Origin of the sequence: uncultured Sphingomonas sp. (assembly GCF_964244265.1) — a bacterium.
Taxonomy (GTDB): domain Bacteria; phylum Pseudomonadota; class Alphaproteobacteria; order Sphingomonadales; family Sphingomonadaceae; genus Sphingomonas.
Genome location: NZ_CAXTHV010000007.1, coordinates 54,747 through 107,712 on the forward strand (window position 1 = coordinate 54,747; position 52,966 = coordinate 107,712).

The 52,966-nt window shown below is 66.8% G+C and carries 50 protein-coding genes and 2 riboswitches (1 of these 52 running past the window's edge); of the genes, 31 read left to right on the forward strand and 19 right to left on the reverse strand.

The window, feature by feature from the left end; translation table 11 throughout:
• The 11 genes from ACFE7K_RS04335 to ACFE7K_RS04385 all read left to right on the forward strand — a co-directional run.
• A protein-coding gene (locus ACFE7K_RS04335) for an MOSC domain-containing protein (RefSeq protein ID WP_375396937.1) crosses the window boundary here: on the forward strand, window positions 1–600 show its 3' portion. The gene continues 54 nt to the left of window position 1, outside the view; 600 of the gene's 654 nt are visible here — the last part of the coding sequence; its start codon lies beyond the left edge, outside the window; its stop codon occupies window positions 598–600.
• 58 nt (window positions 601–658) lie between these two features.
• Window positions 659–747: riboswitch (glycine riboswitch) on the forward strand.
• Window positions 748–892, forward strand: a riboswitch (glycine riboswitch).
• Window positions 893–956: 64 nt separating this feature from the next.
• Window positions 957–2,093, forward strand: a complete 1,137-nt coding sequence (gene gcvT / locus ACFE7K_RS04340; RefSeq protein WP_375396938.1) for a glycine cleavage system aminomethyltransferase GcvT — start codon at window positions 957–959, stop codon at window positions 2,091–2,093.
• A gap of 1 nt (window position 2,094) precedes the next feature.
• Window positions 2,095–2,466 (forward strand): glycine cleavage system protein GcvH, encoded by a 372-nt coding sequence (gene gcvH, locus ACFE7K_RS04345; RefSeq protein WP_375396939.1) that lies wholly within the window; start codon window positions 2,095–2,097, stop codon window positions 2,464–2,466.
• 101 nt (window positions 2,467–2,567) lie between these two features.
• Window positions 2,568–3,926, forward strand: a complete 1,359-nt coding sequence (gene gcvPA, locus ACFE7K_RS04350; protein ID WP_375396940.1) for an aminomethyl-transferring glycine dehydrogenase subunit GcvPA — start codon at window positions 2,568–2,570, stop codon at window positions 3,924–3,926.
• On the forward strand, window positions 3,923–5,491 hold the full coding sequence (gcvPB, locus tag ACFE7K_RS04355; protein ID WP_375396941.1) for an aminomethyl-transferring glycine dehydrogenase subunit GcvPB: 1,569 nt from the start codon (window positions 3,923–3,925) through the stop codon (window positions 5,489–5,491). Before gcvPA ends, gcvPB begins: the two co-directional genes overlap by 4 nt.
• An 8-nt stretch (window positions 5,492–5,499) precedes the next feature.
• Window positions 5,500–6,015, forward strand: a complete 516-nt coding sequence (locus ACFE7K_RS04360; RefSeq protein ID WP_375396942.1) for a CcdC protein domain-containing protein — start codon at window positions 5,500–5,502, stop codon at window positions 6,013–6,015.
• A gap of 90 nt (window positions 6,016–6,105) precedes the next feature.
• On the forward strand, window positions 6,106–7,638 hold the full coding sequence (locus ACFE7K_RS04365; RefSeq protein ID WP_375396943.1) for an aminoacyl--tRNA ligase-related protein: 1,533 nt from the start codon (window positions 6,106–6,108) through the stop codon (window positions 7,636–7,638).
• Window positions 7,638–8,228, forward strand: a complete 591-nt coding sequence (locus ACFE7K_RS04370) for a hypothetical protein (RefSeq protein WP_375396944.1) — start codon at window positions 7,638–7,640, stop codon at window positions 8,226–8,228. The genes ACFE7K_RS04365 and ACFE7K_RS04370 overlap by 1 nt, the downstream gene beginning before the upstream one ends.
• Before the next feature lie 58 nt (window positions 8,229–8,286).
• Entirely contained in the window at window positions 8,287–10,521 is a 2,235-nt protein-coding gene (locus ACFE7K_RS04375; protein ID WP_375396945.1) for a ribonuclease R family protein, read from the forward strand.
• 17 nt (window positions 10,522–10,538) lie between these two features.
• Window positions 10,539–10,844 (forward strand): hypothetical protein, encoded by a 306-nt coding sequence (locus ACFE7K_RS04380; RefSeq protein WP_375396946.1) that lies wholly within the window; start codon window positions 10,539–10,541, stop codon window positions 10,842–10,844.
• Window positions 10,841–11,176 (forward strand): hypothetical protein, encoded by a 336-nt coding sequence (locus tag ACFE7K_RS04385; RefSeq protein WP_375396947.1) that lies wholly within the window; start codon window positions 10,841–10,843, stop codon window positions 11,174–11,176. The genes ACFE7K_RS04380 and ACFE7K_RS04385 overlap by 4 nt, the downstream gene beginning before the upstream one ends.
• Before the next feature lie 20 nt (window positions 11,177–11,196).
• On the opposite strand, the gene ACFE7K_RS04390 is transcribed toward ACFE7K_RS04385, so the two are convergent.
• Window positions 11,197–12,975 (reverse strand): ABC transporter transmembrane domain-containing protein, encoded by a 1,779-nt coding sequence (locus ACFE7K_RS04390; RefSeq protein WP_375396948.1) that lies wholly within the window; start codon window positions 12,973–12,975, stop codon window positions 11,197–11,199.
• A 127-nt stretch (window positions 12,976–13,102) separates the two neighbouring features.
• Here ACFE7K_RS04390 and ACFE7K_RS04395 point away from each other — a divergent pair, with 127 nt between their 5' ends.
• On the forward strand, window positions 13,103–14,320 hold the full coding sequence (locus ACFE7K_RS04395; protein WP_375396949.1) for a polyhydroxyalkanoate depolymerase: 1,218 nt from the start codon (window positions 13,103–13,105) through the stop codon (window positions 14,318–14,320).
• A gap of 26 nt (window positions 14,321–14,346) precedes the next feature.
• Here ACFE7K_RS04395 and ACFE7K_RS04400 read toward each other — a convergent pair whose 3' ends face one another.
• Window positions 14,347–14,823 (reverse strand): pyridoxamine 5'-phosphate oxidase family protein, encoded by a 477-nt coding sequence (locus tag ACFE7K_RS04400; protein WP_375396950.1) that lies wholly within the window; start codon window positions 14,821–14,823, stop codon window positions 14,347–14,349.
• A gap of 173 nt (window positions 14,824–14,996) precedes the next feature.
• Here ACFE7K_RS04400 and ACFE7K_RS04405 point away from each other — a divergent pair, with 173 nt between their 5' ends.
• Window positions 14,997–17,981, forward strand: a complete 2,985-nt coding sequence (locus ACFE7K_RS04405; protein ID WP_375396951.1) for an L-glutamate gamma-semialdehyde dehydrogenase — start codon at window positions 14,997–14,999, stop codon at window positions 17,979–17,981.
• Here ACFE7K_RS04405 and ACFE7K_RS04410 read toward each other — a convergent pair.
• The 6 genes from ACFE7K_RS04410 to ACFE7K_RS04435 all read right to left on the reverse strand — a co-directional run bounded on the left by ACFE7K_RS04410 (window position 17,978) and on the right by ACFE7K_RS04435 (window position 25,044).
• Complete coding sequence (locus ACFE7K_RS04410) at window positions 17,978–19,081, reverse strand: cell wall hydrolase (RefSeq protein WP_375396952.1); 1,104 nt, start codon at window positions 19,079–19,081, stop codon at window positions 17,978–17,980. The genes ACFE7K_RS04405 and ACFE7K_RS04410 overlap by 4 nt on opposite strands.
• 81 nt (window positions 19,082–19,162) lie before the next feature.
• On the reverse strand, window positions 19,163–22,030 hold the full coding sequence (locus tag ACFE7K_RS04415) for a M16 family metallopeptidase (RefSeq protein WP_375396953.1): 2,868 nt from the start codon (window positions 22,028–22,030) through the stop codon (window positions 19,163–19,165).
• Between the two features lie 210 nt (window positions 22,031–22,240).
• Complete coding sequence (locus tag ACFE7K_RS04420) at window positions 22,241–22,447, reverse strand: hypothetical protein (RefSeq protein WP_375396954.1); 207 nt, start codon at window positions 22,445–22,447, stop codon at window positions 22,241–22,243.
• 2 nt (window positions 22,448–22,449) lie between these two features.
• On the reverse strand, window positions 22,450–23,586 hold the full coding sequence (tgt, locus tag ACFE7K_RS04425; protein ID WP_375396955.1) for a tRNA guanosine(34) transglycosylase Tgt: 1,137 nt from the start codon (window positions 23,584–23,586) through the stop codon (window positions 22,450–22,452).
• Window positions 23,587–23,872: 286 nt separating this feature from the next.
• Window positions 23,873–24,520, reverse strand: coding sequence for an HAD hydrolase-like protein (locus tag ACFE7K_RS04430; protein ID WP_375396956.1), 648 nt, complete (start codon window positions 24,518–24,520; stop codon window positions 23,873–23,875).
• The gene (locus tag ACFE7K_RS04435) at window positions 24,517–25,044 is read right to left on the reverse strand and encodes an EF-hand domain-containing protein (protein ID WP_375396957.1); all 528 of its coding nucleotides are present in this window, start codon (window positions 25,042–25,044) and stop codon (window positions 24,517–24,519) included. Before ACFE7K_RS04435 ends, ACFE7K_RS04430 begins: the two co-directional genes overlap by 4 nt.
• A 273-nt stretch (window positions 25,045–25,317) precedes the next feature.
• Here ACFE7K_RS04435 and ACFE7K_RS04440 point away from each other — a divergent pair, with 273 nt between their 5' ends.
• Together ACFE7K_RS04440 and ACFE7K_RS04445 are read left to right on the forward strand one after the other, a co-directional pair.
• Window positions 25,318–26,124: an FkbM family methyltransferase gene (locus ACFE7K_RS04440; RefSeq protein WP_375396958.1), complete on the forward strand. Its 807-nt coding sequence runs from the start codon at window positions 25,318–25,320 to the stop codon at window positions 26,122–26,124.
• Window positions 26,125–26,151: 27 nt separating this feature from the next.
• Window positions 26,152–27,621, forward strand: coding sequence for an oligosaccharide flippase family protein (locus tag ACFE7K_RS04445; protein WP_375396959.1), 1,470 nt, complete (start codon window positions 26,152–26,154; stop codon window positions 27,619–27,621).
• A 21-nt stretch (window positions 27,622–27,642) separates the two neighbouring features.
• Here ACFE7K_RS04445 and ACFE7K_RS04450 read toward each other — a convergent pair whose 3' ends face one another.
• The 7 genes from ACFE7K_RS04450 to ACFE7K_RS04480 form a co-directional block, all read right to left on the reverse strand.
• Window positions 27,643–28,572 carry an NAD-dependent epimerase/dehydratase family protein gene (locus ACFE7K_RS04450; protein WP_375396960.1) on the reverse strand — a complete coding sequence of 310 codons (930 nt, stop codon included), beginning with the start codon at window positions 28,570–28,572 and terminating at the stop codon, window positions 27,643–27,645.
• Complete coding sequence (locus ACFE7K_RS04455; protein ID WP_375396961.1) at window positions 28,569–29,681, reverse strand: glycosyltransferase family 4 protein; 1,113 nt, start codon at window positions 29,679–29,681, stop codon at window positions 28,569–28,571. Before ACFE7K_RS04455 ends, ACFE7K_RS04450 begins: the two co-directional genes overlap by 4 nt.
• Before the next feature lie 281 nt (window positions 29,682–29,962).
• Window positions 29,963–31,009: a tRNA preQ1(34) S-adenosylmethionine ribosyltransferase-isomerase QueA gene (gene queA / locus ACFE7K_RS04460; RefSeq protein ID WP_375396962.1), complete on the reverse strand. Its 1,047-nt coding sequence runs from the start codon at window positions 31,007–31,009 to the stop codon at window positions 29,963–29,965.
• A gap of 46 nt (window positions 31,010–31,055) precedes the next feature.
• Window positions 31,056–31,820 (reverse strand): peptidylprolyl isomerase, encoded by a 765-nt coding sequence (locus ACFE7K_RS04465; protein WP_375396963.1) that lies wholly within the window; start codon window positions 31,818–31,820, stop codon window positions 31,056–31,058.
• 101 nt (window positions 31,821–31,921) lie between these two features.
• Window positions 31,922–32,422, reverse strand: coding sequence for a pantetheine-phosphate adenylyltransferase (gene coaD, locus ACFE7K_RS04470; RefSeq protein WP_375396988.1), 501 nt, complete (start codon window positions 32,420–32,422; stop codon window positions 31,922–31,924).
• 23 nt (window positions 32,423–32,445) lie between these two features.
• Window positions 32,446–33,342, reverse strand: a complete 897-nt coding sequence (locus tag ACFE7K_RS04475; RefSeq protein ID WP_375396964.1) for a polyprenyl synthetase family protein — start codon at window positions 33,340–33,342, stop codon at window positions 32,446–32,448.
• A 10-nt stretch (window positions 33,343–33,352) separates the two neighbouring features.
• Window positions 33,353–33,592, reverse strand: coding sequence for an exodeoxyribonuclease VII small subunit (locus tag ACFE7K_RS04480; protein WP_375396965.1), 240 nt, complete (start codon window positions 33,590–33,592; stop codon window positions 33,353–33,355).
• Between the two features lie 118 nt (window positions 33,593–33,710).
• Here ACFE7K_RS04480 and ACFE7K_RS04485 point away from each other — a divergent pair, with 118 nt between their 5' ends.
• The 5 genes from ACFE7K_RS04485 (at window position 33,711) to zapE (ending at window position 36,855) form a co-directional block, all read left to right on the forward strand.
• Entirely contained in the window at window positions 33,711–34,496 is a 786-nt protein-coding gene (locus ACFE7K_RS04485) for a succinate dehydrogenase iron-sulfur subunit (protein WP_375396966.1), read from the forward strand.
• Window positions 34,497–34,628: 132 nt separating this feature from the next.
• Window positions 34,629–35,057: a hypothetical protein gene (locus ACFE7K_RS04490; RefSeq protein ID WP_375396967.1), complete on the forward strand. Its 429-nt coding sequence runs from the start codon at window positions 34,629–34,631 to the stop codon at window positions 35,055–35,057.
• Between the two features lie 74 nt (window positions 35,058–35,131).
• The gene (locus ACFE7K_RS04495; RefSeq protein WP_375396968.1) at window positions 35,132–35,308 is read left to right on the forward strand and encodes a hypothetical protein; all 177 of its coding nucleotides are present in this window, start codon (window positions 35,132–35,134) and stop codon (window positions 35,306–35,308) included.
• Between the two features lie 2 nt (window positions 35,309–35,310).
• Window positions 35,311–35,610 carry a PaaI family thioesterase gene (locus tag ACFE7K_RS04500; protein ID WP_375396969.1) on the forward strand — a complete coding sequence of 100 codons (300 nt, stop codon included), beginning with the start codon at window positions 35,311–35,313 and terminating at the stop codon, window positions 35,608–35,610.
• A gap of 24 nt (window positions 35,611–35,634) precedes the next feature.
• Window positions 35,635–36,855 carry a cell division protein ZapE gene (gene zapE, locus ACFE7K_RS04505; RefSeq protein ID WP_375396989.1) on the forward strand — a complete coding sequence of 407 codons (1,221 nt, stop codon included), beginning with the start codon at window positions 35,635–35,637 and terminating at the stop codon, window positions 36,853–36,855.
• Here the strand turns inward: zapE and ACFE7K_RS04510 are convergent.
• A complete protein-coding gene (locus tag ACFE7K_RS04510) occupies window positions 36,785–37,942 on the reverse strand; it encodes an acyltransferase family protein (RefSeq protein ID WP_375396970.1) in 1,158 nt (385 codons plus the stop codon). The genes zapE and ACFE7K_RS04510 overlap by 71 nt on opposite strands.
• A 96-nt stretch (window positions 37,943–38,038) precedes the next feature.
• Here ACFE7K_RS04510 and ACFE7K_RS04515 point away from each other — a divergent pair, with 96 nt between their 5' ends.
• From ACFE7K_RS04515 to lpdA, 10 genes are all read left to right on the forward strand, one after another.
• Window positions 38,039–38,359, forward strand: coding sequence for a heavy metal-binding domain-containing protein (locus tag ACFE7K_RS04515; RefSeq protein WP_375396971.1), 321 nt, complete (start codon window positions 38,039–38,041; stop codon window positions 38,357–38,359).
• On the forward strand, window positions 38,359–38,637 hold the full coding sequence (locus tag ACFE7K_RS04520) for a hypothetical protein (RefSeq protein ID WP_375396972.1): 279 nt from the start codon (window positions 38,359–38,361) through the stop codon (window positions 38,635–38,637). The genes ACFE7K_RS04515 and ACFE7K_RS04520 overlap by 1 nt, the downstream gene beginning before the upstream one ends.
• A 131-nt stretch (window positions 38,638–38,768) precedes the next feature.
• Window positions 38,769–39,731, forward strand: a complete 963-nt coding sequence (mdh, locus tag ACFE7K_RS04525; RefSeq protein ID WP_375396973.1) for a malate dehydrogenase — start codon at window positions 38,769–38,771, stop codon at window positions 39,729–39,731.
• 70 nt (window positions 39,732–39,801) lie between these two features.
• Window positions 39,802–40,107 carry a GIY-YIG nuclease family protein gene (locus ACFE7K_RS04530; RefSeq protein WP_375396974.1) on the forward strand — a complete coding sequence of 102 codons (306 nt, stop codon included), beginning with the start codon at window positions 39,802–39,804 and terminating at the stop codon, window positions 40,105–40,107.
• A gap of 16 nt (window positions 40,108–40,123) precedes the next feature.
• Window positions 40,124–41,008: a succinate--CoA ligase subunit alpha gene (sucD, locus tag ACFE7K_RS04535; protein WP_375396975.1), complete on the forward strand. Its 885-nt coding sequence runs from the start codon at window positions 40,124–40,126 to the stop codon at window positions 41,006–41,008.
• Window positions 41,009–41,035: 27 nt separating this feature from the next.
• A complete protein-coding gene (locus tag ACFE7K_RS04540; RefSeq protein WP_375396976.1) occupies window positions 41,036–43,969 on the forward strand; it encodes a 2-oxoglutarate dehydrogenase E1 component in 2,934 nt (977 codons plus the stop codon).
• A gap of 86 nt (window positions 43,970–44,055) precedes the next feature.
• Window positions 44,056–45,291 (forward strand): 2-oxoglutarate dehydrogenase complex dihydrolipoyllysine-residue succinyltransferase, encoded by a 1,236-nt coding sequence (gene odhB / locus ACFE7K_RS04545; protein WP_375396977.1) that lies wholly within the window; start codon window positions 44,056–44,058, stop codon window positions 45,289–45,291.
• Between the two features lie 11 nt (window positions 45,292–45,302).
• A complete protein-coding gene (locus ACFE7K_RS04550) occupies window positions 45,303–45,545 on the forward strand; it encodes a DUF433 domain-containing protein (RefSeq protein ID WP_375396978.1) in 243 nt (80 codons plus the stop codon).
• Between the two features lie 3 nt (window positions 45,546–45,548).
• On the forward strand, window positions 45,549–45,917 hold the full coding sequence (locus ACFE7K_RS04555) for a DUF5615 family PIN-like protein (protein ID WP_375396979.1): 369 nt from the start codon (window positions 45,549–45,551) through the stop codon (window positions 45,915–45,917).
• Complete coding sequence (lpdA, locus tag ACFE7K_RS04560; RefSeq protein WP_375396980.1) at window positions 45,910–47,322, forward strand: dihydrolipoyl dehydrogenase; 1,413 nt, start codon at window positions 45,910–45,912, stop codon at window positions 47,320–47,322. The genes ACFE7K_RS04555 and lpdA overlap by 8 nt, the downstream gene beginning before the upstream one ends.
• A gap of 123 nt (window positions 47,323–47,445) precedes the next feature.
• Here the strand turns inward: lpdA and ACFE7K_RS04565 are convergent, their stop codons facing one another.
• Genes ACFE7K_RS04565 through ACFE7K_RS04575 form a run of 3 tightly spaced genes read right to left on the reverse strand, consistent with a single transcriptional unit; the run spans window position 47,446 to window position 51,210 of the window.
• Complete coding sequence (locus tag ACFE7K_RS04565; protein ID WP_375396981.1) at window positions 47,446–49,482, reverse strand: M3 family metallopeptidase; 2,037 nt, start codon at window positions 49,480–49,482, stop codon at window positions 47,446–47,448.
• A complete protein-coding gene (locus ACFE7K_RS04570) occupies window positions 49,475–50,290 on the reverse strand; it encodes a transglutaminase family protein (RefSeq protein WP_375396982.1) in 816 nt (271 codons plus the stop codon). The genes ACFE7K_RS04565 and ACFE7K_RS04570 overlap by 8 nt, the downstream gene beginning before the upstream one ends.
• Window positions 50,284–51,210 (reverse strand): transglutaminase domain-containing protein, encoded by a 927-nt coding sequence (locus tag ACFE7K_RS04575; RefSeq protein ID WP_375396983.1) that lies wholly within the window; start codon window positions 51,208–51,210, stop codon window positions 50,284–50,286. The genes ACFE7K_RS04570 and ACFE7K_RS04575 overlap by 7 nt, the downstream gene beginning before the upstream one ends.
• On the opposite strand from ACFE7K_RS04575, the gene ACFE7K_RS04580 reads away from it, so the two are divergent.
• Entirely contained in the window at window positions 51,204–51,989 is a 786-nt protein-coding gene (locus tag ACFE7K_RS04580; RefSeq protein WP_375396984.1) for an N-formylglutamate amidohydrolase, read from the forward strand. The two genes, ACFE7K_RS04575 and ACFE7K_RS04580, sit on opposite strands and share 7 nt — an antisense overlap.
• Window positions 51,990–52,966 lie beyond the last annotated feature (977 nt).

Genomic DNA, 52,966 nt, shown 5'->3' on the forward strand with positions numbered 1-52,966 from the left:
CGCGGCGAGACGAGCGCGATCGACAAGCGGCCGGTCGCCGGCCGGGTGCATATCGGCCGGCTGGGGATCACGGCCGACCAGCAGGCCGATCACCGTCATCACGGCGGCCCCGACAAGGCGCTGCACCATTATCCGCACGACCATTATGCCCGCTGGCGGCGCGACCGTCCCGACCAGCCGCTGCTCGCCGGGCCGGGCGCGTTCGGCGAGAATCTGTCGACCGATGGTCTGGTCGAGACCGCGGTGTGCATCGGCGACCGCTTCCGGCTGGGCAGTGCATTGATCGAGGTCAGCCAGGGCCGCCAGCCGTGCTGGAAGCAGGGCGAGCGGCTGGGCTGGCCGGCGCTGCCGGCGCTGATCGTGCGCGAGCGGCTGAGCGGCTGGTATTATCGCGTCGTCGAACCCGGCGAGGCCGCGGCCGGCGACGCGCTGACGCTGGTCGAGCGCGTCCATCCCGACTGGAGCGTGGCGCGCGTGTTCGGGCTGCTGGTGGCGGGCGACCATCGCCGCGATCCGACAGCGCTCGGCGTGCTGGCCGGTATGGCGGCGCTGTTTCCCGGCTGGCGCAAGCGGGCAGGTGACCTGATGGCGAAAGGGTGAACCGGGCGTCGTTCGCCGATTGACTCGCCTGCCGCGCCGCGCCACACCGGCGCCAGTCGCTGACGACGCGGGAGAGTGCGGGTTCGACCCGCCGCCGAAGGAGCAACCGCCCCGGAATCTCTCAGGCAAACGGACCGCGTTTGTCGACAGCGACGCTCTGGAAAGAGTCCCCGTGCGGGCTCCCGTCAAAGTATCGCTTTGATGGGACCCAAAGCGGGGGCCGCCGAAGGGGTAACCCGGCGCGTTCGCGCACCGGCGAAAGCTCTCAGGTTTCCGTGACAGAGGGGGCGGCGGACATCGGCCCGGTTCGGGGCGTTGTCGCGCCGTCATCTGTGTGCGGAAAGAAGGTGCCCGGGGTGAGCGACGACAGCGACGCCGAGATCGAGCTGCAGGAGCTCCCGCTGGACGGCTGGCACCGCGCCCGTGGCGGGCGGATGGTGCCGTTCGCCGGCTATCACATGCCGGTCCAATATGAAGGCATCATGGCCGAGCATCTGTGGGTGCGCGGATCGGCCGGGTTGTTCGACGTCAGCCATATGGGCCAGTTGCAGCTGTACGGCGAGGGGCTGGACGAGGCGCTTGAGGCGCTGATCCCGGCGGATGTCAGAGGGGTGAAGCTGGGCCAGCAGAAATATTCGATGCTGCTGGCGGAAAATGGCGGAATCCTGGACGACCTGATGTTCGCGCGCTGGCCGGACAGCATCTACATGGTCGTCAACGGCGCGGTGAAATATGACGATATCGCGCATCTGCGCGAGCATTTGCCCGACGAGATCACGATCAACCATCTCGACGATCGCGCGTTGCTGGCGTTGCAGGGGCCGAAGGCGTTCGAGGTGCTTCGGCGCCACGTCACCGGCGAATGGCCGCTCGACGTCCTGGTGTTCATGATCGGCGGCCGGTTCGAGATTGCCGGGGTCGATGCGTGGATCAGCCGCTCGGGCTATACGGGCGAGGATGGCTTTGAGATATCGATTCCGGCGGACGCCGCGGAACGGATCGCCGATCTGCTGACCGCTGAGCCGGAGGTCAAGCCGATCGGTCTCGGCGCGCGCGATTCGCTCAGGCTGGAGGCGGATCTGCCGCTTTACGGCCACGATCTCGACCCCGAGACGACCCCGATCATGGCCGCGCTCAACTTCGTCGTCGCCAGCAAGCGTCGCCGCGATGAGGCGAACTTCCCCGGCGCCGAGCGCATCCTGATGGAGCGCGAGGCGGGCGCGGCGTCGCGACGCGTCGGGCTGGTCGTTGCGGGGCGCCAGCCGGTCCGGGAAGGGGCGACGGTACTCGACGCCTCGGGCGCGACGGTCGGCAGGGTCACGTCGGGCGGGTTCGCGCCGACGCTCGGCGCGCCGATCGCGATGGCCTATGTCCCCGCCGCGATGGCCGTGCCCGGCACCCCCATCCGGCTGTCGCAACGCGGCAAGGTCCATGACGCGACCGTCGCCGCCATGCCCTTCGTCCCCCACCGCTATGTCCGAGGAGCCAAGTGAGATGAGCCGCTATTTCACCGAGGATCATGAATGGGTCGAGGTCGACGGCGACGTCGGCACCGTCGGCATCACCGATTACGCGCAAGGCCAGCTGGGCGACATCGTGTTCGTCGACGTGCCGGAGGAAGGGAAGACGCTGGCCAGGGGCGACCAGGCGGCGGTGGTCGAAAGCGTCAAGGCCGCGTCCGACGTCTATTCGCCGGTGTCGGGGACGGTGATCGACGGCAATGCCGAGCTCGCCGACAATCCGGCCTTGGTCAACGAGGACGCCGATGGCGAGGGCTGGTTCTTCAAGCTGACGCTAAGCGACCCGGGTGAGGTCGACAGCCTGATGGACGAAGCCAGATACGCGGCGTTCGTCGCGAAGCTGTGATCCTGGGCGTCGCCCCGGCGGAGGCCGGGGCCGCTTCGCGACGAAGTGCCGCCCGACCAACCTAACGGCCCCGGCCTCCGCCGGAGCGACGGGAATTTGATGTGCGCTACCTGCCCCTGACCCAGCCGGACCGCGACGCGATGCTATCCGTCATCGGCGTGGAATCGATCGACGACCTGTTCGTCGACGTGCCCGCCGAGGCGCAGCTCGACGGGCCGATCCGCGACCTGCCGCTGCACGCGTCGGAGCTGGCGGTCGAGCGTCACATGACCGCGCTCGCGCACCGGAACCTGGCCGCGGGCGATGCGCCGTTCTTCCTCGGCTGCGGCGCCTATCGCCACCATGTCCCCGCCAGCGTCGACCATTTGATCCAGCGCGGTGAGTTCCTGACCGCCTATACCCCCTATCAGCCCGAGATCGCGCAGGGCACGTTGCAGATGCTGTTCGAGTTCCAGACCCAGGTCGCCCGCCTGCTCGGCACCGACGTCGCCAATGCCAGCATGTATGACGGCTCGACCGCCTGCTGGGAGGCGATCGGCATGGCGCGGCGGATCACCCGGCGCGGTAAGGCGATCCTGTCGGCGGGGCTGCACCCGCATTATGTGTCGGTCGCGAAGACGATGGCGAAATATGCCGGCGACCAGCTCGTCACCGCCTTGCCGGAACTCACCGTCAGGACCGATGTCGACCGGCTGATCGCGGAGATCGACGATGACACCTCGTGCGTCGTCGTCCAATATCCCGACATGCTCGGCCGCATCGCCGACCTCAAGCCGCTGGCCGATGCCTGCCACGCGAAAAAGGCGCTGCTGGTCGCGGTGGTCACCGAGCCGGTGGCGCTTGGCCTGCTGAAATCCCCGGGCGAGATGGACGCCGACATCGTCGTCGGCGAGGGCCAGTCGCTGGGGGTCGGGCTGCAATTCGGCGGGCCCTATGTCGGCCTGTTCGGCTGCAAGGACAAATATGTTCGCCAGATGCCCGGACGGCTATGCGGCGAAACGCTGGATGCCGAAGGCAAGCGCGGTTTCGTGCTGACGCTGTCGACCCGCGAGCAGCATATCCGCCGCGAAAAGGCGACGAGCAACATCTGCACCAATTCGGGGCTGTGCGCGCTGGCCTTCTCGATCCACATGACCTTGCTGGGCGAGGCGGGGTTGCGTGCGCTGGCGGCGACCAATCATGCCGGCGCAGTGGCGGCGGCGGAACGGCTGGCGCAGGTGCCGGGGGTCGAACTGGTCAATGACTCGTTCTTCAACGAATTCACGTTGAAGCTGTCGAAGGAAGCGCACCCCGTCGTTCGAAGGCTCGCAGATAACGGCATTCTTGCGGGCGTGTCGCTCGGGCGGCTTTATCCTGGGGCGGACGGCCTCGTGAACGGCTTGGTCGTCGCGGTCACCGAAACCACCACGGCGGAGGATATCGAGACGCTTGCCTCCGCGCTGCAGGAGGCGCTGGCATGAGCATCAACCAGAGCGGCTGGCGGCCGACCGCCCCGGAAGCCGGCGAGAACAACGGTCGGACCTTCACCGGCAATCGCGCGCTGATGCTCGAAGAGCCGCTGATCTTCGAGATCGGCGATGCCAGCACGACAGGCGTCGATTTCGAAATCCTCTCGGGGGAGGAATTTCCAGGGGGACTCGCCCGCACCGCGCCGATCGGTTTGCCCGGCCTCAGCGAACCCGAAACCGTCCGCCATTACACCCGCCTGTCGCGGCAGAACTATGCGATCGACCTTGGCCTGTTCCCGCTCGGCTCGTGCACGATGAAGCACAATCCGCGGCTCAACGAAAAGATGGCGCGGCTCCCCGGCTTTGCCGACGTCCACCCGCTCCAGCCGGTCGACACGGTGCAGGGTGCGCTCGGCGTCATCAACGAGCTCGCCTTCTGGCTGATCCACCTGACCGGCATGCACGGCGTCGCGATGACGCCGAAGGCCGGCGCGCACGGCGAGCTCTGCGGGATCCTCGCGATCCGCGCCGCGTTGGAAGCCAAGGGCGAGGGCCACCGCAAGGTCATCCTCGTCCCCGAAAGCGCACACGGCACCAACCCCGCCACCGCCGCCTTCGCCGGCTATCAGGTCGAGGATATTCCCGCGACCGCCGAGGGCCGCGTCGACCTCGCCGCGCTCGGGGCCCGGCTCGGCCCGGACGTCGCGGGCGTGATGATCACCAACCCCAACACCTGCGGGCTGTTCGAACGCGACATGAAGGCGATCTCCGATGCGGTCCACGCCGCCGGTGCTTACGTCTATTGCGACGGCGCGAACTTCAACGCGATCGTCGGGCGGGTGCGGCCGGGCGACCTTGGCATCGATGCGATGCACATCAACCTGCACAAGACCTTTTCCACCCCGCACGGTGGGGGCGGGCCGGGCTCCGGTCCGGTGGTGCTGTCGGCGGCGCTGGCGCCGTTCGCCCCGCTGCCGTTCGTCATCCGGCAGGCCGACGGCCACCTTGCGCTGATCGAGGAGGAGAATGCCGGCGACGACCACCCGAGCAGCTTCGGCCGGATGACCGCGTTCCACGGCCAGATGGGGATGTTCACCCGCGCGCTCACCTACATCCTCAGCCACGGCGCCGACGGCCTTCGGCAGGTCGCCGAGGATGCGGTGCTCAACGCCAATTACATCCTGCGCAGCCTCGAGGACACGCTCGACGCGCCGTTCGCGGGCTCGGGCCCGTGCATGCACGAGGCGATCTTCAGCGACGCGGGGCTGCCCGAAGGTTTCTCGACGATCGACATCGCCAAGGGGCTGATCGACGAAGGCTTTCACCCGATGACGATGTACTTCCCGCTGGTCGTCCATGGCGCGATGCTGGTCGAGCCGACCGAGACCGAGAGCAAGGCCGCGCTCGACCAGTTCATCGCCGCGCTGCGTTCGGTGGCGGAGCGGGCGAAGGCCGGCGACCCGGCGCTCAAGTCCGCCCCGCACTTCGCGCCGCGCCGGCGGCTCGACGAAACGCTGGCCGCGCGCAAGCCGGTGCTGGCGTGGAAGGATCCGATGCTGGCCCAAGCCGCCGAATAGGAGGATCGATGAACGTCCAGACCGCATCGCCGGGCGGATTGCTCAGCTACCTGGTCCCGATCGCGATCTTTGCGGTGATCTTCTTCTTCCGCGCGCGCCGGATGTCGCAGACGCGACCGCTGAAGCTCGAATATCTGTGGATGTTCCCGACGCTGTACCTTGTCGTCACGATCCTGATGCTGGTGCAATTTCCGCCGACGCCGGTGGGGTGGGGCATCTGCGCGGCGGCATTGGCGGTAGGGGCGGCGCTCGGCTGGCAGCGGGGCAAGACGATGCGGATCACGGTCGACCCCGTGACCCACGCGCTCAACCAGAAGGCATCGGTCGCGGGCATCGCGTTCATCTTCGTGCTGATCGCGGTGCGCGCGGCGGTCCGCGCCGAAGGGGTGGCGATGCACCTCAACGTCGCGCTGCTGACCGACGCGCTGGTGGTGCTGGCACTCGGCCTGTTCGCGACGCAGCGGATCGAGATGTACCTGCGCGCCAGACGGCTGCTCGACGAGGCACGCGCCGGGCAAGGCTGATCGCGGCCTGCCCGTTGGGGGCCGATCGGTCGGCGGCAGCAGGGGCGCCCGGCATTGACCCGCTTTGGGTTGGCGCTATCGACTCGTCCGATGATCAAGCATGCCCTTGCCGTCACGCGCGCCGCCGATTTCGCCGCCTGGTATCAGGCGGTCGTCGCCGAAGCCGACATGGCCGAGGATTCGGGGGTGCGCGGGTGCATGGTGATGCGGCCCTGGGGCTATGGCATCTGGGAACGCATCCAGCGCCTGCTCGACGCGCGCATCCGCGACCTCGGCTATGACAATTGCTATTTCCCGCTGTTCATCCCGCTCTCGTATTTCGAAAAGGAGGCCCAGCATGTCGAGGGCTTCGCCAAGGAAATGGCGGTCGTCACGCACCATCGGCTGATCCCCGACGGCAAGGGCGGGCTGATCCCCGATCCGTCGGCGAAGCTGGAGGAGCCGCTGATCGTGCGGCCGACCAGCGAGACGGTGATCGGCGCCGGTTTCTCGCGCTGGATCCAGTCGTGGCGCGACCTGCCGGTGCAGATCAACCAATGGGCCAATATCGTGCGGTGGGAAATGCGCACGCGGATGTTCCTGCGCACCGCCGAATTCCTGTGGCAGGAGGGGCATGCCGCCTATGCCGGCGCCGACCAGGCGCGCGACGAGACGATGAAGGCGCTCGACCTCTATCGCGACTTTGCCGAGACGTGCTGCGCGATGCCGGTGATCGCTGGCGAGAAGCCCGAGCATGAACGCTTTCCCGGCGCGGTCGCGACCTGGTCGATCGAGGCGATGATGCAGGACGGCAAGGCGCTCCAGGCCGGCACCAGCCATTTTCTCGGTACGCATTTCGCCGACGCGCAGAACATCCGCTTCCAGAATGCCGAGGGCCAGTTCGCGCTCGCCAACACGATCAGCTGGGGCATGTCGACGCGGATGATCGGCGGGCTGATCATGACCCATGGCGACGATGACGGCCTGCGCGTGCCGCCGCGCGTGGCGCCGTGGCAGGTGGTGATCGTGCCGATGCTGCGCGACGTGCCCGAGGACGCGGCGCTGATCGACTATTGCCGTGACCTCCAGCGTCATTTGGCGGCGGCCGGCGCGTTCGGCGAGCCGCTGCGCGTGCAGCTCGACCTCAAGGCGGCCAGGCCCGCGACCAAGCGCTGGGGCTGGGTGAAGAAGGGCGCGCCGATCGTGATCGAGGTCGGCGCGCGGGACATGGCGAGCGGCAACGTCTCGGTCATCCGCCGCGACCGATTATACCGCGAGGATGGCAAGCTCAACAGCACGGCCATACCGCTCGGTGAGTTCGTGGCCGGCGCGGCGGCGATGCTGGAGGCGATCCAGGCCGAGCTGTTCGCCGAGGCCAAGGCGCGGCTCGACCGCGGCATCATCCGCGACATCGCCAGCTTCGCGGCGCTGGCCGCCCATTTCGGCGGCGAGGGCGATGCCGGCTGGGCCGAAGTCGCCTGGGCGCGCCCGACCGGCGCCGAACTCGATGCGCTCGTCGAGCGGCTGAAGCCGCTCAAGGTCAGCGTGCGCAACGCGCCGCTGGACCAGGCGCCGGCCGAGGGCGCGTGCCTGTTCACCGGCCGCCCGGCGGTGGAACGCATCCTGATCGGTCGCGCCTACTGATGGTCATGCCGATCGGCCATGGCTCGCTGGGGCGGGTGCGCGAGAATTTCGCGCGGCAGTTCACGCCCGACGGCAGCGGCTATGTCTATCGCCGGGGCACGCGCGGGCCGGCGATCCGGCTGGCGGCGGCCGAGCGCGACGATCTGGTCGCCGAGTTCAACCGCGGGCTGACCATCCTGGTGGTGGTAACGGTCGTCGGGGTCATCGGCGGGGGGAGCCTGCTGGCGGCGCAACCCGATCTGTTGCCGGCCGCCCTCCGGCCCTGGCAAGAGGCGGTCCTCGCGGGCATGACGGTGATCGTGGTGCTGGTCGGCTGGTGGCACCTCAACACCGCGCCCGACCGCGCAATCGGCACGCGTCCGCCCGTCGCGCCGGCGCTTGGCAAGAGAGAGCGGCTGCGGGCGAACATGCGCGGGCTGGACTGGTCGCCGCTGGCGCTTGGTGCGCTCCTCGCAACGGGGCTGATCGTGCGCGTCGCAGGCTTCGAGCGCGAGCCGCTGTCGGCCGCCAATATCGGCTGCATGGCGCTGGGCATCGTGCTGCTGATGGCATTTGCCGGCTTCGCCTGGCTCAAATACCGGATGCGCTGAACCCGGTTCGGCCGCGATCGCGCATGACATGCCGGGTGCGCTCGCGTAGCATCGGGCCATGCGAAAGCCCGCGCCCGGCCTGCCCACGCGCCAGCAGATCCTCGATTTCATCGCCTCGTCCGACATTCCCGCCGGCAAGCGCGAGATCGCTCGCGCCTTCGCCTTGTCGGCGCAGGACAAGATCGCGCTGAAGGCGCTGCTCAAGGACATGGCGGACGAGGGGCTGATCGATTCGGCGCCGGGCCGCGCGTTCCACCAGATGGGCGGCCTGCCCAAGGTGACGGTGCTGCGCGTCGCCGACGTCGATGACGGCGGCAACGTCTGGGCGGTGCCCGAGCGCTGGGAGGCGGAGGGCTTGCCGATGCCCCGATTGCGGGTGCGCGAGCGCGGCGGCAGGCGATCGGCGCTGGCGGTCGGCGACCGCGTGCTGGCACGAACGGAAGAGGCCGGTAACGGCTGGATCGCGCACCCGATGAAGACGCTGCCGCGCGGCGAACAGATGATGCTGGGCGTGCTCCGGCGCGAAGGCGACCGGCTGTGGCTGGAAGGCGTCGAGAAGAAAGAGCGCCGCCAGTTCGCCGTGTGGGATCCCGGCGACGCCGAGCCGGGCGACCTGGTACTGGCGGAGAAGGCGGGGCGCCCGCCCCGGATCACCGCCCGGGTGGTCGAGCGGCTCGGCGATCCGTTCGCGCCGCGCAGCTTCTCGCTGATCGCGATCCACAAGTTCGGCATTCCCGACGTCTTTTCCGGGGAAACGCTGGCGGAGGCCGAGCAGGTGGCGCGGCTGTCTCTGAACCAGGATCGCGAAAATCTGACGCACCTGCCGATCGTCGCGATCGACCCGGCCGATGCGCGCGACCATGACGATGCGATATGGGCGGCGCCAGACGATGATCCGGCCAATCCCGGCGGCTGGCGCGCGATCGTCGCGATCGCCGATGTGAGTTTCTATGTCCGCCCCGGCTCGGCGCTCGACAAGGAAGCGCGGCGGCGGGGCAACTCGGTCTATTTCCCCGACCGCGTCGTGCCGATGCTGCCCGAAATCCTGTCTGCCGAAATCTGTTCGCTGAAGGAGGGGGCGGATCGTGCCGCGCTCGCCTGCCACCTGCGGATCGCGCGCGACGGGAAGCTGCTCGACTGGCGCTTCACGCGCGCGGTCGTGCGCATCGCCGCCAACGTCGCCTATGAGGAGGCGCAGGCCGTGGCAGATCAATTCCTTCCGGGTACGGAATCCGGGGAGGAACTGGCGGGCATTCTCCGTCCTCTCTGGGACTGCTGGCGCGCGCTGGCCAAGGCGCGCGATACCCGATCGCCGCTCGATCTCGACCTGCCCGAGCGGCGCGTGATGCTGGATGAAAAGGGGCGGCTTCTGTCGATCGCGCCGCGCGAGCGCCTCGACGCGCACAGGCTGGTCGAGGAGTATATGATCGCCGCCAACGTCGTCGCCGCCAAGGCGCTGGAGGCCAGGAAGGCGCCCGTCATGTACCGCGTCCACGAGCCGCCCAGCCGCGAGAAGCTGGTCGCGCTGAAGGAGTATCTCGAGACGTTCGGCGTGCCGTTCGCGCTGGGCCAGGTGGTGCGCCCGGCGACGTTCAACCACATCCTCGATCGGATCGGGGATGCCGACTTCCGCCCGCAGGTGATGGAACAGGTGCTGCGCACGCAGACCCAGGCTTATTATGCGCCCGACAATCACGGTCATTTCGGGCTGGCGCTGGGCAGCTATGCGCATTTCACCTCGCCGATCCGCCGTTATGCCGATCTGGTCGTCCACCGCTCGCTGATCGCGGCGTACCGGTTAGGCGAGGGCGCGCTGACACCAAGCGAGGCCGGCGCGATGGCGGCGATCGGCACGTCGATCAGCCAGCTCGAACGCCGCGCGATGGAGGCCGAGCGCGACACGATCGACCGTTATGTCGCCGCTTTCCTGGCCGAACGCGTCGGGCAGGTGGTGGAGGCGCGGATCACCGGGGTTGCCAATTTCGGCTTCTTCGCGACGGTCGAGGGTGTCGGCGGCGACGGGCTGGTGCCGGTGCGCGACCTGGGCAGCGAATATTTCCGGTTCGACGAGGGCGCGCGCACGTTGGTGGGTGAGCAATCGGGCGACACGTTCGCGCTCGGCCAGCGGCTCGACCTGCGCCTGGCGGAGGCCAATCCGGTGTCGGGCGCGTTACGCTTCGAACTGCCGGAGGGCAAGGGCGCGTCCGTAGCCGGCGCCGATCATCGCCCCCCGCGCGTGCTCAAGCGGCGGGGCCGGCCCGCCAATATCCGGCATCAATCACGGCGACGTTGAACAAGGGAGGACGAGTCATGGGCGGAGCGGCAGTGGCGGGCGCGGCGGTGGCCAGGGCGCGGCGCCGGATCGGATCGCATTTCATGGGGCAGAACGCGGTGTCGCCGGCCAAGGCGGTCGCCTATGTGCCCGGCCGCCGGATCGAACGGCGCATGTTCGAGAGCATGCGGGACAAAGGCGTGGTAAACGAAAGCGCCCCCGGCAAATATTGGCTCGACATTCCCGCGTTCGACGCCTGGAACAGCGCACGCCGCCGGCGCGCGGGCGTGATGATCGGCGCGGCGGTGGCGATCAGCGTCGCCATTGGCCTGCTGGCGGGGTGACCCGGCCCCGGCGGCTGACCGGTGGCACCCCGCCGCCCGTGCCCTCGGTGATCCACGCCGGCGCGTTGCGGGTGCGCGGCCGGGTCGCCGAGCGGTTCCTGGCCGGGCACGCGCTGGCACCGGAGGACGCGATCGACTTCACCCCCGATCCTGCCGATCGCGCGGCGTTCGACCGGCTGCGTGCGCTCGGCGTCGTGCGTCAGGCGGGCGGTCGCTGGTGGTTCGATCTTGTCGCCTACCATCTACGCCAGCGCGCGCGCAGCCGCGCGGCGGTGCTGTGGAGCATCGGCCTCGCGCTGTCGCTGGCGGGGTTGGCGATGCTGCTTTACTGACGCCCGCCGGGCGCGACGCTTTACGCCGCCTCGCTGAACTGCAACGCGGCGAGGCGCGCGTAGAGGCCGCCCTGCGCGCTCAGCGAGGCGTGGGTTCCGCGTTCGACGATGCGGCCATGGTCCATCACGATGATCCGTTGCGCCGCGCGGACGGTGGCCAGCCGGTGCGCGATGACGATCGTCGTGCGCCCCGCCATCAACCGGTCGAGCGCTTGCTGCACCAGTTGCTCGCTTTCGGCATCGAGCGCGCTGGTCGCCTCGTCGAGGAGCAGGATCGGCGCATTGCGCAGCAGCGCGCGGGCGATCGCGACGCGCTGGCGCTGGCCGCCCGACAGTCGCGCGCCGCCCTCGCCCAGGAACGTGTCGAGCCCCTGCGGCAGCTTGCGCAGGAACTCGGCGGCATTGGCCGCTTCGGCCGCCGCCCACAGGCGCTCGTCGCCGGCATCCCATTCGCCATAGCGCAGATTGTCACGCGCGCTGGCGGCGAACAGGATTGTTTCCTGCGGCACCATCGCGACGCGGCCGCGGATGTCGGCGGGGTCGGCTGCGGTGAGCGGCACGCCGTCGATCCGCACCTCGCCCGCTTCGGGATCGTAGAAACGCTGGATCAGCTGGAACAGCGTGGTCTTGCCCGCCCCTGACGGGCCGACTACCGCCACCGTCTCGCCTGGTGCCACGTCGAGCGAGAAGTCGGTCAGCGCGGCGATCTCGATTCGCGTCGGATAGCGGAAGGCGACACGATCGAAGCTGACTGCGCCGCGCGCCGGCGCGGGCATGGCGACGGGATGGGCCGGGGCGGCAATGGCCGGCTCCTCGGCGAGCAGTTCGGCAAGCCTGCCCGCCGCCCCCGCCGCCCGCAACAGATCGCCATAAACCTCGGTCAGCGCGCCGAACGAGCCGGTGACGATGCCTGCGGTCAGCACGAATGCGGTAATCGCACCCCCGGTCAACCGCCCGCTGGCGACGTCGTTCACCGTATCCCACATGATCAGCGTGACTGCGCCGAACAACAGACCGATGACCAGAGCGGTCATCACCGCGCGCAGCCCGAACCGGCGCCGGGCGGACTGGAAGCCGGTCTCTACCGCGGCGGCGAAGCGGTCATTCTCGCGGCGTTCCTGGCCGAACGCCTGGACGATCTTCATCGCGCCCAGCGTCTCGACCGCGATCGATCCGATGTCCGCGACGCGATCCTGGCTGGTCCGCGAATAGGTGCGCACGCGCCGCCCGAGCAGCACGATCGGCATGACCACCACGGGGATGCCGATGATCAGCATGCCGGCAAGCTTGGGTGCGAGCGTGAACAGATAGATCAGCCCGCCAATCCCGATCACCAGGTTGCGCAGCGCCACCGACACCGTGGTGCCGACGGCGATCTCGACCTGCGCGGTGTCCGCGGTCAGCCGCGAGGCGATCTCCGACGGGCGGTTCTCCTCGAACCAGCCCGGCGCCAGCCGCAGCAGGTTGCGGTGCACCGCGACGCGGATGTCGGCCACCGTCCGCTCGCCCAGCCACGATACCGAATAGAATCGGACCGCGGTCGCGATCGCCAGGACCATCACGACGACGAACAGGCCGTGGAAATAGGGAACGATCCTGGCAGGATCGGCGCCCGCGACGAAGCCGTTGTCGACCACCAGCTTGAACGTGCGCGGAATCCACAAGGTCGCCCCCGCCGATACGATCAGCGCAACCAGGGCCATTGCCAGGTGGCCGGGATAGCGCGAGGCGAAATGCACGATCATCAGGAGGTTGCTCAGCCGCCGGGGAGCCGGGGCTTCGATGGGGACGTCCGCCATGCGTTGCCCCTAGCAGCCCGCATGCCGGCGCTCAACGCCGGCCGGTATTGGCCGACACGTTGCCAGCAGGGCGCGGGAGGTCTAGGAACGTTGATCCCGCGGTAACCGCTATCTTCTACAGGAGCCTATGCTCTACAACGCCTATGAAATGCAGCGGTCGATGATGGCAGGCGCCAGTGCGCTGGCCAATTTCAGCGCCGGTCTGCTCAGCAATCCCGCCAATCCTTTTGCCTATTTCGGCGGCGGTCCGATCGTCGCCTCGGCGCTGGAGGTCTTCGCCCACGCCTCGGCCCCGCGCGGCAAACCCGAATTCGGCTTCACCGAGATCGCGATCGATGGCCGCCGGGTGGAGATCGTCGAGGAGACCGTCCTGAGCAAGCCGTTCGGCCAGCTCAAGCGTTTTGCGCGCGCCGGGGTGACGGGCGGGCCGCGTCTGCTGATCGTCGCGCCGATGTCCGGACATTACGCCACGCTGCTGCGCGGGACTGTGGAGCGGATGCTGCCGTTCGCCGACGTGTACATCACCGACTGGCGCGATGCGCGGCAGGTGCCGTTGTCGCAAGGGTATTTCGATCTCGACGATTATGTCGACTATGTCGTCGAGTTCCTCGAGGCGATCGGGCCGGGCGCCCACATGCTGGCGGTGTGCCAGCCCGCGGTGCCGTGCTATGCCGCTGCCTGCCTGATGTCGGCCGACAAGAATTCCTGCCGCCCGCGCACGCTGACCATGATGGGCGGCCCGATCGACACCCGCATGGCGCCGACCGCGGTCAACACGCTGGCGACCGAACGGCCGCATTCCTGGTTCGAGAACAACGTCATTGCGACCGTGCCGATGACTTATCCCGGCGCCGGACGCCGCGTCTTTCCGGGCTTCCTGCAACTCGCGGGTTTCATGTCGATGAACCTCGGCAACCACCTCCAGTCGCATTGGGAGATGTTCAAGCATCTGGTCCAGGGCGATGACGAAGGGGCGGACGCGACCAAGGATTTCTACGAGGAATACCGCTCGGTCTGCGACATGACCGCCGAATTCTACCTGCAGACGATCGATATGGTGTTCCAGCAGCACCTGCTGCCCAGGGGCGAGATGATGCATCGCGGGCGGCGGGTCGATCCGGGGGCGATCAGCGATGTCGCGCTGCTCGCGATCGAGGGCGAGCGTGATGATATTTCCGGCCTTGGGCAGACCAAGGCGGCGCTCGACATCGCCGTCAACCTGCCGCAATCACGCAAGAAATATTACATGGCGGCAGGTGCCGGCCATTATGGCATCTTCAACGGCAGCAAATGGCGCAATCAGATCGCGCCGGTCGTGGAACGCTGGATCACCGCGCACGCTTGAGCCATGCGCGGTGATCGGATCGCTGCTCAGGCCGCTGTCGTACTGACCCTGGCGTGGCTGCCCGCCTCGCTCGGCTTGATCGTGCCGCCGAGCAGCATCTTCACCCGGCCGCTGATCGATACGTCGCTTTCCCACAATTCGGCATCGTCAATGTCGAAGCGCAGCAGCGCCAGATTGGGATCGCTCTTGCCGCCGGGAAACCATGCCTCGGCCTGCTTGTTCCACAATTTGTCGATCATCGCGAAATCGTTGTCGACGGCGACTGTCCCGGCCAGGCAGGCGAAGAAATCGTGGCCCTTCGACACGAACTGCGCCATCGCCTTGCCGCCGCCGGCCAGCCGGTTGTCCTTGCCGATGAAGAAGAACAGCGTGTCGACCTGATCCCTGTCGAGCTGCGCGGTCAGCGGCTCGCTATGCCCGCCTTCCTCCAGCCCGACCATCACGAACGGGCTTTGCGCCATCCTGTCCCACATCGTCTGCTTGATCTCGTGCGTGTCGGCCATCGTCATTTCTCCTCGATTCGGAAAGATAACGACCGGGACGAACGGAGTTTCCCGACCAAGGTTCGATTCGACTGCGGCCACAGTTCAGGCAATGATGATGAGGAGGCGGCGGCAAAGGAGATTGAGGTAGCACCCGGCGGCCCCGCAAGGCTCGCCCCACCGACGAGGGATCAATGACCGACGCGCCGACTTCCGACCCCCGCGCCAGCATGGCCGCTTTGTACCGTGCACCCGAACCCGAGGTGCTGAAGCCGTTGCTGGCGCGCGCCGCGCTGACACCGGCGGCGCGGGTGCGCGTGCTCGGCCATTCCTCGGGCCTGCTCGCTGACCTGCGCGCGGCGCAGGATCGCGGCTGGGTCAACCAGTTCCTTCAGGAATACCGCCTCAACTCGTCCGAAGGCGTGGCGCTGCTCAGCCTGGCCGAGGCGTTCCTGCGGGTCCCCGATCCCGCGACGGCCGACCTCCTGATCGCCGACAAGCTCGGCGACGCCGACTGGCGTGCGCATGCCGGCCGGTCGAACTCGGCGCTGGTCAATTCGGCGACCTGGGGGCTGGTGGTCGGCCGCGCCCTGGTGGGCGAAGACGCGGCGGGGCCGCTGCGCCGCCTGATCGCCCGCGCCGGCGAGCCGTTCCTGCGCCAGGCGGTCGGCGCCGCGATGAAGATGATGGGCGAGATATTCGTGATGGGGCGCACCATCGACGAAGCGACGCGGCGCATGCGCCGTCCAGAGCATCAGGGCTTCACTGCCAGCTTCGACATGCTGGGCGAGGCCGCTCGGACGCGGTCCGATGCCGATCGCTATTTCCAGGCCTATGCCGACGCGATCGACACGGTCGGGCGCGTATCCGAGGCGGGGCATTCGATTTCGGTCAAGCTGTCGGCGCTCCATCCGCGCTACGAGGTGGCGCAATGGGATAGCTGTGTGCCAGAGCTGACCGCGACGCTCGAGGCGCTGGCGGTGCGGGCGGCGGGCCAGGGCATCGCGCTGACCGTCGATGCCGAAGAATCCGAGCGGCTCGAGATGAGCCTCGACATTATCGGCGCGGTCGCCGCGCTGCCCGCGCTCAAGGATTGGGACGGGTTCGGCATGGCGGTGCAGGCCTATGGCAAGCGCGCGCGGCCGGTGATCGCCTGGGCGGATGGGCTTGGCCGGACGATGAACGTGCGGCTGGTCAAGGGCGCCTATTGGGACAGCGAGATCAAGCGCACGCAAATCGAGGGCCTGAGCGACTATCCCCTGTTCACGCGCAAGGCGGCGACGGACGTGTCGTACCTGGCGGTCGCAAAGGACATGCTGGCGGCCGAGCATATCCGTCCGGCCTTCGCCAGCCACAACGCGCTGACCGTCGCGACGATCATCGAATGGGCGGGCGGCAGTCGCGATTTCGAGTTCCAGCGGCTCCATGGCATGGGCGACGGCCTCTATGAGCGGCTGGTCCGCGACGATGGCTATCGCTGCCGGATCTACGCGCCGGTCGGCGGGCACCGCGACCTGCTCGCCTATCTGGTCAGACGCCTGCTCGAGAACGGCGCCAATTCGAGCTTCGTCCACCAGTTGGCCGACGAGCGGCTGACCGAGGCGGAGATCCTGGCCGACCCGGTGGCGAAGATTGCGGCGGTGGGCGGAGCGCGGCACCCGAGCATTCCACTGCCGGTCGACCTGTTCGGCGCGCAGCGCAGGAATTCCGCCGGCCTGGATCTGGCGGACCGTACGACGTTGGCGGAAACCACTGCTTCTCTTCGTACCTTCGTGCCTTCCTATGAGAAAAAAACTGGTTTCACGCAAAGACACAAAAACACCAAGGAAGCAGTGGGTGCTGCCGCCGCAGCGTTTCGCGACTGGTCAGGGCGATCGGCGGAGGATCGCTGTTCGATCGTCGAGCGGCTGGCCGATCTGCTCGAGGCCAATCGCGACGAGCTGATGGCGATCTGCGTGACGGAGGCGTTCAAGACGATTCCCGATGCGCTGGGCGAGGTGCGCGAGGCGGTTGATTTCTGCCGTTACTATGCGCAACAAGCGCGCCACGGCTTGCAGCCGATCGAGCTGCCCGGGCCGACCGGCGAGCGCAACGTCCTGCACCTGAGCGGGCGCGGCGTGTGGGCGACGATCGCGCCGTGGAACTTCCCGTTGGCGATCTTCCTGGGGCAGACCGTCGCGGCGCTGGTCGCTGGCAACACCGTCGTCGCCAAGCCCGCGCCGCAGACGCCGCTCATCGCCGCCGCCGCCATTCGTCTTGCGCACCGCGCTGGGGTTCCCGAGGACGCGTTGATCCTGTTGCCCGGCGGGCCTGACGTCGGCGCCGCGCTGACCGCCGACCCGCGCATCGCCGGCGTCGCCTTTACCGGATCGACCGCCACCGCCAGGAAGATCGCGCGCAGCCTGCTTGAGGACGACAGTCGTCCGATCGTACCACTGATCGCTGAGACCGGCGGGATCAACGCGATGATCGTGGACTCGACCGCGCTGCCCGAACAGGTCGTCGCCGATGTCGTCACCTCCTCGTTCCGTTCGACGGGGCAACGCTGCTCGGCACTCCGCCTGCTGTTGCTCCAGGAGGACATCGCCGAAACGACCATCGCGATGCTCAAGGGCGCGATGGATCTGCTGCGGTTGGGTGATCCGGGTGATCCCGCGATCGATGTCGGCCCGGTAATCGACCGGCCCGCTTATGACAGGCTGATAGCCTATTGCCGGGCGGCGGCAAGGCAGACGATCAAGGCGGTGACGGCGCCGGCGGCCGGCCTGTTCGTGCCGCCGACGCTGATCCGGATCGAGGCGATCGAGGATCTGACCACGGAATGGTTCGGCCCGATCCTGCATGTCGCGACGTGGCCGGCCGGCAAGCTCAGCGAGACGATCGCCCGGGTCAACGCCAAGGGGTACGGCCTGACGATGGGCCTCCACAGCCGCATCGCGCGCGCGGGCGAGGTGGCCGAGCACGAGGCGGCGGTCGGCAACCTCTACATCAACCGGTCGATGATCGGGGCGGTAGTGGGCAGCCAGCCATTCGGTGGCGAGGGACTGTCCGGCACCGGCCCTAAGGCTGGTGGCCCGCATTACCTGCACCGCTTCGTCGTCGAGCGCGCGGTGTCGATCGACACGACCAGCGCCGGCGGCAACGCGACCTTGCTGAGCCTTGACGAGGGCGGGATCTAGCGCAGCGGCTTGCCCGAATCCTTCCAGCGATCGAGCACCGGCGATGCGCCGGGTAGCGTGTCGGCGGCGACGGCATCGGTCCGGGCGAGGCCGGCGCCGGCAAAGGCCGGCTGGATGGATGATGCCATTGTCCTGGCGATCGATGGATCGGGCAGTGCCGTCGACGCAAGGGTCGGCAATGCCGGCGTCGCGACGGCCGGCAACAGCGCTATCCGCGCGAGCGGGCCCGGCGCCGGCTCACCGCCGCGATAGGCCTGGTTGAACGCCGCCGGCGTCCCCCAATAGCCGCGCCAGCGGTGGAAGAAATGTGCGCCGATCGCGTCGGTCATTACCAGGCTGCGGTTCCACGCCGGGGTCACCGCATATGTGTGATAATGCGTCGCCAGCCCGACCGGCGCGAAGACATAGCCGGCCAGCGCGGCGCTGGCGATCCGCGTCGCACGCGCCATGCCGCTCGCCGCCGCCACGCGCGCCAGCGACCCGTCGCAGGCATAGCTGAACTGGCAACCGCTGCCGCGCTCCGAACCCTGGTAGATCACGCCGCACACGGTCGATGGAAATGCCGGGTGGCGGACGCGGTTCAGGATGACCTGCGCCACCGCGCGCTGGCCTTCGTCGGATTCGGATGCTGCCTCGTAATAGATGGCGGTGGCAAGGCAGGTCAGCGCGCGGGCGCGGTCGAGAATGCTCGCCCTGGCCATCGAGAACGGCGTGGCTGGCGGCACCGTGCCGTCGGCATCGGGGGTCAGGTCGGCATTGGCGGGGATCGGGAGATCGGACAGGGAAGCGGTGCCGGTGGTTCCCGCCCCCGGCGCGGCGATGCCCGGCGACGTCGTTTGATCGGCGGCGTAATAAAGCGCGGCGCCCGGAAAATGGTCCTCGGCCTCATAGCCGGCTGGTGCCGCCGCGCTGTCGGTCGATGCGGGGCCGGCGTAATACGCGATCACGGTTGCCTTGGCCGATGCCGCCACCACGGGCAGCGCGACCACCAAGGCGAGCGCGACCAGCCGCGTGCGTTCCGTCCAGTTCCGCCAGTCGACCAATGCGTGCCCTTCGCTGCCTGCCGGCTGCCGCCGGTATGGGTGGGCATAGCGCAGCATGACGGCCGACGCTGCCGTCAATTCCAACGTGTCCCACCGGGAAACAGGCGATGGTTAAAGTAACAACTGGCCGGTCACGGGCTATCTCAACGTGGCGCTGTCCAGGTTGATCGTGCTTGCCGGGATCACCTGGACATCGGGGTATTTCTTGCGCAGGTCGTCGATGAACAATTTGGCGTCGCCGACGACGATGACGCTGGCATTGGCAGGATCAAGCAGCCGGGACGCGACGCGACGTACGGTCGCGGCGTCGATGCCGGCGATTGTCGGCGTATAGGCCTTGAGCTCGCTGAGCGGCACGTTCTCGATCACGTAATCGCCCAGGATGCCGGCAATGCCGCCGGTCGTCTCGGTCTCGCGGCCGAAATCGCCGATCAGCACGGCCTTGCGCGACTCCAGTTCGCCGGCCGGCACCGGTGCGGCGCTCATCCCGCGCATCGTATCCACGATCAATCCGACCACTTCGGGTGCGGAAGGGTTCTTGGTCTGGGTCGAGGCGGCGACATATCCCGGCTGGCGTCGCGCCGCCAGGCCGCTGTTCGCCCCGTAAGCGAGGCCCCGCTTGATCCGGATTTCCTGGTTGAGCCGCGACGAGAAGCCGACGCCCAGCGTGGCGTTGGCAATGCTGGCGGCGTAATAATCGGGATCGCTGCGCGAGATGCCCGGTCGTGCCACGACCACGCCGGCCTGGCCGGCATTGGGCATGTCGACGACGATCACGCGCGGGGGCGTGGCGCCGGCCGCTGGCGGCGCGGAGACCGGCGCGACCGGCGTGGCGGGCGCCGACCAGCCGCCGAAATTCTTTTCGGCCAGCGTCCTGGCCGCGGCGGCGCTGATATCGCCGACCATGATCAGCGTGGTGTCGCCCGGACGCCAGGTACGCGCGTAGGCGCGTTGGACATCGGCGCGCGTGATCGCCTTCAGCGAGGCGGGTGTCCCCGCCAGCGCCCGGCCATAGGGGCCGCCGCCCATCACGGTACGCGCCGCAACTAGCGAGGCGAGCCGCGCCGGATTCTTCAGCTGGACCTGGACGCCGTCAATATTCTGCGCACGCGCGCGCTCCAGCTCGTCGGGCGCGAAGACGGGATTGCGAACGACATCGGCGAGCACGGTCATGGCCGGGGCGATCTGGTCCGACTTGACGCCCATCGACACCGAGGCCGCATCCCAGCCGACCCCGCTGTTGATCGATCCGCCCAGCGCCTCGACCTCGCGTGCGATGGTCGTCGCTGACCGGGTCATGGTGCCCTTGGTCATCAGATCGGCCATCAGGCTGTCGAGCCCCGCGCGGTCCGCCGGGTCGGCCGCCCCGCCGCCATTGGCGACGACATAGACCGATACCAGCGGCAGATCGCGCTTCTCGACGGTGACCAGCGTCAGGCCGTTGGCGAGCTTCGCCGTCACCGGGGCGGGCAGCGCAGCGACTACCGGCTTGCCTGGCGCGGGCACCGGCACGCGCTCGGCATCGGTTGCCGGGGTGATCACCGCAACGTCGGCAGGGGGCGTCATCTCTGCGACTGTCACCGTCGCGGCGACGGCGATGGTATCACCCTTGGTTCCCTTGGGCGCCATTTCCAACGGCATGTAGCGGATTGTGGCGGATTGGGGGGCGTTTAGATATTTGCGCGCCACGCGCTGGATGTCGGCGGCGGTGACACGGCCGATTGCGGCGAGTTGCCGGTCGGCGGCGCGCGGATCGCCGTCGAGAATCACCGATCGGGCGATAGTAGCTGCCTTGCCGTCGGCGGTCTCGCGGTCGCGGATCGTCGCGGTGACGATCTGGTTCTTGGCCTCGCGCAGTTCGCCGGCGGTCACCGGCGCGTCCCGCAGCCGGGCGATCTCGCGTCGCAACGCCGCCTCGCCCTGGGCTACCGGCTTGCCGTCGGCCATCGTCGCGGTCAGCACCATCGCGCCGGTGCCCTGCTTGGTGTCGAGAAACGAATTGGCCGATTGCGCGATCTGGTCGCGATAGACCATCGTCTCGTACAGACGCGAGCTGTCGCCGGTCGACAGGATCGCGTCGAGCACTTGCAGCGCGGGCATGTCGGCATCGTTGTCGGACGGGATCAGATAGCTGATCAAGACGGCGGGCAGCGGCGTGTTGGGCTCATAGACGGTATAGCTCGTCGCCCTGGTGCGCGCGGGCTCGGTGACCGTGACCCGCGGGATCGCGCCGTCGGGCCTTTTGATCCTGCCGAAATACCGGTCGATCCAGGCGTCGAGCTGGGCCGGATCGAAATTGCCGGCGACGACCAGCACCGCATTGTCCGGCCGGTAATAGAGGGCGTGGAAGGCGCGGACGTCGTCGATCGATGCGGCTTCGAGATTCTCCAGATTGCCGATCCCCGGCCGCGCATAGGGATGAACCTGATAGGTGATCTCGGGATAATAGATCGAGAACAGCTTGCCATAGGGCGCGGCAAGCGTGCGCTGGCGCAGTTCCTCCTCCACCACGTTGCGTTCGGAACCGAAGCTCGTCGGCTCGACCACCAGGCTCGCCATGCGGTCGGCCTCGGCGAACAGCAGGCGTTCGAGATGGTTGGCGGGAACGACCTCGTAATAATTGGTATAGTCGTCGTTGGTCGAAGCGTTGTTAAAGCCGCCGACATCCTCGGTCAGCCGGTCGAACTGTTCGGACACCAGATTGCGCGTGCCCTTGAACATCAGATGCTCGAACATGTGCGCAAAGCCGGACTTGCCCCTGGGATCGTCCTTCGATCCGACATTATACCATAATTGCACCGCGACATTGGCGGTGCCGGTATCGCGTATGGCATAGACGCGCAGGCCGTTGGCGAGCGTGCGTTCGGTAAACGCGATCGGCTTGACCGCGGTCGCGGGAGCCGGCCTGGCCCCGGGCGACCCCGGCTTGGCCGGAGCGGGGCGCGCGGCGGCGACGAAAGGCAACAGGGCGGCGCCCAGCAGGAGGGCGGCTCGGTTCAGACGCATTGGGGCAAACTCCGTAACCTGCGGGGGACGGCGCCTTGTCCGACCCCATCATGGGTCAAGTCAACCGCCTGTGCCGTTGAGAGGGAGGCCGTCTATGTGAAGAATGATGCTTTCATGTTGATCCCGTCACCTCGGTTCAAAGGCCGGAACGACGATGAACGTCGTTCGAGCTGATCTCATCACACCCTGGCCGGTGCCGGTTCCGTCAAGTCAGCCGCGTTTGCGCGACCGGTTGGCGAACAGCAACGCCGCCGCAATCGCTGCCGAACCGATCCCGGCCCCCAGCGCCGCCAGTTCCCAGGAGCGGTTCTTCCACGGTTCGGGCGTCGACCTGGCGGCGTCGGCGCTTGCCTTGGCGGCACGCGCGGCGGCGATGATTTCGTTTTCCGGGATCTCGTTTTCTGGCTGGTCGGTCACGCTCACTCTCCTTGCCGTCCGACGTAGCGTGCGCGGAAGCCGTCGGCAAATGCCGCCAGCCGCCCGGCGGTGATCGCCGCGCGCAGGTCCGCCATCAACGCCTGATAGAAATAGAGGTTGTGCTCGGTCATCAGCATGGCGCCAAGCATCTCGCCGGCGCGCACCAGATGATGGATGTACGCGCGGTGCCAGGTCGCGCAGACCGGGCACGCACAATCGGGATCGAGCGGGCCGACATCCTCGGCGAATTTAGCGTTCCTGATGTTGATCGGCCCGGCCCTGGTGAACGCCTGGCCGGTGCGGCCGCTGCGGGTCGGCAGGACGCAATCGACCATGTCGACGCCGCGTTCGACCGCGCCGACAATGTCGTCGGGCTTGCCCACCCCCATCAGGTAGCGCGGGGCGGCGGCGGGGAGTTGCGCAGCCGCGAAATCGAGCACGCCGAACATCGCCGCCTGCCCCTCGCCGACCGCAAGGCCGCCGATCGCATAGCCGTCAAAGCCGATCCGGGTCAGCGCCGCCGCGCTTTCGCCGCGCAATTGCTCGTCGAGCGCGCCTTGCTGGATGCCGAATTGCGCCGCCCGCCCGGCATGGTCGCCGCCGCCCAGGAACGCCGCGCGGCTGCGACCCGCCCAGCGCATCGATCGCGCCATTGCCGCCGCCTGCACGTCGCGCGCCGCCATCGCCGGCACCAGCTCGTCGAATGCCATGACGATGTCGCTGCCCAGCAGCCGCTGGATTTCGATCGATCGCTCCGGGCTCATCAGGTGGCGCGTGCCGTCGAGATGGCTCCTGAACTCGACCCCCTGCTCGTCACGCCTGGTCAGCGCGGCCAGGCTCATCACCTGATACCCGCCGCTGTCGGTCAGGATCGGCCGGTCCCAGCCCATGAAGGCGTGCAGGCCGCCCAGCCGCGCGACCCGCTCCGCGGACGGGCGCAGCATCAAGTGATAGGTGTTGCCCAGGATCACGTCCGCCCCGCTGGCGCGGACGTCGGCCGGCTTCATCGCCTTCACCGTCGCGGCGGTGCCGACCGGCATGAAGGCGGGCGTGCGGATCGCCCCGCGCTGCATCGTGATCGTGCCGGCACGCGCCTTGCCGTCGGTGGCGCCGACGATGAACTCGAAACGGGGCGGCATCGGGGGTCATTGCCCTTCCCCCACGCCCAAGTCCAACGCGTTGACGCGTTGCCATGGACTCCTTAGGTAAATGGTCATGAAAGTGGTCAGATTGACGGCAGGGCAGTGACATCTCGGTCTCGGTGACCGACTTCAAGGCACGCTGTCCCGACCTGCCGATATGGGCGGTGGGATCGTTACGGGCGCGCGGTCGCTGGACATGTCCATTGTCCCCGGCATGAGCGGATCCTCGATTGTGGCCGCGCCGGGCACGTCCAGGCGCTGCCCTGCTGATGGGGGCCGACGACTATCCGCCGCCGATCAGCTTGCGGATGATGTCGCCCGGTGAGTCGAACGTGAAATCGGGGCCGGTGGCGACCAGCACGTCGCGATTGGCATAGCCCCACAACACCGCGCCGCAGGGTATGCCGACCGCGCGCGCGGCATCGATGTCGCGGGTTTCGTCGCCGATCGTCAGGATCGTCTCGCGCGGCGCCCCGGCGTTCTTGACCAGCCGGCGGAACTTGCGGGTCTTGCCGAACAGTCCCGACCCGCAATAGAATCGCTCGATCCGGGCGGCGTCGGTCTCGCCCAGGATCGCGCGGACATTGTCCTCGGCGTTGGAGGTGCAGATCATCAGCCTGATGCCCGCCTCGCTCAGCGTGCGCAGCATGTCGCGCACACCATCGAACAGATGGATCTGGTCGGTGTTGCGCGCGAACCTGGCGCGGACATGGCGCGCGATGATCGGCAGCTTCCAGCTCGGAATGCCGAGATGGTCGATGACCTCGCGCGTGGTGCGGTTGCGCAGCGTCTCGATCTCGTCGGCATCGACCCGGCGAAAGCGGAACCGTTCGGCCAGATCGTCGACGATCGACAGGAACCAATGGCCGCTGTCGCTCAAGGTGCCGTCGAAATCGAACACGATGAGGCCGAATCGCGGGCCGGCGATCACCGGCGCGCCTTTCCGTTGCCCGGCGATCCGGTCCGCAGGTCGCCGCGGATGGTCAGCAGTTCGGCGCGCGTCAGCACCTCGTCCCTATCCTTGTCGAGCCGGACGAAGATCGTGGCGAAGCGCGCCTCCAGCTCGGACAGCGTGATTCGGTCGTCGCCGTCGGTGTCGACCTCATAGGGGCTGGGCAGCGCGTTGCGGTCGCCCAGCCAGCGTAATGCCCAGTCGCTGAACGCGATATAGCCCAGTGTCCCGCTGTTCGCGGTGTCGATCGCGGCAAAGCTCCGCCGGACGCCCCGGGCCAGTTCGTCGCGGGTGACCCGGCCGTCGCCATCGGCATCGAATGTCGCGATCATCATCGCCACCGGTTCGACGACCAGCGACGGCGGCGTCGCCTGCGGGGCTGCGTCCTTGCCGGGCAGCTTGACCGGCACGCGGTTCTTGTCGTCCAGTTGCGCCATCGCCGGCGACGCGACGAACAGGCCGATCAGGACGGCGATCAGAAGGCGCAATCGATCTACTCCCATGGCGGCAGCGTTAGCCGGATTTGTGCGCCTGGCGATAGGCCGGCGAATCGCGGCCGCGACCGCATCACTGCCCCTGGCCGCCCTGGCTGGCACGATGCGGCGCGAAATTGAAGCGCGAACATGACGGGCGCGCCGTCGCCCCAGGCCGCGTCGCGCCGCGACGCCGGGTGCCGCAATCCAGCGCAGCGCCTTTCAAAGCGTGCCGGAACCCGTTAGGGGCATCCTGCTCGCGCGCGGGTGCACCAATATTGATTATGACGGAGTTGCAGCAGGATGAGCGCTCTCGGGAGTGTCGCGAAGAGAGCGGCGAAGCGGTTCGGCTATCAGGTCAAGCGTGTTGCACCGGCGGCTTATCCCGAGCTGGCCGACGTTCCGCGATATACGGAAACGCAGGTTCCACTCCTCGGCCATCCCTTTCGCGTGACGGATGCGGCCTCGTTCCTGGCGAGCTACAGGGAAATCTTTGAGGAAGAGATCTACAAGTTCACAAGTGACCGCGACCAACCCGTCATCGTGGATTGCTGGGCGAATTACGGCGTGAGCGTCGTCTATCTCAAGTCCCGATATCCGGGCGCAAGCATCAAGGCAGTCGAAGCGGGTCCGCGCATTTTCAAGATGTTGAACACCAATGTGACCGCGGCGGCGCTTCAGAATGTCGAACTCATCAACAAAGCGGTGTCCGGCTCGTCCGAGCCGGTCACTTTCTATAGCGAAGGCGCCGATGACGGCAGGACGCGCCATCTTGACGACGCCATAAAGGCGGAAACCATTCCTGCCGTTACGCTTGACGAGTTGATTGGAGATCGCGTTGATTTCCTGAAGATAGATATAGAAGGCGCCGAGACCGAGGCGCTGGCCAGCTGCACCAAACTGGCGAACGTCAGGCAGATGTTCGTGGAGTATCATTCGTTTGCAGATTCCGGCCAAGTGCTATCGGACTTGCTCGATATCTTGCGCAGGAACGGTTTTCGTTACTATATCCATACTCAGCTTTGCTCTCCCGCTCCGCTATCGATCGACCAGGTCTATATGGGTATGGACCTGCAGCTGAATATCTTTGCGAACCGCCATCCTCTTTAAGACCATTCGGGGCCGGGGGTTATCGACATGTCGTTTCGCCGGTCAATCACATGGGCGTATATCGGTCAGTTCATAACGCTGGCGATCACCTTCATCGGATCGATTTTCGTCGCCAGGCTGCTCTCGCCTCATGAACTGGGTATCTTCGCGATTGCCATGGCGACGACCGGGGTGATCCAGGTATTCACGGCGTTTGGCGTCGGTTCCTATATCGTCCGCGATCAAGAGTTGAAGGAAACGACGCTCGATACCGCTTTCACCATAAACGCCATCCTGTCCGTCATCCTTGCCGGCATGATCTTTGCGAGCAGCTTTGGCGGAAGCTTCCTGTTTGGGGATCGCGCCGTCGGCGAGATCTTGAGGCTTACCGCTGCTCTCCCCTTGTTCGGCATAGTCAGCTTCAGAGCTTCGGTCATGATGCAACGCACCATGCGCTTTCAGTTCATCTCGCTGCTGGGCGTCGTCGGCAATCTGCTCACCACCGCGGTCACCGTGGTTTCCGCTTTTCTTGGCGCAAGCTATATGAGTCCCGCTTACGGCGGCTTGACGTCCGCGGCATTGTCCACATTGGCGTATCTTTGGGTGGGACGGGAATATTGGAGCATCCGACGATCCTATGTGGATTGGCGCGAGATCACCGCCTTCGGGGTGAGGTTGATCTCCATCGGCGGCGTTGCTCAGCTGACCGGGCGGATGTGCGAGATCGTTCTGGGCAAGATGCAGGGGCTTGGTGCCTTGGGTCTCTACGGGCGTGCCTCCAACCTCTCGAACATGATCTGGTCCAATCTCTACGGCTCGGCCACGCAGGTCATCTTCACGCAGATGTCGAAGGACCTGCGGGAAACCGGCAACCTCCATGCGACGTTCACCCGCAGCCTGCGGATGATCACGGCCGTCCTCTGGCCGGCGCTCATCGGCCTGGCGATCCTGTCCAAGCCGGTCATCTTCCTGCTCTATGGCGAGCGCTGGCTGCCCGCCGCCGCGCCGTTGTCGTTGCTCATGTGCATGCAGGTCCTGTCATTAGTCTATGGCATGAATTGGGAGCTGTTTGTCCTTCGCAACGAAATGGCCAAGCAGACCCGGCTTGAAATCACCCGGTCGGTTATCGGTTTCGTGACATTTGCGGTGGGGGCGACGTTCAGCTTGACGGGCGCGGCGGCGGGACGAGTTGTCGATGCGGCAATCGGCGTGATCCTCTATATCCCACATGTCCGCCGGCTTGCCGGAACCGAAAAGGGCGAGCTCAACCGCATATATTTGGAAAGCGGCCTGCTTGCCGTCGCCGGTGTGTCGCCTGCTGCCGTGTTGATGGCGGCGACGGGCGCGTCGGCGCACACGCCCCCCGCCCTGATCGTCGGCAGCATCCTGATCGGCATCGCGCTGTGGCTGGCATCGGCATGGCGCATGCACCATCCGGTCATCGCCGAAATGCTCGTCTTTGGCCGACGCGTTCCCGGTTTCCAGCGGTTGCTGCATGATAACGGCCAGTCGTGGTGATCCCGGTGCGAACGTACCGCTCTAGCCGCCCAGCCAATCGGCGGTGCGCTTCAGGCCGTCGATCCACGACGTATCCGGCCGCCACTTGAGTTCCCGCTGGGCCAAGGCGCAATCCAGGACGTTATAGGGTACGTCGGCGGGCCGGCTCGGGTGATAGATCACGCGCGATGGCGGCGTGGACGTCAGCACGCAGATATCGGCGACGACCTGGCGAACCGACCGGCCCTGCCCCGAACCGATGTTGAAGACCCAATGCCTTCCCCGATACGTGCCGGCCGCCACCAAAGCGGCAACGACGTCGTCGATATAGACATAATCGCGGACGACCGATCCGTCGCCCCAGATCTCGATCGGCTCGCCCGCCAATGCCCGGGCCAGCGCCGTGCCGATCACGCCCTGCGGACGCCGGCGATGCTGATGGGGGCCGTACGGGTTGGCCAGGCGGAGCACGACCGCGTCGAAAGCGTGGAGGTGACGGAACAGCCCAAGGTATTTCTCGACCGCCAGCTTGTTGATGCCATAAGCGGTGATCGGGTTGGTCGCGGCGCTTTCGGACAGCGCGATCGATGCCGCCGGCCCATATACCGTGCCGCCGGAAGAGACGAAGACGAACCGGCCGATGCCGGCGGCCTGGCACGCTTCGATCAGGCGGAGCGACGGGATCAGGCTTGCCTCGACATCGCCGACGGGATCGTCGTTCGACTGGACGGGGATGCTCCCGCCGAGCAGATGGAAGACGAGATCCTGTCCTTCGACCGCCGCCGCGACCGCCTGGGCATCGGCGAACTCGGCCTCGACCCAGCGGAGATCGGACAGCGCCGCCGGCCCGTCATGCGGGCGCCGGCCGATGCCGGTGACGTGGGCGCCCGATTGCTGGAGCCCCAGGCACAGATTGGTGCCGATAAAGCCGCCCGCGCCCAGCACTGCGCACCGTAGGCCCGCCAGCGTCATCGGCCGGCGCGATGGTCGGCGGCCATCGTGTCGCAGGCGCCGAGCAGCCGGTCCGCGAACGCCGCCGTCGAGAAGGAGGCACGAAAGACGTTTTCGCCCTCGGCGGCCACATCCGGCCAGCCGGCTTGCCCGGCGAGCGCCTCGGACAGCATTGCCGCGATCGCGCGAGCCGAGGCGTCCCGCGCGACATAACCGCTCTTGCCGGGAACCAAATAGGCCGATGTGCCCGTCGTCGCGGTGCACATCAGCACGCGCCCCGCCCCAAGCGCATCGAGCGAGACCAGCGGCAGCGTGTCGTCGCGCGAGGGAATGATGACGGCGTCGCTCGCCAGGATCTCCTCACGATACCGGTCGGTGGTCAGCGCGTCATGAAGCACGATTTCGGGGCAATCCCGGGCGTCGTCCACCAGTCGGGCGTGATAGTCCTGCTCCAGCACTCGGCCGAACATGTCGATTCGGCACCGGCTTCTCATCTCCGCCGGCAGGGTCTTGAAGGCCTGGACGAGCAGGTCCTGCCCCTTGCGAGGCTCGTACGACCCGAACACCGCCATCCGGACATGCTCGCGCCCGCCCGCCGCCTGGGTCGTACCCGCTCCCTTGATCGGCTCCAGGCCATAAGGCACCACCGCGATCTCGGGGCGAAACGGGCGGACAAGCCGGGCCGACAATTCGCTTCCCGCCCATAGATGCCGCGGCAGGGCGATCGCCCTTGCCAGGCTGGCGTCGCTGGACAGCATCTCCTCCAGCAGCGAAACTTCATGCAGATACCAGATCGACGGCACGTCGGGCGCAATCGCTTCGACGGCGCTTCTTGTCGCCACCGTATTGCACAATGCGCCATCGACGGCCGCCCCGATAGCGGCCAGGTTTTCCCTTAGCGTCGGGCCGGCGTTGCGGTCGATCAGGACCGGCACGCCAAGGTCGAGGAAGCTCCTGGAAAGCTCACCGGGCGCAAAAGACAGGAGGGTAACGTCCCAGTCCGCCGCCAGCAGGATCCGGGCGACCTGGAGGAGGAGGATGGGCGCCCCGCTGTGGCTCAGGTCGTGGCTGACGAGCATCATCCGCTTGGCGTCGGGCCTCCTGGTTGCCCCGGCGGTGTGGACCTCCACTGCAAACCTTTGCCGCGCGAGATGCTGCAGCCGGCGGGAGACCCTGAAGGGCAATATTCCCCCGGCGCCCCGCTGAAGGGCATAAGCGACACGCCCGACCGCACGCCTTGCCCGTCGGGAAGGGGAGCGGTTCAACGCTCGCGCCATCTCGCTCGTCGTGCTTGCGGTCATCGCCGGCCCTTTTGTCATCGTTCCGCCCCTGACGCCACCACAATGGCTCCTTGATCCGGCAAGGGCCTGCGCGTGCGGCATGCGCGTCGCGAGCCCGTCGGGTTCCGGCCTCACGGCAGCAACAACGACGCGTCGCCATAGGAATAGAAGCGATAGCCCTGCCCGATGGCGTGAGCATAGGCCGCCTGCATCCGCTCCAGCCCCATCAGCGCCGAGACCAGCATGAACAGCGTCGATCGCGGCAGATGGAAGTTGGTGACCAGGCCGTCAATGCCTCGGAACCGATAGCCCGGCGTGATGAAGATCGCGGTGTCGCCCTCGAACGGGGCGACCCGCCCGTCCTCACCCGTCGCGCTTTCGATCAGGCGCAGGCTGGTGGTGCCGACCGCGACGATCCGGCCGCCGGCATCGCGCACCCCGTTCAGCCGGTCGGCCGTGGCGGGGTCGATCCTGCCCCATTCGGCGTGCATCGCATGGTCGGCGGTATCGGCCGCCTTGACCGGCAGGAAGGTGCCCGCGCCGACATGGAGGGTCAGCGTCGCCTGCCCGATCCCGGCCGCCGTCAAGCGCGCCATCAGCGCCGGGGTGAAGTGCAAGGCCGCCGTGGGGGCGGCGACCGCGCCGGGCGCAAGCGCGAACATCGTCTGGTAGTCCTCCGCGTCCCGGGTGTCGGCCGCGCGCCTGGCGGCGATATAGGGCGGCAGCGGCATCCGCCCGGCGCGCTCCAGCAGCAGGTCGACCGGCTCGTCGCCGGCAAATTCCAGCGCGACGCTGCCGTCCGCCGCGCGGGCGCTCGTCGTGGCGGCAACCCCCGGGCCGAAATCGATCACGTCGCCGTCGCGCAGCCGCCGCGCGTTGCGGACGAACGCGCGCCAGCGTCGCGTTCCCTCGCGCTTGTGCAGCGTGGCGCCGATCCGTGCGCCCGACGCCTCCCCGCCGCGGGCGGCACGTCTTCCTTCCAGCTGCGCCGGGATCACCCGCGTGTCGTTGAACACCAGGCAATCCCCGGCGCGCAGCTCGGCCGCCAGGTCGCGGACCGTCCGGTCGCGCGTGGCGGCGCCGTCGAGCACCAGCAACCGCGCCGTGTCGCGCGGCACTGCGGGGCGCAAGGCGATCCGGTCGGCGGGCAGCTGGAATCCGAACAGGTCGACGTTCATCGCAGGCTCGGTGCGGCGCGCGCGACGGCGCCGCCACGCCGGCCGATCACTTCCTCTTCGCTGCCCGCTTGACGGGGGCGGGCTTGACCGTCGGCACTGATGCCGGCTTGGCGATAAGGTCGCCGATCGCCGGCGCCACCGTCGGCACGGGCGCCGGCGGCGCGACATAAAGCGGCGGATTGTCCGCGGCGACATAAGCGTGGAGGATCCGCGACGGGTTCGTCGGCGGCTCGCCGCGCTGGATCGCGTCGACATATTCCATTCCGGAGATCACCCGGCCGAACACGGTATATTTGCGGTCGAGCCGCCCCAGATTGGGCTGAAAGACGATGAAGAACTGGCTGTTGGCGCTGTTTTCCGCCTTGGTCCGGGCGGCGGCGTCGGCACCGGGGGGCGCGCCCTCGCGCGCCGCGGACACTGCGCCGCGTACGTGGGGCAGCCAGTTGAACTCGGCGGGGACGTCGGGCAGGGGCGAACCGCCGGTGCCGTCGCCCTTGGGGTCGCCGGTCTGCGCCATGAATCCCTCGATCACGCGATGGAAGGTCAGCCCGTCGTAGAAATGCTGTCGGGTCAGCGTCTTGATCCGCTCGACCATCTTGGGCGCGACGTCGGGACGCAGCCAGATCACCACCCGGCCGCCGGTCGACAGGTCGAGATACAGCAGATTCTCCTTGTCGGTGATCGGCGGCGGCGCCGGCCGCGCGGCGATCTGCGGATCGATTGCGGGCTTCTTCTGCGCCATCGCCGGCCCGGCGATCGCGATGCCGACCAGCGCGAACACCGCGGCGAACAGAACGAGGATGAAGCGCATGGATACTCCGGCTGGGCTGGACGATGCGCGTCTAGAACAAAAGCGCGGTCCCGCCAATGCGCCCGCGGTGGGGCGGAATGATGGCGGCGCGCGGCCGGCGTTCAGTTGCCCAGCCGCCCGAGTTGCTCGACGCGTGCCGCGACGTCGACCACGACATCGGCGGAAACGAAGCGGTCGATCGGGCCGCCGTACATCGCGATCTCCTTGACCAGTTTCGACGCGATCGGCTGCAGCGAGACGTCGGCCATCAGGAACACCGTCTCGATCCGGTGATTGATCTGCTGGTTCATCCCCGCCATCTGATATTCATACTCGAAATCGGCCACGGCGCGCAGGCCGCGCACGATTATCCCCGCGCCCTCGCGCTCGGCAAAGTCCATCAGCAGCGAATCGAAACTGACGACGTGGATTTCGCCCCCGATCGCGGCCACTTCGCGCCCGACCATCGCCATCCGCTCGTCGACCGTGAACATCGGCGACTTGGATGCATTGGTGGTGACGCCGACGACCAGCCGGTCGACCAGCTTCGCGCCGCGCCGGATGATGTCGATATGACCGAGCGTGATCGGATCGAAGGTGCCGGGATATACCCCGGTGCGGATGGTCAATGCTGCTCTCCCGATTGCTAACGATCGCGGTCCAGGACGAAGCGGGCGATCGCCCGGAGCAGATCGGCCTCGGCGCCATGGCCGTGAAGGTGCTCCATCGCCTGTTCGACCAGCATCCCCGCCTGCGCGCGCGCGCGGTCGATGCCGAGCAGCGAGACGAACGTCTCCTTGCCCGCGCCCTGGTCCTTGCGCAGCTTCTTGCCCGCCTTGTCCTCGTCGCCCTCGACGTCGAGCAGGTCGTCGGCGATCTGGAAGGCCAGCCCGATGTCGCGCGCATAGCCGCGCAGGCCGGTGCGTCCGTCGGGGGCGACGCGGCCGAGGATGGCGCCGCTTTCGACCGCGCAGCTGATCAGCGCGCCGGTCTTCATCGCCTGCAGCCGGGTCACGGTGTTGAGGTCGAACCGCGCCTTTTCCGCCTCCAGGTCCATCATCTGCCCGCCGGCCATGCCGTTGGGGCCCGACGCGCGCGCCAGCTCGGCGATCAGCTCGGCGCGGACGAAGGGATCGGGATGCGTCGCGGCATCGGCAAGCCACTCGAACGCCAGCGCGTGGAGGCAATCCCCCGCCAGGATCGCGGTCGCTTCGCCATGCACCTTGTGCACCGTCGGCCGCCCGCGCCGCACATCGTCGTCGTCCATCGCCGGCAGGTCGTCATGGATCAGCGAATAGACGTGGATCGCCTCGATCGCGCAGGCGGTCCGCGCGGTGGCGCCGTAATCGACCCCGAACAGCCCGGCAGTGGCGAATACCAGCAACGGGCGCAACCGCTTGCCGCCGCCGATCGCGGCATGGCGCATCGCGTGGTACAGGTCGGCGCGCGGATCGTCGGGCACCGCCAGCAACGCATCGAACCGCCGGTCGATTTCCGCGCCGACCTGATGCAGGGCGACACGCAGCGTCGGCGGAACGAACATCGGCGTCGGGTCAGCCGGCGGCAAACGGCCGGGTGCCGGCGGGGCGCCCGTCGGCATCGAGCCTGATCGCCTCGATCCGCGACTGCGCCGCGTCGAGCCGGTCGGTACAGCGCTGGCGCAGGCGGGTGCCTTCCTCGTACAGCGTGATCGCCTCGTCGAGCCTGGCGTCGCCGGTTTCCAGGCGCTGGACAATCTGTTCGAGCCGCTTGAGCGCATCCTCGAACGACAGGTCTTCGTTCGGCGAGTCCATCCCCGTCCTATGCGGCAGCGGCCCGGCAGGAGCAAGCCGCCGGCTCGATGGTGCCTTGCGCTGCGCCTGCGAAAGGCATAGCCGCCTGTCCGACAGCGTGTCCGCTCAAGGAAGCCCGATGGCCGAACTAACTCTCCCGAAGAACAGCAGGATCAGGAAGAAGGGCAACGTCCACAAGGCGGCCGCCACCGCGACCAGGGTCAAGCGCTTCAAGATCTATCGTTATGATCCGGACACGGCGGAGAACCCGCATTACGACGTTTTCGAGATCGATCAGGAACAATGCGGCCCGATGGTGCTCGACGCGCTGATCAAGATGAAGGCCGAACAGGATTCGTCGCTGACTTTCCGCAGGTCTTGCCGCGAAGGCATTTGCGGGTCGTGCTCGATGAACATCAACGGCAGGAACGGCCTCGCCTGCACCACCGCGATCGACGATTACCAGGGCGAGGTCATGATCACGCCCCTGCCGCACATGGAGGTGATCAAGGACCTTGTCCCGGATTTCACGCATTTCTACGCGCAATATTCGTCGATCAAGCCGTGGCTGCAAACCGTCACCCCACCGCCGTCGGGCAAGGAACGGCTGCAAAGCCCCGAGGACCGCGCGCAGCTCGACGGCCTGTATGAATGCATCCTGTGCGCCTGCTGCTCGACCAGCTGCCCCAGTTACTGGTGGAATGCCGACAAGTTCCTGGGGCCCGCCATCCTGCTCCAGGCCTATCGCTGGCTGGCCGACAGTCGCGATGAAATGACCGGTGAACGGCTCGACCAGCTCGAGGACCCGTTCCGCCTCTATCGGTGCCATACCATCATGAACTGCGCCAACGCCTGTCCCAAGGGTCTCAATCCGGCCAAGGCGATCGCCGAGATCAAGAAGATGGAGGCCGAGCGGGTCGTCTGAATGACTTTCGCGCACAGACCTACTCGCGGTATCGGCAGTCAGCTTGCAATCCCGCGTCGGCGACAATAGTATAATTTCAGGCCCGGTGATTCAGGGCAGTTTCATAGCGGAATCCGGGGGGGCATTCGCAGCATGACAAAATTGACCGATATAGTGGGCCTTGCGATCGCGTCTCTTGTTCTGACGATCGCATCGACGCCCGGCGCCTATGCCCAGGCGCTCCGCAAGATCGCCATCGCCAACGAATGCTCTCGCCCTATTCAAATGATAGTCTACAGCGCCAATTCTTACCATAATTGGCAGCCGCATGGCTGGTATCAGTTTGTGGCAAATGACCCCTATTCCTATGTCAGGACGAAGGGCGTGATCCTGACTCAACTCGAGGATCACGATCTCTATTTCTATGCGGAGACCACTGACGGCCAAGCGGTCCTGCGCTGGCAGGATACCTCCGGGGCGAGCGTCAACGTCGAGTATCAGGGCGGAACCTACCGGATGATAAAAGCCAAGACGTTCCTCAATGAGGACGGCGACACGGCCCTCCGGGTGACCTGCCCGTAGGGCGGCGCGGGACGGGTTGACAGGCAGGCTGGCGGCATCGACAGACGCGAGCCACTCCCATCCGACAGGGGCGCATGACCGACCATCCCGCCGCGCCGCACTTCAGCTTCACCGACGGTTTGGACCTGCCCGGCTGGAACCGTTGGCAGTTTAGCGATCCGACGCGGTTCAATTCGTTTCTCGAACCGCTCCACGTCCGCCTCGAAGGCGATATCGCGCGCGTGCGCATGATGCCTAGGCATCAACATTGAACATGCGCGACAACGTCCATGGCGGGGCGTTGCTGGGGTTCATGGATGTCGCGCTGTTCGCCGCGAGCCGGGCGTTCGGCGCGCTATCCGCGGGCGGCGCAGTGACGCTCGATCTATCGGCGCAATTCATCGGCGGCGCGATCATCGGCGAGCCGCTGGAGGCGCGGATCGAGTTGCTGCGCGAAACCGGGCGTATGATCTTCCTGCGCGGCCTGATCGTCCAGGACGACGCCCCGACCATCGCCGGTTTTACCGGCACGCTGCGCAAGTCCAGCCTGCCGCCAGTCGCTAGCGCGGCGTAACGCTGTCAGTGCTGGGCCGGTGACCTGATGCGCGTCCTTGATCGCTACAATGCGCTGATCGTCGCCGAGGAATTGCGCGCCGACGCCGATCAGGCCGCCGCCGCGCAGCGCCTCGACCGGTTGCAGCAGGCGCTGGAGGGGTTGCCGCGACGGGGGTCGACCTTGTGGCGGATGCTCGGCAAGCGCCCCGCGAGTCCGCGCGGGCTGTATCTGTGGGGCGATGTCGGTCGCGGCAAATCGATGCTGATGGATTTGTTTTATACGTGCCTCGACTTCGCCGAGGCGCCGTCCGGCGTCGGCCCGCTCCCCCATCCGACCTCCCCACGGCAGTATGTTATGGGAGGTCGGGTGGGGGAGCGGGCCGGCGCCGCGAACCGTAAAAAGCGGCGCGTCCATTTCGCCGAATTCATGATCGAGGTGCATCAGCGGATCGCCGCCGAACGCAGGAAGGAACTCGGCGACCCGATCCCGCCGGTCGCCGCGGCCATTGCCGACGAGGCGCACTGCCTGGCGTTCGACGAGATGATGGTGACCAACTCGCCCGACGCGATGATCCTGTCGCGGCTGTTCACGGCGTTGATCGAAGCCGGGGTGACGATCGTCACCACGTCGAACCGTCCGCCGCGCGACCTCTATCTCCACGGCCTCAACCGCGAACATTTCCTGCCGTTCATCGCCCTGCTGGAGGAGCGGCTCGACATCGTGTCGCTCAACGGTCCGGTCGATTACCGCCGCGACCGGCTGGGACCGGTCGACACCTGGCTGGTGCCCAACGGGCCCGGCGCGACGGCGGCCCTGTCGGCGGCGTTCTTCCGGCTGACCGATTACCCGCCTGACGACGGTGCGCACGTACCCGCCGAAGACCTTGCCGTACAGGGCGGGCGGATGCTGCACGTGCCCAAGAGCCTGAAGGGCGTCGCGGTGTTCAGCTTCAAGCGGCTGTGCGCGGACGCGCGGGGCAGCGCCGACTATCTGGCGATCGCGCGGCGCTTCCATACCGTCATCGTCGTCGGCATCCCGCGGCTGGGGCCGGAGAACCGCAACGAGGCGGCGCGGTTCGTCTCGCTGATCGACGCGCTCTACGAACATAAGGTCAAGCTGCTCGCCGCCGCCGATGCCCAGCCCCCCCAGCTCTATGAAAAGGGCGACGGGCGGTTCGAATTCGAACGCACCGTCAGCCGGCTGGAGGAAATGCGCTCCGACGACTATCTGGCGGAGGGTCACGGCGCGGTCCAGCCGCCTTGATCAGGATCGCCAGCCGCGGCCGGACGATCGGCTCGGCATGGTGCGCAATCACCAGCGACAGCGCGACGGCGATCGCCATCGTCAAGGCGGTGGCGGTGGCCCCGGCAAGCCCCGCCGCCATTAGCAGCGGGATCAGCGTCGCGCCGAGCGTCTGATGCAGCAGGTAGAGCGGATAGGTGGCAAGGCCGATCAGGCGCAGCCGCGCCGCGCCGATCGTGCGCACCAGGGGGTGCTGGACCAGGTCGGCGCCGGCGATCACCGCGACACCGCCGCCGAACACCGCCAGCGGCAACCACGGCTGGCCGGCCAGCCCCGCCACGCCGGCGAACCGCCCGGCATGGACCATTACCGCGCTTGCGGCGCTCGCCATGGCGATCAGGACGGCGCCCAGCCGGCGCGGCGCAGCACCTCGGGCGTGGATCGCGGCGATCAGCATGCCGAGCGCGAAGCAGCCGCCATAGGGCAGCAGCGACAGGCGAAAGGCGAGGCCGTCGAGCACCGCCTCGCCATCCCAGCCGGCCAGTGCGAACGCCGCCCAGAAAGCGGCGCTCGCCATCGCCAGCGCAATCCCGAGACGTTCGATCGCCCGCGCGTCGCTGCCCGTGCGCAGCCGCCAGGCCACCAGCAGGTAGAAAGCGATTTCGACGGATAGCGTCCAATAGGCGCCATCCAATGGCTGCGCGGTCGGCCAGAACAGCATGGCCTGCAGCCATCGCCACGCGACGGTGGACGGCGCGACGTTGCTCGCCACCAACAGCAGGACCGCGGCGATACTCGCGCAGATCCACGCCGCGGGCGCCAGCCGCAGCACGCGGCGGCGCAGGAAAACCCGCGGGCTTGCGCCGACCGCCGACCGCGCAATGACCAGTCCGGAGACCACGAAGAACAGGTCGACCCCGACCCAGCCGAACCAGGTCGATCCCGCCAGGTCGGTGGGCAATGCCACGCGCGACCCCGCCGCGCGCAACGCCGATGCCGAGGCCAGTGGAAACACCGTCAGATAGTGATAGGCCATCACCATTGCCGCACAGGCAAAGCGCACCAGGTCGATCGCGGCGATCGGCTTGCCCGGGGCGGGGGTCGTCATTGCCCGCTTTTTGCGCATGCCGGCTTAAAATGGCGTGTAGCGTGACGCCGCCCGGCCGGTATAATCATGCCCGATCCGACAACCCACGGAGTCCGCATGATCGTCACCACCACTGAAAACGTCCCCGGCCACAAGGTCACCACCGCGATCGGGCAGGTGTTCGGCGTGGTCGTGCGCAGCCGCGGGCTGGGCGGCAACATCACCGCCAGCCTGCGCTCGATCGTCGGGGGCGAAATTCCCGAATATACCAAGCTGGTCGAGGACGCGCGGCGCCATGCCATCGACCGGATGATCCAGAACGCCACCGTCATGGGGGCCAATGCGGTGGTGATGATGCGATTCGATTCGGGCGAACTCGCCCAGTCGATGAACGAGGTCGTCGCCTATGGCACCGCCGTGGTGATCGAGCCGGCGTGATGGCGCGGGCGATCCTGTTGCTCGTGGCGGTCGGGCTGGCTGGCGCGGCATTGCTGGCGACGGTTGCCGATCCGGCATCGTGGCCGATGCTGGCCATGGCGCTGGTTTTGCTGACGGGCATCGTGTTCGAGCGGCTGCATTATGTCGGCAATGCCACCGATGCCGCGGCGCAGGACTGGCGGGCAACCGGCGAGAAGTTTCTCGACGAAGCCAGCGGGCGGCTGGTCACCGTCTGGTTCAACCCGACGACGGGCGAGCGGGACTATCGCGAAAGCTGATATTGCTGCTGCGAATGATGTGCAACAACGAGCGATGGCGCGACCATTAGCGGTTGCCACCGTGTCGCGAAGCGCCTAAGCGCCGACGCGTCCTGCGAGCGCCCGGGCGCCGCGTTGTTGGAGAGGAAGCCTTGGCCCGCAAGAAGATCGCGCTGATCGGCGCCGGCAATATCGGCGGCACGCTCGCCCATCTGGCCGCCTTGAAGGGCCTTGGCGATATCGTGCTGTTCGACGTGGCCGAGGGCATTCCGCAAGGCAAGGCGCTCGATCTCAGCCAATGCGGTCCGGTCGAGGGCTTTGACGCGACGATCACCGGATCGAACGACTATGCCGACATCGCCGGCGCCGACGTCATCATCGTTACCGCCGGCGTGGCGCGCAAGCCCGGCATGAGCCGCGACGACCTGCTCGGCATCAACCTCAAGGTGATGAAGGCGGTCGGCGAAGGCATCGCCGCCAACGCCCCCGACGCTTTCGTCATCTGCATCACCAACCCGCTCGACGCGATGGTCTGGGCGCTGCGCGAGTTTTCGGGCCTGCCGCACCATAAGGTCGTGGGCATGGCCGGCGTGCTCGATTCGGCGCGCTTCAGCCATTTTCTCGCCGAGGAATTCCAGGTCTCGGTCAGGGACGTGACGAGCTTCGTGCTCGGCGGGCATGGCGACACGATGGTGCCGGTCATCGCCTATTCGACCGTTTCGGGTATCCCCATACCCGACCTCATAGCGATCGGACGTTCCACAAGCGAGAAGATCGAGAAGATTGTCCAGCGCACTCGCGCCGGCGGCGGCGAGATCGTCGCGCTCTTGAAGACCGGCTCGGCCTATTACGCGCCCGCCACCAGCGGCATCGCGATGGCCGAGGCGTATCTCTACGACCAGAAGCGTGTGCTGCCCGCCGCGGCGCATTTGACCGGGCAATACGGCATCGACGATCTGTATGTCGGGGTGCCGGTGGTGATCGGCGCCGGCGGCGTCGAGCAGGTGGTGGAGATCGCGCTGGACGACGAGGCGAAGGCAAACCTCGCGGTTTCGGTCGACGCGGTAAAGGAACTGCTCGAGGCATGCAGGGGGATCGATGCCAGTTTGAAGTGACTTCCACTCCGGCAGAGGCCGGGGTCCAGTAGCGAGACGCTGTGAGGTGTAAGACCAGGCCTGCGTCTACATGATGGCGAACGCGAGAAACGGGACGCTGTATCTTGGTTCGACGGTGAACCTGCCGAAGCGGGCCTGGGAGCATCGCAACGGCGTCGTCGGAGGGTTCACGAAGAAGTACGGCTGCAAACTGCTCGTCTGGTACAAGCATGTCGGCAGTTGGGAAGCCGCCCGGCAGCGCGAGCTGCACATGAGAGGATGGAAGCGCGCTTGGAAGGTGCGGGAGATTGAAGGGCTCTACCCGGAGTGGAAGACCTTACGACCGGATCGCGCTGCCATGAATGTTGTCCCCTGTGCCCCGCCTTTGCCGGGGTGATAGAAATGGAGAAACGATGAGTATCCTCGTCGACAAGCACACCAAGGTCATTACCCAGGGAATGACCGGCAATACGGGCAGCTTCCATACGCAGGCCGCACTCGATTACGGGACGCAGATGGTCGCGGGGGTGACGCCCGGTAAAGGCGGCACGACGCATCTCGGGCTGCCGAACTACGACACGGTACACGAGGCCGTGGCCGCGACAGGCGCGACCGCCTCGGTCGTGTACGTGCCGCCGCCCTTTGCCGCCGATTCGATCCTCGAGGCGATCGACGCGGCAGTGCCGCTGATTGTGTGCATCACCGAGGGCATCCCGGTGCTCGACATGGTCAAGGTCAAGCGCGCTTTGTCGGGCTCGAAGTCGCGGTTGATCGGCCCGAACTGTCCCGGCGTGCTGACTCCCGGCGAGTGCAAGATCGGCATCATGCCCGGCAGCATCTTCTCCAAGGGCTCGGTCGGCGTCGTCTCGCGTTCGGGCACGCTGACCTATGAGGCGGTGTTCCAGACCACCAACGCCGGCCTGGGCCAGACCACCGCGGTCGGCATCGGCGGCGATCCGGTCAACGGCACCAACTTCATCGACGTGCTCGAGTTGTTCCTGGCCGACGAGGCTACCAAGTCGATCATCATGATCGGCGAGATCGGCGGATCGGCTGAGGAGGAAGCCGCGCAGTTCCTCCGCGACGAGGCGAAGAAGGGCCGAAGCAAGCCGATGGCCGGCTTCATCGCCGGCCGCACCGCGCCCCCGGGTCGGCGGATGGGGCATGCCGGCGCGATCGTATCGGGCGGCAAGGGCGATGCCGAAAGCAAGATCGCGGCCATGGAAGCTGCCGGCATCAAGGTGGCGGATTCGCCCAGCGAGCTGGGCACGACGCTGGTGAGCGTGCTGAACGGATGAGCCCTACCGGGGCGACGAGGATTGACCATGGGCTATGAAGGCCAGGATTTCGGCGAGATCGCCGCGGGCGTGAGCCCTGCATTCATCGAATCGCTCTATGCCCGGTTCAGGGCGGCGCCCGAATCGGTCGAGCCAAGCTGGCGCGGTCTCTTCGAAGGGCTGGAGGATGCCACCCAGGCGCCGAGCTGGAGCCACGCCAACTGGCCGCCCACGACCACGGACGACCTGACGGCCGCGCTCGACCCGACCCAGATGGAACCGGCGCCGCGGGTCGCCAAAGGCGCCGTTCCCGCCGCCAAACCGGCCGCCGCGCCCAATCGGGACGACATCATCAGCGCCGTCACCGACTCGATCCGCGCGATGCTGCTCATCCGCACCTATCGTGTGCGCGGGCACCTTGCCGCCAATCTCGACCCGCTCGGCCTGTCCTCGGCGCGCGAGCTTCCCGAGGATCTGCGCACCGACTATCACGGTTTTTCCGACGCCGACATAGATCGCCCGGTGTATCTGGGCGGCAGCCTGGGCATGGACTGGGCGACGGTCCGCGAGATCGTCGATATTCTGCGCGCCAATTACTGCGGCAATGTCGGCTTGGAATATATGCACATCGCCGATGTCGATGAGCGACGCTTCCTCGAAGACCGGATGGAGGGCAAGGACAAGGCGATCCAGTTCTCGGTCGACGGCAAAAGGGCAATCCTCAACAAGGTGATCGAGGCCGAACTGTGGGAGAAATTCTGCGGCCGCAAATATGTCGGGACCAAGCGCTTTGGGCTCGATGGCGGCGAAAGCATGATTCCGGCGCTGGAAAGCGTCATAAAATATGGCGGCCAATATGGTGTGCGCGAGATCGTCATCGGCATGGCGCATCGCGGCCGGCTGAACGTGCTGTCCAACGTGATGGCCAAGCCGTTCCGCGTGATCTTCCACGAATTCGGCGGCGGGTCGGATAATCCCGACGACGTCGCGGGGTCTGGCGACGTCAAATACCATCTCGGCACCTCGACCGACCGCGAATTTGACGGAATCAAGGTCCACATGTCGCTGGTCGCCAATCCCAGCCACCTGGAGGCGGTCGACCCGGTGGTCCTGGGCAAGACCCGCGCGATCCAGACGATCTCGGGCGATATCGGCGATCACACCGCCTCGCTGCCGGTGCTGATCCATGGCGACGCGGCGTTCGCGGGGCAGGGCATCGTCTGGGAATGTCTGGGTTTTTCAGGGATTCGCGGCTACAATACCGGCGGCTGCATCCACTTCGTCATCAACAACCAGATCGGCTTTACGACCAGCCCGCAATTCGCGCGCTCCTCGCCTTATCCGTCCGACGTCGCCAAGGGCGTCCAGGCGCCGATTTTCCATGTCAACGGCGACGATCCGGAAGCAGTCACGTTTGCGTGCAAGATGGCGATCGAGTTCCGGCAGAAATTCCATCGCGACATCGTGATCGACATGTGGTGCTATCGCCGCTTCGGCCACAACGAGGGCGACGAGCCGAGCTTCACCCAGCCGCTGATGTACCGGGCGATCAAGGATCATCCGGGAGTCGGCACGATCTATGGCGACCGCCTGATCGCTGAAGGGGTCGTCGACGCGGCGTGGATCGACACGATGACGCACCAGTTCACCACCCTCCTGGAAGGCGAGTTCGAGGCTGGCGCGAGCTACAAGGCGAACAAGGCCGACTGGTTTGCGGGCCGCTGGTCGGGGCTGCATGCCCCCGCGGATGCGGAGACCGCGCGCCGCAACGTCCCGACGGGAATAGAGAAGAAGCTGTTCGACAGCCTGGGCCGCACGCTGACCACCGTCCCCGAGGGTCTGGCGATCCACAAGACGCTGGGTCGCGTGATCGATGCCAAGCGGGCGATGTTCAAGTCGGGCGAGGGATTCGACTGGGCGACGGGCGAGGCGCTGGCGTTCGGGTCGCTCTTGTCGGAAGGGTATGGCGTCCGCCTGTCTGGCCAGGATTCGGGTCGTGGTACGTTCAGCCAGCGCCACGCCGTCTGGGTCGACCAGACCGACGAGCACAAGTTCGTTCCGTTATGGAATGTCGAGCATGGCAGCTTCGAGGTGCTTGATTCACCCCTCAGCGAATATGGCGTGCTCGGCTTCGAATATGGTTACGCGCTCGCCGATCCCAAGACGCTGGTGCTGTGGGAGGCGCAGTTCGGCGACTTCATGAACGGCGCGCAGACGATGATCGACGAGTTCGTCGCCGCCGGCGAGGCCAAGTGGCTGCGCGCCAATGGCCTGGTCATGTTGTTGCCGCACGGATATGAGGGGCAGGGTCCCGATCACAGTTCGGCCCGGCCCGAGCGGTTCCTGCAAATGTGCGCGCAGGACAATATGCAGGTCGCCAACTGCACCACCCCGGCAAATTATTTCCACCTGCTGCGGCGCCAGATGCACCGGTCGTTCCGTAAGCCGCTGGTGGTGTTCGCCCCCAAGTCGCTGCTGCGGCACAAGCTGGCGGTGTCGAAGGCGGCGGACTTCCAGGGCGACAGCCATTTCATGCGGATCCTGTCGGATCCCTCGGCCCCCACCGATGCCGTCACCAAGCGGCTGGTGCTGTGCACCGGCAAGGTCGCCTATGACCTGATGGAGGCGCGCGACGCGGCCGGTGATACCGGCACGCAGATCGTCCGGATCGAACAGCTCTATCCCTTTCCGGGGGAGCCGCTGGCCGCCCGCATCGCGCGCATGCCGCTGCTCCAGGATATTGTCTGGGCGCAGGAGGAGCCGAAGAACGGCGGCTATTGGTCGTTCGTCGATCCGTTGCTGGAGGAGGTGCTGATCGCTTCGACGGTCAGGGTGAAGCGCGCCCGCTATGCCGGCCGCGCCGCGGCCGCGTCGCCCGCGACAGGGCTCGCCAAGCGGCATCAGACCGAACAGGCGGCGGTGGTCGCCGACGCCCTGGGCCATAGCGTCCGGCAGGAAATCCGGCGGACGCGCAAGAACTGATCCACCGCGTCAGGCGGCAACCGACGCCGTCAGCGGCGAAAACGATATCATGAGCTTCCGGCCACCGCCGGATCGACGAGGTAGAGATGGCAACCGAAGTCAAGGTCCCCGTGCTGGGCGAATCGATCACTGAGGCAAGTGTGGGCGCGTGGCTCAAGCAGCCCGGCGACGCGGTCAGGGCCGACGAGCCGGTCGCCAGCCTGGAGACCGACAAGGTCGCGATCGAGGTGCCGTCGCCGGTCGCCGGGGTGATGGGCGAGCAGGCGGTGAAGGTCGGCGATACCGTCAAGGTCGGCGCGATGCTGGCGACGATCGAGACCTCCGGCGCCGGCGCCGGGGCTTTGGCGTCGTCGTCTGCCGCCGCTTCGCCTGCCACCGCCTCCCCCGCCGCGACCGCCGGTCAGCAGGCGCCGGCCGCCGGCGATTCACCCGCCGCGCTGTCGCCCTCGGTGCGTCGCGCGGTGCTGGAAACCGGGGTCGATCCGGCGACGGTCAAGGGCACCGGCAGGGACGGCCGCCTGACCAAGGACGACGTCATCGCCGCCGCCGCCGTGCCGACGGCCGCGTCGAGCGCGCCACCGACCGATCCGGTGCCGAGTATGTCGGCCGCCGCCCCGGCCGGCCGCAAGGAAGAGCGGGTGCGCATGACGCGCCTGCGCCAGACCGTCGCCAAGCGGCTGAAGGACGCGCAGAACACCGCCGCGATGCTGACCACGTTCAACGACGTGGACATGACCGCGGTCATCGCGGCGCGGACCAGGTACAAGGACCTGTTCGAGAAGAAGCACGGCGTGCGGCTCGGCTTCATGGGCTTCTTTGTAAAGGCGGCGTGCATGGCGCTGAAGGATGTGCCGAGCGTCAACGGCCGGATCGACGGCGAGGAGATCGTCTATCACGATTACGCCGACATCTCGGTCGCGGTGTCAGCGCCGCAGGGCCTGGTCGTTCCCGTCATCCGCGATGCCGACCAATTGACCGTCGCCGGCATCGAAAAAGCAATCGGTGATTTCGGCAAGCGCGCCAAGGACGGCACGCTGAAGATGGAGGAGATGAAGGGCGGCACCTTCACCATCTCCAACGGCGGCGTGTTCGGGTCGCTGATGTCGACGCCGATCATCAACCCGCCGCAATCGGCCGTGCTCGGCCTTCATCGCATCGAGGATCGGCCGGTGGTCGCGGGCGGCCAGGTCGTGGTGCGTCCGATGATGTATCTCGCGCTCAGCTACGACCACCGCCTGATCGACGGCCGCGAGGCGGTGACGTTCCTCGTCGCGCTGAAAAATGCTATCGAAGACCCGATGCGGATTCTGATCGATTTGTGAGAGGCGATGACGTGGAGATCGACTGGCGCAATCACATCCATTCGAACCCCGGTATTCTGGGGGGCAAGCCGGTGGTGAAAGGCACCCGCATTTCCGTGGAGCTGATTCTCGAGTTTTTGGCGGAAGGCGCCCCAATAGCCGAGGTCATCGACGGCTATCCAAGCCTTACCGAGGCCGATATTCGGGCCGCTATCGCTTTTTCCAGCCATTTGATGACGAAGGAGGCGGACTCGGCACGCCGGGAAGCAGCCTGACGCGTGAAGCTGCTCATCGACCAGAATGTCCACCGACGGGTCGTGCTGTGCCTGCGAAAGGCCGGCTACGATGTCGAGTTCATTCTCGAAACGATGCCCGGCCGGCTCGACCAGGAAATCCTGGCGCGTACGGATATCAGTACGCTTGTTTTCATCACCGGCGACAAGGGCTTCGGCGACTGGGTTTTCAACCAGGGGTTGCTGGCCCCGCTGGCCATCCTGCTCAGCCGACTGCCGCACGGCGAGTGGCAAGCAACTGCCGATCGCCTGATCGAAGTGCTTGAAGGCGGCGCGTCGCCTGGCCAAATCACTATTCTCATCAAAGACGGGGTGCGCCGACGCGCGCTCCCCAGCGGAGTAAATAATGGCTGACTATGATTTCGACGTTCTCGTAATCGGCGCCGGCCCCGGCGGCTATGTCGCGGCGATCCGCGCCGCTCAGCTGGGCTTGCGCGTAGCGTGTGCGGAGAGCCGCGAGACGCTCGGCGGGACGTGTCTCAATGTCGGGTGCATTCCGTCCAAGGCGATGCTCCACGCCAGCGAGTATTTCGACGCCGCCGCCAACGGCACGATGGCCAAGATGGGGATCAAGGTCACGCCCGAACTCGATCTGCCGACGATGCACGCGCAACGCAGCCACGCGGTCAAGCAGCTGACCGGTGGCATCGCCTTCCTGTTCAAGAAGAACAAGGTCGAATGGCTGAAGGGCCGGGGCAGCTTCGTCGACGCGCACAGCGTCGCGGTCGGCGACCGGGTCGTGACCGCCAAGGACATCGTCATCGCCACCGGATCGTCGGTCGCGCCGCTCCCCGGGGTCGAGGTCGACAACGACAAGCAGGTCGTGGTCGACAGCACCGGGGCGCTCGAGCTGGCCAGGGTCCCCGGGCACATGGTCGTGATCGGCGGCGGCGTGATCGGGCTGGAACTCGGCAGCGTGTGGCGCCGGCTGGGCGCCAGGGTGACGTGCGTCGAGTTTCTCGACCAGATCCTGCCCGGTTTCGACGGTGAGATCCGCAAGGAATCGAACCGGATCTTCAAGAAGCAGGGCATCGACTTCCGTCTGTCGACCAAGGTGACCGCGGTCAGCGTCGATGGCGACAAGGCCATATTGACGGTCGAGCCGGCGGCCGGCGGTGCTGTGGAAACGATCGAGGCCGATTGTGTGCTGGTGTCGATCGGGCGGCGGCCCAATACCGCCGGCCTTGCGCTCGACAAGGCAGGGCTTGCCGCCAACCAGCGCGGCCAGATCGAGATCGACCACGATTTCCGCACCGGCGTACCCGGCATCTGGGCAATTGGTGACGTCGTCCCCGGCCCGATGCTGGCGCACAAGGCGGAGGATGAGGGCATTGCGGTCGCCGAGAACATCGCCGGCCGGCACGGCATCGTGAACCACGACGTGATCCCCAGCGTGGTCTATACTTGGCCCGAGATCGCCGGGGTCGGCCTGACCGAGGAAGCTGCCCGGGAAAGCGGGACCGGCACGGGAGGCGAGATCAAGGTCGGCAAGTTCCCGATGATGGCCAACAGCCGCGCCAAGACCAACCACGAGCCCGACGGCTTCGTGAAGATCATCGCCGACGCGCAAACCGACCGCGTGCTCGGCGTATGGGCGATCGCCAGCGTCGCCGGCACGATGATCGCCGAGGCGGGCCTGGCGATGGAGTTCGGCGCGACCAGCGAGGACATCGCCTATACCTGCCACGCCCACCCGACGCATTCGGAGGCGATCAAGGAAGCGGCAATGGCGGTGCAGGGTAAGGCCATCCACGTTTAGACTAGATTGTCCGTCCTTGGCGGAGTCGGCGCCGCCTGAACAAGACGGATTGTAGCCCCTGGCGAATTGTGGTGCATGAAGGCTTGCCCGGCCGATGATGCGGCTTTGCCCTGTCCTCTACACTCAGGCGACCGGCGCCTCAACAAACCCCCGCTGCCGCAACAGCGCATCGACGTCAGGCGCGCGGCCGCGAAAGGCAATGAAGCAGTCCATCGGATCGCGCGTGTCACCCCGCGCCAGGATCTCACTGCGGAACCGATGGGCAAGATCAGCATCGAACAGGTCGCCGGCGGCGACGAAGGCGTCGAACGCATCGGCATCGAGCATTTCGGACCAGAGATAGCTGTAATAGAGGCTAGCATAGCCGCCGTCGAACACATGGGTGAAGTGGCTGAGGCCATGGCGCGGCAAGATCGTGGCGGGCATGCCGATTGCTGCGACCGCATCGGCAGCGATCGCATACGGGTCGGCATTGCCGACCGCGCGATGTATCGCCAGGTCTTGGATGGCGGAAGCAAGGAACTCGATCGTGGCGAAGCCCTGGCCGGTATCGTCGGCGCGCCCGATCGCCGCCGCCAGCGAGGCAGGCACGCCCAGCTCGGTCAGTAGCGCCGGGGCGACGATCCAATGCTCCATGAACTTGCTCGGCAACTCGACGAAATCGCGCGTCACCGCGGTCCCCGACTGCCCGGGATAGGTGACGTCCGACAAGAGAGCGTGCAGCGCATGGCCGAATTCGTGGAACAAGGTGCGCGCCTCGTCGACCGACAGGCCGGTCGCGCCGCCCGCCGGCGGATGCGCGAAATTGGCGCAGACATAGACGATCGGCAGGATCGTGTCGTCGAGCCGCTCCTGCACGCGCAACGACCCCATCCACGCCCCGCCATGCTTTTCGGGGCGAGCGTAAAAATCCGTGTAAAGCAGCCCGCGGTCTCCGCCATCGGCATCGCGCACCGCCCAGGCGGCAACATCGGCATGCCATCCCGGCAGATCGGGCCGTGCCTCGAACCACAGGCCATAGAGCCGCCCGGCCACCAGGAAGATGGCATCGCGCACGACATCCAGAGTCAGCCACGCCTTGACCGCGCCGCCGTCGAGCGCCAGCCGCTCGCGGCGGACTGCCTCGGCATAAAAGCGCCAGTCCCACGGCGCGAACGCGACACCGTCGGCGCGGGCCAGCGCTTCCAGCTCGTGCTGCTCCGCTTGGGCTCGCGCCAGCGCAGGTCGCCAGACGCGCAGGAGCAGCGACTCCGCCGCCGCCGGGGTCGCCGCCATCGTGTCGACCAGCGCGAAATCGGCATAGCTGGCATGGCCGAGCAGCCGCGCGCGTTCCTGCCTGAGCGCGACAATCTCGCGGACGATGGCACGATTATCATGCGCGCCGCCATTGCACCGCTCGGCAAAGGCGCGCCACACCGCCTCGCGCAGGTCACGCCGGCGCGAGAAGGCGAGGAAATCCTCCGCGATACCGCGATCCAGCGTCAGCACATGCCCCGATCTGCCCTGTGCCGTCGCCCGCCGCGCGGTCGCGCCGACCAACGCCTCGGGCAGGCCGTCGAGATCGTCGGGGCCGAGCGCCAGCGACCAATCCGCCGTCGCCGCCAGCACATTGTGCCCGAACGCGATCGACAGCGCCGACAACCGTTCGACGATCGCCGCGAACCGCGTCTTGTCGGCGCCGTCGAGCAACGCGCCGCCATCGACAAAGCCGCGATAATGGTCGGCCAGCAGTCGCCGCTGCGCCTCGGTAAGGTCCTCTGCGTCGCGCCGCCGCCACACCGCATGGACGCGCGCGAACAGCCCGGCGTCATGTGCGACCGAGGTACCATGCCGGGTCAGCCGCATCGAGACCGCGCCTTCGATGGCGCGGATGGCGTCGGTCGCCTGCGCCGAGGACAGCGCCCAGAAGATCCGACGGACCCGCGCCAGCCGTTCGCCCGCGCGCTCCAGCGCGACGATCACGCCGTCAAAGGTAGCGGGGGCGGCGTCGCCGGCGATACGGTCCAGATCGGCGACCGCCTCGGCGATCGCCACGTCCAGTGCCGGCAGGAACGCCGCCGGATCGATCCGGTCGAATGCCGGGGCGCCGAAGGGCAGGGCTGAAGCATCGAGCAGGGGATCGGGAAGCAGGGTATCGCGGATCGGCGCGTCATCAGCCAATGGCTTCCACCTCGTCGGCATGGACGTCGAACTCGACCAGCGCGGCCGGGCCGAAGGCGGTCGTCAGCGCGGCGTCGGTGGCGTCGCGACCGCGCGCCATCAGCACGCGCCCGATTCGCGGGAAATTGTGCCGCGCGTCGAACGTGTGCCATGCGCCGCCCAGATAGACGTCGAACCAGGCCGAAAAATCCATCGGCGCATCGGCCGGCGGGATGCCGATGTCGCCCAGATAGCCGGTGCAATAGCGCGCCGGGATGTTCATGCAGCGACACAGCGTGATCGCCAGATGCGCGAAATCGCGGCACACGCCCTGCTGTTCCTGGTGTGCGTCCCAGGCGGTCTTGGTCGGGCGCGCATAATGATAGCCGAACTCGACATGCCCATTGGTGAAGTCGACGATTGCCTGCACGCGCTCCCACCCTGGCTTGACGTGGCCGAACAGCGACCACGCGGTGTCCGACAGCCGGTCGGTCTCGCAATAGCGGCTGCCGAGCAGATAGATCAGGACGTCGTCGGGCAGGTCCTCGATCGCGTGCTGGATCGCGTCCGGCGAACAGGGATCGGGCAGGCCGTTATCCTCGATCGTAAAGTCGCAGCTGAGCGTCAACCCGCCTTCGGGCACGGTGACGCGGGTGCAGACGTTACCGAATGCATCGATATAGTCGTACATCGGCACGTCGGGCTTGGTAATGATGCGGTGCGGCGTCCGCAGGTCCTTATTGCGCGACGGATGGACGCTGAGCATCGCCAGCATCGGGGTCGGCGCATAAGTCGAGAAGCTGATGTCATAGCCGGCGCGGATCAGCATTCAACGGGCCTTCTGTTGTCGACCGGGGCGTCGTGCCCGGGAAGGGAAGCATCGTCCACCGTAACGTCGACCGACACGGTCATATCGACGAAGGTATTCGGAAACCCGTAATAGATGCCAGATATCGGCACCGCCTGATAGATGTCGCGCGCAATTGCCACGCGGATCAACCCCCGGCTGCCGATGATGCCGTTGGTCGGATCGAACTCGACCCAGCCCGATCCCGGCAGGTAGACCCTGACCCAGGCATGGGTGTTGCCGCCGCCGACGCGATGGTCTCGGCTGTCGGGATTATAGACATAACCGGATACGAACCGCGCCGCGAACCCCAGCGCACGCACCGCCTCGATCATCAGGCTGGCATAGTCGCGGCACGTGCCCTTGCGCCGCTGGAGCGTTTCGATCGGCGTCTGCGTCCCCTTTTCGGCGCGGGGCACATAGGTGAATTCGCGCCGGATCGCCTGGGTCATCGCGGTCAGCATCGCCAGCGTGTCGGTGGCGCCCTCGCCGTTGATGAACCGCCGCGCCCAGGTATCGATCCGGCGCTGGGGATCGAGATGCTGGCGTTCGATCGAGCGCAGCAGATCGGGCATTTCCTCCGACGAATAGGTGAACGGGTAGGAGCGGGCATATTCCTCGATGTCCACCTCCTGCAGGTCGACCGGCATGTGCTGGACGCGGACCTTGCTGTCGAACACCAGCCGGCTGGCGCGGCGGTCGAACGTGGCGATGGCGACGGCGTTGCCGAACACGTCCTGCAGCCAGCGGACGTCGCTGGGTTCGGGCTCGATCGTCAGCGTCGCATCGATCAGATGCTGGTCGAAGCTTTCGCGCGGGCGCACCATGATGCGGTGGTCGCCGAACGCGACCGGCCGCTTGTAGACATAGGTCGTGACGTGCGAAAGGTTCAGGAATGGCATTCGATCTCCTCGGCGAGGATAATTCGCCGCTGCTTGGCGCCAATGATCCATCGCCGATCAGGATTGTAAACCCCGGGGGAGCATCGACGTTCCTGCTGATCGGCGATCATGCCGGCAATTGCGTGCCCGAACGGCTCGGCACGTTGGGCTTGCCGGCCGACGAGCGGCGGCGGCACATCGCCTGGGACATCGGGATCGCGGCCCTGGGCGAGATGCTGGCCGAGCGGCTGGACGCGGTGTTCATCGCACAGGCATATTCCAGGCTGGTAGTCGACTGCAACCGCGACACCGCCGCGCCGGACCTCATCTCCGAGGTTGCCGACGGCACCCGCATTCCCGGCAACGCCGCTCTGTCGGCGGCGGATCGCGACCGGCGCATCGCCGAAATACACGAGCCGTATCAGGGGGCGATCGCCGCCGATCTGGCCCGGCGGGACCGGGCCGGCGGCGAAACGATCCTGGTCGCGCTGCACAGTTTCACTCCGGTCATGAACGGCAGGGCGCGCCCGTGGCAGATCGGCGTGCTCCACGATCGCGGCGACGCCAGCTTCGCTGTGGCAGTGCTGGATCGGTTGCGCGGCGACGGCATTTGGACGGTCGGCGACAACCAGCCCTATCGAATGGACGTTATCGACTATACCATACCACGACATGCCTATGATCGTGGTCGTCGCTATGTCGAGCTCGAAATCAGGCAGGACCTGATCGCCGACACGCCCGGACAGGCGGCATGGGCCGACCATCTCGCCAAATTGCTGTGCGTGGCGGCGCGGCGGTAACCGCGTACCGCCTCCCTTGTCATTAAAACACGATTACTAAGATAATAAAAGTATCCTACTAGATCTATACTGCTTATTTGCGGCGAGTGCGCAGCAATTAAGCGTCAATCTCTTGATGACAGAACGAACATCTTTCCATAGGTCTCAAGACACGAAAGCGGCGCTGAAAGACGTATGGCACTCCGCATTTTCTGCATCTTTGCGACAGTAGTACAATTACACAACAAGTAATAGCTGTTACTGATGGCCAAGGCCAAGATGGTCGAGTCCAAATTGCAATGACAGATAATATTGTTACAACGCCACATATGCCGATAACCATGCGGGCATTTCTATCGCGATTGTGGCTGGAGCTTAACATGACCCCGGAGTCCTAGCGGTAAAATTGAAGGACTTCGTATCACCTAATGCCGCGCCCGCTTTGGGTCCGACACTCAGGCCTGCGCTTACTGAAGTAGAATTTACATTGGGTGCGGGACTGGAGACGCTTCTATTGTTCGGGATGCTGAAGCCGCCACCCCACAAGCCTACGCCAATGCCCGCTGTTATCTCACGGGTCACGCTAGTCGTAACTCCCCGCGCGCTTCCACCGCCATTGTCGAGACCTCCGCCAGCGCCGTAGAGGAGACCGGCGCCCAATCCGGCACCAAGATACGCGTCAAATTCGAGGCTCCCATCGCCGCGCAAGGACAGGCCGAATCCGCCCCGAGCAAAACCAAAATACCCGCCCGCAGCATCAGCGCCTACCCGTAGACGCCCACTGTATCCCAACAGACCTACAACCTTACACATCAACGATTTATTCTGCGGCTTATCGCGGTTTGCAGCAACGACGATATCGCCGCATCCTCCGTCGCCGCAATTCCCGCTCGGGGGGCTGCCGATGCCCGGTCCGAAGAACGACCCCGCTATGTCGACGCGGGCAGGCGCAAACAACCAGCCGGCGTCGACGTCGTCGTCCTTTCGCGGCAGTCTCT

Excerpts from the sequence above, each read along its gene's own strand:
- ACFE7K_RS04400 (WP_375396950.1), bottom strand. The coding sequence starts at position 14,823 with ATGGCCGACACGCACGAGATCAAGCAGACGATGTGGGACAGGATGGCG.
- ACFE7K_RS04405 (WP_375396951.1), top strand. The coding sequence starts at position 14,997 with ATGACCGACGCGCCGACTTCCGACCCCCGCGCCAGCATGGCCGCTTTG.
- ACFE7K_RS04495 (WP_375396968.1), top strand. The coding sequence starts at position 35,132 with ATGACCGACCATCCCGCCGCGCCGCACTTCAGCTTCACCGACGGTTTG.
- ACFE7K_RS04490 (WP_375396967.1), top strand. The coding sequence starts at position 34,629 with ATGACAAAATTGACCGATATAGTGGGCCTTGCGATCGCGTCTCTTGTT.
- ACFE7K_RS04570 (WP_375396982.1), bottom strand. The coding sequence starts at position 50,290 with ATGCTGATCCGCGCCGGCTATGACATCAGCTTCTCGACTTATGCGCCG.
- queA (WP_375396962.1), bottom strand. The coding sequence starts at position 31,009 with ATGAACGTCGACCTGTTCGGATTCCAGCTGCCCGCCGACCGGATCGCC.
- ACFE7K_RS04375 (WP_375396945.1), top strand. The coding sequence starts at position 8,287 with ATGCGAAAGCCCGCGCCCGGCCTGCCCACGCGCCAGCAGATCCTCGAT.
- ACFE7K_RS04515 (WP_375396971.1), top strand. The coding sequence starts at position 38,039 with ATGATCGTCACCACCACTGAAAACGTCCCCGGCCACAAGGTCACCACC.
- ACFE7K_RS04380 (WP_375396946.1), top strand. The coding sequence starts at position 10,539 with ATGGGCGGAGCGGCAGTGGCGGGCGCGGCGGTGGCCAGGGCGCGGCGC.
- ACFE7K_RS04480 (WP_375396965.1), bottom strand. The coding sequence starts at position 33,592 with ATGGACTCGCCGAACGAAGACCTGTCGTTCGAGGATGCGCTCAAGCGG.
- ACFE7K_RS04530 (WP_375396974.1), top strand. The coding sequence starts at position 39,802 with ATGATGGCGAACGCGAGAAACGGGACGCTGTATCTTGGTTCGACGGTG.
- tgt (WP_375396955.1), bottom strand. The coding sequence starts at position 23,586 with ATGCCGCCCCGTTTCGAGTTCATCGTCGGCGCCACCGACGGCAAGGCG.
- ACFE7K_RS04450 (WP_375396960.1), bottom strand. The coding sequence starts at position 28,572 with ATGACGCTGGCGGGCCTACGGTGCGCAGTGCTGGGCGCGGGCGGCTTT.
- ACFE7K_RS04580 (WP_375396984.1), top strand. The coding sequence starts at position 51,204 with ATGGCATTCGATCTCCTCGGCGAGGATAATTCGCCGCTGCTTGGCGCC.
- ACFE7K_RS04390 (WP_375396948.1), bottom strand. The coding sequence starts at position 12,975 with ATGGCGGACGTCCCCATCGAAGCCCCGGCTCCCCGGCGGCTGAGCAAC.
- ACFE7K_RS04370 (WP_375396944.1), top strand. The coding sequence starts at position 7,638 with ATGGTCATGCCGATCGGCCATGGCTCGCTGGGGCGGGTGCGCGAGAAT.
- ACFE7K_RS04440 (WP_375396958.1), top strand. The coding sequence starts at position 25,318 with ATGAGCGCTCTCGGGAGTGTCGCGAAGAGAGCGGCGAAGCGGTTCGGC.
- ACFE7K_RS04465 (WP_375396963.1), bottom strand. The coding sequence starts at position 31,820 with ATGCGCTTCATCCTCGTTCTGTTCGCCGCGGTGTTCGCGCTGGTCGGC.
- lpdA (WP_375396980.1), top strand. The coding sequence starts at position 45,910 with ATGGCTGACTATGATTTCGACGTTCTCGTAATCGGCGCCGGCCCCGGC.
- ACFE7K_RS04520 (WP_375396972.1), top strand. The coding sequence starts at position 38,359 with ATGGCGCGGGCGATCCTGTTGCTCGTGGCGGTCGGGCTGGCTGGCGCG.
- ACFE7K_RS04540 (WP_375396976.1), top strand. The coding sequence starts at position 41,036 with ATGGGCTATGAAGGCCAGGATTTCGGCGAGATCGCCGCGGGCGTGAGC.
- ACFE7K_RS04435 (WP_375396957.1), bottom strand. The coding sequence starts at position 25,044 with ATGGGAGTAGATCGATTGCGCCTTCTGATCGCCGTCCTGATCGGCCTG.
- ACFE7K_RS04445 (WP_375396959.1), top strand. The coding sequence starts at position 26,152 with ATGTCGTTTCGCCGGTCAATCACATGGGCGTATATCGGTCAGTTCATA.
- ACFE7K_RS04485 (WP_375396966.1), top strand. The coding sequence starts at position 33,711 with ATGGCCGAACTAACTCTCCCGAAGAACAGCAGGATCAGGAAGAAGGGC.
- sucD (WP_375396975.1), top strand. The coding sequence starts at position 40,124 with ATGAGTATCCTCGTCGACAAGCACACCAAGGTCATTACCCAGGGAATG.
- ACFE7K_RS04475 (WP_375396964.1), bottom strand. The coding sequence starts at position 33,342 with ATGTTCGTTCCGCCGACGCTGCGTGTCGCCCTGCATCAGGTCGGCGCG.
- gcvH (WP_375396939.1), top strand. The coding sequence starts at position 2,095 with ATGAGCCGCTATTTCACCGAGGATCATGAATGGGTCGAGGTCGACGGC.
- gcvPB (WP_375396941.1), top strand. The coding sequence starts at position 3,923 with ATGAGCATCAACCAGAGCGGCTGGCGGCCGACCGCCCCGGAAGCCGGC.
- ACFE7K_RS04510 (WP_375396970.1), bottom strand. The coding sequence starts at position 37,942 with ATGACGACCCCCGCCCCGGGCAAGCCGATCGCCGCGATCGACCTGGTG.
- ACFE7K_RS04365 (WP_375396943.1), top strand. The coding sequence starts at position 6,106 with ATGATCAAGCATGCCCTTGCCGTCACGCGCGCCGCCGATTTCGCCGCC.
- ACFE7K_RS04410 (WP_375396952.1), bottom strand. The coding sequence starts at position 19,081 with ATGCTGCGCTATGCCCACCCATACCGGCGGCAGCCGGCAGGCAGCGAA.
- ACFE7K_RS04415 (WP_375396953.1), bottom strand. The coding sequence starts at position 22,030 with ATGCGTCTGAACCGAGCCGCCCTCCTGCTGGGCGCCGCCCTGTTGCCT.
- ACFE7K_RS04575 (WP_375396983.1), bottom strand. The coding sequence starts at position 51,210 with ATGCCATTCCTGAACCTTTCGCACGTCACGACCTATGTCTACAAGCGG.
- ACFE7K_RS04500 (WP_375396969.1), top strand. The coding sequence starts at position 35,311 with ATGCGCGACAACGTCCATGGCGGGGCGTTGCTGGGGTTCATGGATGTC.
- ACFE7K_RS04360 (WP_375396942.1), top strand. The coding sequence starts at position 5,500 with ATGAACGTCCAGACCGCATCGCCGGGCGGATTGCTCAGCTACCTGGTC.
- odhB (WP_375396977.1), top strand. The coding sequence starts at position 44,056 with ATGGCAACCGAAGTCAAGGTCCCCGTGCTGGGCGAATCGATCACTGAG.
- ACFE7K_RS04395 (WP_375396949.1), top strand. The coding sequence starts at position 13,103 with ATGCTCTACAACGCCTATGAAATGCAGCGGTCGATGATGGCAGGCGCC.